Source organism: Paracoccus sp. TRP (genome assembly GCF_000185925.1).
Lineage (GTDB): Bacteria > Pseudomonadota > Alphaproteobacteria > Rhodobacterales > Rhodobacteraceae > Paracoccus > Paracoccus kondratievae.
Window position 1 is genome coordinate 111,417 of sequence record NZ_AEPN01000002.1, and the last position, 56,340, is coordinate 167,756.

Sequence of the window (56,340 nt, forward strand, 5' to 3'; positions counted from 1 at the left end):
GTGAGCCCGGCAAGTGTCTGGCAGAAAAACTTTGCAGCCAGACGATTTTTCCGCTTGCAGCCTTGGGACAGAGGACCTAAATACCGCCCCACACCGCAGGGCAGCGCCCGGTGGAACAAGAAAGTGGCCCGTTCGTCTATCGGTTAGGACGTCAGGGTTTCAACCTGAAAAGAGGGGTTCGACTCCCCTACGGGCTGCCATTTTCCCATGTATTATATTGAAATTGTAGCGTAATTTGCGCAAGTCCGGGTCATAACTACCCCACTAGCTGTCATGCGCTTAGGCCGTTGGTCTGCCTTTCAGTTTTGCGCCTGCGAGGGCGGCCTGAACCTTGATCCGGTCGCACTGCGCCTTGTTGTAGTTTTCCATCTTGCGGGGCAGCATCTTCAGTTCCAGGCCGGTCATGTCCACCCCGCGCTGGTGCTCAAGCCGGTCCACTGCCTCTAGAATCTTCTTGGCGATCACTCAGCTCGTTGTTGCGCTGGTTGCTGACGCCGCAGCCCTTGGTGTCATCGTCCCGCCCATAGTATGCTGGGGTGGCTGTGGTCTTGATGGCCCCCGTGGGGGTGACGTGGCTGCTCAGGTAGAGCTTCATAGACCGTTCACCGTATATCCGTCCGCCAGTATGAAGCACAACCGGCGATACGGGCTAGGTTACGCGACTGCGTGACATTTGCATGACCTCTTGCTTGGGTCGTCGCCCTGAACGTTTCCGCCGCGCTTTTGTCGTCGACAGCAAAGATACGCTGCCCGACAAGGCTAAGCAGACGTTACGCGTGCGGAAGCCGTATGCTGGTGGCAGCAACGCATGGCGAAGTTGGCGCAGGGCAGCCAGCGCCATCGTGCGCTGGTCCAGAAGATCAGTGCCGGTCACGTCAGCCAACGACAGGCCGCTTTCACAAGGGGGCGATCCTGTTTTCTCGCGATTGACGAATCTGCGGGGCGCGCGCTAAGAACAAACTAGGAACATATGGCTAAACCATGTCCGCACGCCCTTTCCCTATCGGGGTGGCGCCTTTCGGACGGGCGCCAGTCCCCGTGGTGCCCTCTCTGACCGCACCAATCCTGTCCGAAGCCTTTGGCACCCGCCCCCTGACCGGGGCTGCACCGGGATTCGTGCTGGCCGCACTGCCGCCAGGGCTGGTGCTTTGGGTGCAAGACCGGCTGAGCCGGACCGAATTCGGCGCACCCTTCCTGCCCGGTATGGGCCGCGACTTGTTAAGGCTGGACCTGACGCGCCCTGCCGATGTGCTGGCCGCGCTGGAAGACGGGCTGCAAAGCCGGGCGCTTGCGGCCGTGGTGGGCGAGATTCATGGCCATACCCCGGCGCTAAGCTTTACCGCCAGCCGACGGCTGGCGCTGCGGGCCGAGGCGGCGGGACTGCCCTGCTGGCTGATCCGTCATGCCGCGCGCCCCGAGGCCAGCGCAGCGCGGATGCGCTGGCGGCTGGCACCCCTGCCCTCGGCCTCCGATCCCGACGACCCGTATGCGCCCGGCGATCCGCTGTGGCTGGCCGAGCTGTTCCGGGCGCGTGGTCAGCCCCCCTCGACCTGGCTGGTGCGCCATGACCGGGCGGCGGATCGTCTCGATTTCTCTGCCCCGGCTGGCGATCGAAAGCTGGCTGAGCCGCGCCGCAAAGCGGGGTGACGACTGGCCCGAGACAGTCCCGCTGGCGCTTTCGGTTCCCGGCACGCATGGCCCTGTCCTTCATGCAGTGAACCGCGCCGCCGAAGAGGCCGGAGCTCGCATTGGGGCCCGCGCTGTGGACAGCCGCGCCATCTGCCCCGCGCTGCGCATTGAGCAGGCCGAACCTGAACAGGATGCGGCAAGGCTGGCACGGCTTGCCTTTTGGGCGAGGCGCTGGGGACCGTGGAGCACGCCGGACGGTGATGACGGCATCCTTATCGACACCACAGGCACCGCCCATCTGTTCGGGGGCGAGGCCGCAATGCTGGCCCGGATACAGGCGCATTTTGCCCGCGCAGGGCTGACAGCAAAACTGGCGCTGGCACCCACGCGCGGCACGGCATGGGCGCTGGCTCGCTTTGGTCCAGAACGTGCGATTTGCACTGACCCTCTGCCGGCGCTGGCACCCCTGCCGGTCGCCGGGCTGCGACTGTCGGATGAAACACAGCTGTTGTTACGGCGGCTTGGGCTAAAGACCATCGGTGATCTGGCGGCTATCCCGCGCCTGTCGCTGATGCGCCGCTTTGCCCGCGCAGGCGCGCAGGACAGCCCGCTGATCCGGCTGGATCAGGCGCTGGGACGCGCGGCCGAGCCGCTGGATGCGCCCGAACCCGCGCCAGAGTTCGCCGCCGAGGCGCGGCTGGCCGAACCGGTCGTCGACCCTTCGGACTGGTTGCCGGAACTGCTTGAACGGCTTTGTGCGCAGCTTGCGGCGGCGGATCGCGGCTGTCGGCGGCTGTGCCTTTCAGTATTTCGCATTGATGGTGAACGGCGCGATATCCGTGTCTCGATGGCCGCCCCCACGCGCGAAGCCGCGCATCTGCTGCGCCTTTTTGACGGCCGGTCAGAGCGGCTGGACCCCGGCTATGGTTTCGACCTGATCCGCCTTGCCGCCGAGGCGGTCGAGCCGCTGACCGCCGCCCAGCCCGGCCTTGATGGTGCCGCGCCTTCGGGCCTTGCACTCGCGCGGCTGGTGGACAGGCTGGCGGCTCGCTTTGGCCCAACCGCAATCAGCCGCCCCTTGCCACACGAAAGCCACATCCCCGAACGGGCCGAAATCCCCGGCCCGCCGCTTGCAGCCATTCCCGCCCCGCCTGCACGCGCGGACCGGCCGATCCGGCTCTTGTCTCCAGCCGAGGAAATCCGCGTCCTCTACGTCATTCCCGAGGGGCCGCCCGCGCAATTCATCTGGCGCCGCCAGACCCTGCGCGTCGCCCGCCATGCCGGACCCGAAAGGATCGCGCCGGAATGGTGGCGCGACCGTCCCGGCACCCGGCTGCGCGACTATTTCCGCATCGAGGATGACACTGGCCTGCGCCTGTGGATCTATCGCGAGGGGCTCATCCATGACGGCCGTGGCGGCGCTCCGCGATGGTTCCTGCACGGGATTTTTGCCTGATGCCCGAACATCACGCCCGTCCCCAGATCCCGCTGCCCCAGGTCAAGCGCCCGAACCCGCCCTCTGATTACATCGAACTGGCGGTGACCAGTGCCTTTAGCTTTCTGCATGGTGCCTCGCATCCCCATGAGCTGGCGCTGACGGCCTGTCATCTGGGCTATGACGCGCTGGGGATAGCCGATCTGAACAGCCTTGCCGGAGTGGTACGCCTGCATGCGGCGGCAAAACAATTGCACCTGCGTCCGGTAATCGGGGCGCGGATCGTATTGGCCGATGGCAGCGCCTTTCTGGCCTATCCGACCGACCGCGCAGCTTACGGCCGCCTTGCGTCACTGATCACCAAGGGACGACGGCATGATCTTGACGGGCACTGGCAAGGAAAGGGCCGCTGTGATCTGAACCTTGACGATCTTGCCAGCCACGCCCAAGGCATGCGCCTGATCTGGCTGCCGGGCAATGACCTGACGTCCCTGCCCCGGCTTGCCGAACGCCTGCCGCAGCTGTCCCATGTCGCGGCAAGCTGGCTGTATCGCGGCGACGACCGGTCCCGTATCAACCGCCTTGACCGGGCAGCGCAGGCAGCTGGCCTGTCAATCGTCGCGGTGAACGATGTCCATTACCACGCGCCCGAGCGGCGTCCGCTGCAGGATGTCATGACCTGCATCCGCGAGGGCACCACCATCGACCGCGCGGGCCTGCTGCTTGCCCAAAACGCCGAGCGGCACCTGAAGAGCCCGGCCGCAATGGTGCGGCTGTTCTCGGACTGGCCGCACGCCATCCGCGCGACGCGCGAGATCGCCGAAAGCTGCACCTTTTCGCTGGACGAACTGCAATATGAATACCCGCGCGAAAGCGTGCCTCCCGGTCTTACCCCGCAAGAGCATCTTGAAAACCTGACCTGGCAAGGCGCGGCCTGGCGCTATCCCGAAGGTGTGCCCGAAAAGGTTCGCGCGACTCTGGTCAAGGAACTGGCCGTGATCGGCAAGAAAAACATCGCGCAATATTTCCTGACCATTCACGATATCATCCGCTACGCCAAGGCGCAGGGTATTCTGTATCAGGGGCGCGGATCGGCAGCGAATTCAGCGGTCTGTTTCGTGCTTGGCATCACTCCGGTCGATCCGGCCCGGCATGAGCTGTTGTTTGAGCGTTTCATCAGCGAGACCCGTACCGAGCCGCCCGATATCGACGTCGATTTCGAGCATGAGCGGCGCGAAGAGATCATCCAGCACATCTATCAGCGCCATGGCCGCGACCGTGCCGGGCTATGCGCCACGGTGATCCATTACCGCCCCCGCAGCGCCATACGCGAGGTTGGCAAGGTCATGGGCCTGTCCGAGGATGTGACCTCGGCACTGGCCAATACCGTCTGGGGCAGCTGGGGCAAGGATATGAGCGCAGCCTCGACCGATCAGGCGGGGCTTGATCTGCACGACCCTGTCCTGCGCCGGACGGTCCGGCTGGCAGATGAAATGATCGGTATGCCTCGCCACCTGTCCCAGCATGTCGGGGGCTTTGTGCTGACCGAGGGGCCTCTGTCCGAAACCGTGCCCATCGGCAATGCCGCCATGCCGGATCGCAGCTTTATCGAATGGGACAAGGACGACATTGATGAGCTTGGCATCCTTAAGGTCGATGTGCTGGCGCTGGGGATGCTGACCTGCATCCGCAAATGCTTTGCCCTGATCAGGGCGCATCATGGCAAGACCCTGACGCTTTCGGATTTCGACCATGACGATCAACCTACCTATGAGATGCTGCAAAGAGGTGACAGCATTGGCACCTTTCAGGTCGAAAGCCGCGCACAGATGGCAATGCTGCCGCGACTGAAGCCCAGGACGTTTTATGATCTGGTCATTCAGGTCGCCATCGTCCGGCCAGGCCCGATTCAGGGCAATATGGTCCATCCCTATCTGCGGCGTCGCAGCGGGCAGGAGGATGTCGAATATCCCGGCCCCCGCGACGGCGATCCCGATGAGCTGAAAAACATCCTGTCACGCACCAAGGGCGTGCCGATCTTTCAGGAACAGGCGATGAAGATTGCCATGGTCGCAGCGCAGTTCTCCCCCGCCGAGGTTGATAAGCTGCGCAAGGCCATGGCGACATTCCGTTCGCGCGGGACGATCGGGCAGCTACAGGACCGCATGGTCGAAAAGATGGTCGCGCGCGGCTATGACCGCGAATTCGCCGAACGGTGCTTTAACCAGATCAAGGGATTCGGCGATTACGGCTTTCCGGAAAGCCATGCGGCGGCCTTTGCCCATCTGGCCTATGTCTCGGCCTGGCTGAAATGCCATCACCCGGACGCCTTTGCTGCCGCACTGCTCAACAGCCAGCCCATGGGGTTTTATGGCCCGGCGCAGATTGTGCGCGACGCACGCGAACATGGTGTGACGGTGCTGCCGGTCGATGTGAATATCAGTGAATGGGACAATACGCTGGAGCCCTGCGATAGTGCCTTTGCCCTGCGCCTTGGCCTGCGCCAGATCGACGGACTGGCCAGAGCCCCGGCCGAGCGTATCGTGCAGGCGCGCCGCGGCGGCCCCTATACTGATCTGGCCGATCTGAAACGCCGCGCCGACCTTGATACCCGGACTATCCGTCAGGTCGCGACCGCCGATGCGCTACACTCTTTGAACCTCGACCGCAGGGCGGGGCTGTGGCAGGCGCGGGCGTTGCGCGATGCGCCAGAGCTGCCGCTTTTTGGCCGCCGGGACGAAGGGGCCGAACCTGCAATCTCTCTGCCTGCCATGCCGCTGTGTGAGCAGGTCACCGCCGATTACCAGACGCTGCGCCTGTCGTTGAAAGCCCATCCCATGACCTTTCTGCGCCGCAGCCTGACCGATCAGGGTTATACGCCCGCCGCCGCTCTGGCACGGCTGCCGAACCGGGCATGGCTGCGCATGGCCGGAATCGTGCTGGTCCGCCAGCGCCCGGGCAGCGCCAATGGCACCTGTTTCATCACGCTGGAAGATGAAACCGGCGTCGCCAATCTGGTGATCTGGGCAAAGACCTTTGGCCAGTTCCGCAAAGTAGCGATGAGCGCCCGCCTATTGGAAATCCGCGGCCAGCTTCAGCGCGCCGATGGCGTGACCCATGTCATCGCCCATTGGCTGGGGGACCGTTCGGACGCGCTGTTGCGCCTGGCCGGAGAGGCCCCCGCCACGCTGCCCCAGCCCCGGCCCAGCCATCCGCGCAAGGTGCGCATCCTGCCGAAATCGCGCGACTTTCATTAAGCCGCGCCCAAGGGCGGGAAATCACGGCCATAAAAGGAAACCGCGCCCCCGAAGGGACGCGGTTTCAGAAAAGTTCCGTAAAGGAAGATCTTACTTGATCTTGCCTTCTTTGTACTCGACATGCTTGCGCACGACCGGGTCGTATTTGGTGACCGACATCTTTTCGGTCATCGTGCGGGCGTTTTTCTTGGTGACATAGAAATGCCCGGTCCCGGCCGTCGAGTTCAGACGGATCTTGATCGTCGTCGGCTTCGCCATCTGTTTCGCTCCTGCTGCGGGGCAAGACGCATGGCGCGAACCCCGTGGAATTCTCTTGGAGCCCGCCTTTTAGCGGCACAGCAGGCGAAGTCAACCGGGAATCACCTGATTTCAGGCCGATCTGCAAGGCTAAAGGGTCAGATATGCGCGGATGGCCTGTAAGCCGGATTTTGTTCCGGGGTTACCCCCTTTGATGACCATTCATCTGGTCCCGCCATTACTGACGGGATCTAGCTGCCAACCCGGACCTGCTGGGGCGAAGGCAGCCCTGTCTTGCGACGCGCGGTCCCTATTCGGCATTGCTCCCGGTGGGGCTTGCCATGCCAGGACTGTTGCCAGCCCCGCGGTGGGCTCTTACCCCACCGTTTCACCCTTACCCATGCGTGCATGGGCGGTCTCTTCTCTGTGGCGCTTTCCCTGGGGTTGCCCCCGCCGGGCGTTACCCGGCACCGCACCTTCATGGAGTCCGGACTTTCCTCGACGTTGCCGCCGCGGTCATCCGGCCATCCGCGCAAGGTCCAGATAGGCCCGCGCAAAGGCCGGGTCAAGCCTGTGCCCAACCCTGCGCAATCTGGGGCAATGTGTCCTCGATCCAGCCAAGCAGCGTATCGACGCGCGTCGCTGCCTCATGCCCCAAAGGCGTCAGCGCATATTCCACATGTGGCGGAACAGTCTGGAAATCGCGGCGCAGCACCATGCCGTCGGCCTCCAGCCCCTGCAAAGTCTGGGCCAACATCCGTTCGCTGATACCGCCAATCTGCCGCCGCAGGCCGGAAAACCGCTGCGGCCCGTCAGAGAGCACGCGCAGGACCAGCATCCCCCAGCGCCCGGTCAGCCGCCGCAAGACATCGCGCGACGGGCATTCCGCGGCCATCAGATTCCCCCGGCAACCGGTTTCAGAATTTTTCACACTAACATCTCCGTCAGTACTTACTTTTTAATAGTAATACTTTTACCTCTCGCTGCACAAGCATTTGCGAAAGGAAATGACATGACCATCGCCGTTACCGGAGCCACCGGCCAGCTTGGCCGCCTGATCACCGCCCGCCTGAAAGAACTGCTGCCCGCAAATGAAGTCGTCGCGCTGGCCCGCAACCCCGGAAAGGCCGTCGATCTGGGCGTCGAGACCCGCGCCTTTGATTATGACCGCCCCGAGACGCTGACCACCGCGCTGGCTGGCGTGGATCGACTGGTGTTTATCTCGGCAAGCGAGGTCGGCAAACGCGCTGTCCAGCACCGCGCCGTGATCGAGGCTGCCCAGGCCGCCGGCATCAGCCAGATCGTCTATACCAGCCTGCTGCACGCCGACCGCACGCCCCTGTCCCTTGCCGATGAACATGTCGTGACTGAAAAGCTGCTCTCCGAATCGGGCCTTGCCCATACGATCCTGCGCAATGGCTGGTATGCCGAGAACTACACCGGCGCATTCCCGGCTGCGCTGGAACATGGCGCGCTGATCGGTGCTGCCGGCGAGGGCCGGATCTCGGCCGCCGCGCGCGCAGATTATGCCGAGGCCGCCGCCAAAGTGGTCACGGGTGAAGGCCATCTTGGTAAGGTCTATGAGCTTGCCGGTGACAATGGCTGGACGCTGGCGGAACTCGCAGCCGAGCTTTCTGCCCAAACCGGCCGGACCATTCCTTATAAAAACCTGTCGCAGAACGATTATGCCGCCGCGCTAACGGGTGCCGGCCTGCCGGAAGGGCTCGCCGCCGCCATCGCCGACTGGGACGCCAAAGCTGCGGAGGGTGCGCTTTTTGACGACAGCCGCACCCTGACCGGCCTGATAGGCCGACCGACCGCGACACTGGCCGAGGTGGTGCGCGCCGCGCTTTAAAACGGCACGTCGTCCATCGCACCACCCGAACCGGCCTGCGAGGCGGGCTGCACATAGCCCGCCTTGATCGTCTTGAAACCGGTGGCGAATTCGACGGTCAGCGTATCCTCGGCAATGCCCATGATCGTGCCATTGCCGAACTTCTGATGGAACACCCGATCCCCGACCGAAAACCGCGCCGCAGGTTCGGCATCAATCACGATCGGGGTGCGATGAACAGGCTGCGCGCGTTCGGCGCTGCGCTGCTGCATGCGCTTCCAGCCCGGAGAGTTGTAGACATCGCTCTGCGCCGCACGCTCATGGATAGCCGAGGGCGCAAAGGGCTGCGCCGCCGCGCCATAACCACCACCGTAAAGGCCGGGCGGCGTCAGCACCTCAACGTGATCCTCGGGCAGTTCGTCGATAAAGCGCGACGGCAGGCTGGATTGCCATTGCCCATACATGCGACGGTTGCCGGCAAAGCTGATCGTCACCAGCTCACGCCCGCGAGTGATCCCGACATAGGCAAGCCGCCGCTCTTCCTCGAGCCCCTTCAGCCCGCTTTCATCCATGCTGCGCTGACTGGGGAACAGGCCGTCCTCCCACCCCGGCAAAAAGACGATGGGATATTCCAGACCCTTGGCCGCATGCAGGGTCATGATACTGACCTCATCGGTCTGCTCGCCAGAGTCGTTGTCCATGACCAGCGCGACATGCTCAAGGAAACCCTGAAGATTTTCAAACTCTTCCAGAGCCTTGACCAGTTCCTTGAGGTTGTCGAGACGACCCGGAGCATCGGGCGACTTGTCGTTCTGCCACATGGCGGTATAGCCGGATTCGTCCAGAATCCGCTCGGCCAGTTCGACATGACTGACGCGACTGTCCAGCGCATCGGCATGCCAGCGGCCCATCGCCTCGGTGAACTGACGCAACGCCGCCGCACCCTTGCCGCCAAGAGCGCCGGTCGCAACCGTCGAAACCGCACCCTCCAGCAGCGACAAATTCCGCTCGCGCGCCTCGCGCTGAATGGTCTGAACGGCTTTCTCGCCCAGACCACGTTTGGGAACGTTCACGATCCGCTCAAACGCCAAATCATCGGCAGGGCTGACCGCGAGCCGGAAGTAGGCCATGGCATCGCGAATCTCGGCCCGCTCATAAAAGCGCGGACCACCGATCACCCGATAGGGCAAACCGATGGTCATGAAACGGTCCTCGAACGCCCGCATCTGATGGCTGGCCCGTACGAGGATGGCAATGTCGTTCAGATTGCGCCGACCGAGTGCCGCACGATGCCCGCCGTGGAAAGCCTCAATCTCTTCCCCGATCCAGCGTGCCTCGGCCTCGCTGTCCCAATGACCGATCAGGCGGACCTTTTCGCCCCCCTCGACCTCGGTCCACAGCGTCTTGCCAAGCCGGCCACGGTTCGCCGCAATCAGCCCCGAAGCCGCGGCAAGAATATGCGGGGTCGAGCGATAGTTCTGCTCAAGCCGGATCACCTGCGCACCGGGAAAATCACTCTCAAAGCGCAGAATGTTACCAACCTCGGCCCCGCGCCAGCCATAGATCGACTGGTCATCATCGCCAACGCAGCAGATATTGCGATGAGCAGACGCCAAAAGCCGCAGCCACATATACTGGGCGACGTTGGTATCCTGATATTCGTCAACGAGGATATAACGGAACCGATCCTGCCAGGATCTCAGCACATCAGGATGGGCCTGGAACAGATGTACGCAATGCATCAGCAGGTCGCCGAAATCGGTGGCGTTCAACTCCAGCAAACGGCGCTGATAGGCCGCGTAAAGCCGGCCACCCCAGCCGTCAAAGGCACGCTCCTCACCCCTTGGCAGTTGCGACGGGGACAGGCAGCGGTTTTTCCAGCTGTCGATCAAATGGGCAAGCTGACGCGCTGGCCAGCGTTTTTCATCAATATTCCCGGCCAGAATAAGCTGCCTGAGCAGTCGTATCTGATCGTCGGTATCAAGGATGGTAAAGCTGGGCTTCAGATGCAGCTCACCATCGCCGATCAGCTCGGCATGGCGGCGCAGGATCTTGACGCTGATCGAGTGAAAGGTGCCAAGCCACGGCATGCCCTCGACCGCCTCGCCCAAAAGGCGGGCGACGCGCTCTTTCATCTCGCGCGCGGCCTTGTTGGTAAAGGTCACGGCAAGGATCTGCCCCGGCCGGGCCCGGCCAAGGTTCAGCAGATGCGCGATACGCGTGGTCAGCGCCCGGGTCTTGCCGGTGCCCGCACCGGCAAGCAGCAGGACCGGACCATCCAGCGCCTCGACCGCTGCACGTTGCGCGGGGTTAAGCCCGTCAAGATAGGGCACAGGCCGCGCACCGATTGCCCGCTGGGACAGCGGCACCGGCGCGGCTGCGGCCTCGAAAGCGTCCGAGTCGTCGAAATTGCTCATGCCCGCACCATAGCCCCGCATCCGCGCTCGGGAAAGCCTGTCGTTCCCATTTCGTTCACATGCCGCCTACCGCGGCGGCAAGTCCCCAGAAAACCAGAAGAGCCAGAGCGAGAAAAACCGCACCCACCGCGTAAAGCCGGATGCGTTCGCGGCGGTTGCGCGGGTGGTGCCAATCCAGAAACCCCTGGCCGTCGAACAGCGGATTGGCGTGCAGCATCCCGAACGCGAGGGGACCGGACGACCGCCCCTCGGCCAGCCGCCGCAGGCGCCATTCAGGATAGCGATGGCTCAGGCAAAGCCAGATTGCCGCCAGCCGGGCCGCCAGGAGACAGGCCATTCCGCTGGACAACCACAGCATTACGCCCTGAGGCCGGCGAAGATCGCGGGGTCCAGACTGGCATGGGCGAAGGTCTCGCCCTGGGTCAGCACCGAAACCGCATCATGCGAATGCAGCGATTCCTGATGGCTGGCCACGACGCGGAAATCGCCGATACGCGGCTCGGCCATCAGCTCGGCGGCAAAGGCGCGCACCGCATCCTCGACAAAGATCGGGTTGGCGGCGTTCAGCTCGGCAAAGGCCTGTTCGTCCTCGCGCTTGACCATGACCTGGGTCTCGGTCGCGACGGCACGACGGCACAGGGTCACCATATCTTCGAACCACAGGGTATCGCCCTGCATGACGACCGAGACCCGGGCCACCGAACGCTGCGAATGCGGCGTCGCAAGCTGGCCGCGCATACGCCGGGCATGTTCGCTGAGCTCAAGCGAACAGGGACAGGTCGAGGAATAGACATAGTCGAAATGCATGATCCGCAGCCGCTGGCCAGCCTTTTCGACCAGTTCCAGCGCAATGTCGTAATACTGCCAGCCCGACAGGCCCGAGCGCAGCGACTCGACCCGCATCGGATAGCTGAGCCGCATCATGATACGCGCGTCCAGACTGTCGAGGTCGGATTTGTAATCGTCCAGCGCCGCCTCAAGCACCCCCATTGAGAACTGCTTGTCAGCATGGGCATAGAACGAGCGCATGATGCGGCTCATGTTGATGCCCTTGCGATCAGCCTCAAGGCTGACGGTGCCGGTAACGCTGGTTTCAAGCGTGATCTCGCCGCCCTCGCGGGTCATATAGCGGATCGGCAGACGGAAGTTAGAGATGCCGACGTGCTGGATCGGCGCGCGCGCCCCGACGATCAGGCTGGCCGGTCCGTTCTGCAGGTCCGGCAGGCTGGCCTTATAGGCGTCATCGACCCGGAAATCGGCCGGGTATTCGCGCTTAAGCGCAGGATAGGCGCGTTCGGTGGCGATTGGGCGGGCCTCGGTCATGGTCGTCCTCGCTTAAAGGTCGGCAATAATCTGGGGGCTCGCGACCCGAAAGGAAAGGGGGCGCCCGGCAAGTTCCGGACGCCAGAGCGCCCTCAGGCCAGGGATTGGCGGATGTCCGCGATCAGATCATCCGCGTCCTCAAGCCCGATCGACAGGCGCAAAAGGCCGGGGGTGATGCCCAGCTCGGCCCGCATCTCTTCGGACAGGCGCTGATGCGTCGTCGTCGAGGGATGGGTGACGATCGACTTGGCATCGCCAAGGTTGTTCGAAATCTGGAAAACCTGCATCCGGTTCATCGCCGCAAAGGCAGCTTCTTTGCTGCCCAGGTCGATGGCGACCATGGTGCCGCCCGCCCCCATCTGGCGCATGACCAGATCATATTGCGGATGGTCGGCAAGGCCGGGATAGATCACACGCGACAGACGGCCATCATCCTTAAGCGCAGAGGCAAGGCGCAAGGCGCTGTCGGTCTGGGCACGAACACGCAGGTCCATCGTCGTCAGCCCGTTCAGCATCATCCATGCGTTAAAGGGGCTGATCGCGCCGCCGGTATGTTTAAGATAGGGTTCGGCCACGTCGCGCACGAACTCGCGGGTTCCACAGATCACGCCACCCAGACAGCGACCCGAGCCGTCGATATGTTTGGTCGCCGAATAGACCACGACATCGGCACCGTTCTGCACGGCACGCGAATAAACCGGGGTGGCAAAGACGTTATCGACCACGACCAGCGCGCCGACCGCATGGGCAAGCCCGGCCACGCCGGCAATATCCACCACCTCCAGCGTCGGATTCGAGACCGATTCAAAGAATACCGCCCGCGTCGTCGGCCGGATCGCCGCGCGCCACTGTTCCAGATCGGTGCCATCGACATAGGTCACCTCGACCCCGAAACGCACCAGCACATCAAGCACATAAAGGCATGAACCGAAAAGCGCCCGCGACGAAACGATATGATCGCCGGGCTTGGCAAAACACATCAGCGCCCCGTTCACCGCCGCCATGCCGCTGGCAGTGGCAAAAGCGTCCTCGGTACCTTCAAGGTTGGCGATCCGATCCTCGAACATGCGCGAGGTCGGGTTACCATAGCGGGCATAGATGAATTCATCCGGCCCGGTCTTGATGAAACGGGCCTCGGCCTGTTCGGCGCTGTCGTAGGAAAAGCCCTGGGTCATGAACAGGGCCTCGGCCATCTCGCCGTACTGGCTGCGGCGAATGCCGTGATGGACAGCGCGCGTGCGCGGATGCAGAGGCTTGTTCGACTCCTGGGACATGGCTGGCTCCTGATGGTCAGGATGCCGGGTTACTCCTGCCCGGCCAGCCGTGCAAGGCCCCGGGGCCGGCTATTCGCTGTCGCGAGGCAAGGCATAGCGTTCAAACAGCCGCGAATTGGCCACAAAAAACACCACCATGATCGCCGGCAGGCCAAAGGTCTTGAAGTTCACCCAGGCCGTTTCGGACATCAGCCGCCAGACCGCCTCATTGGCGATGGCAAGCCCCAGAAACAACAGCGTCATACGCAGGGTCAGGATTCGCCAGCCCTCGGCACGCATCGGCAGGGCCTCGGACATGACCAGCTCAAGCCAGTTGCGGCGCAGGATCAGGCTTGCGCCAAGCAGCGCGGCAAAGATCAGGTAGATGATCGTCGGCTTCATCTTGAAGAACCTGGGATCATTCAGCCAGATCGACAGCCCGCCAAAGACGACGACCAGCACCAGCGTGGCGATCTGCATGGGCGACAGCCGCCCCGTCAGGCGCCATAGCGCCAGCGTGCAAATGACAAGGACCGGCACAAAGACCAGCGTGGCAAAGATGAATCCGGAATATTCACGCCCAGCCAAGGTCACGGTCTGATCCCGAAACCGCATGAAGACGACAAAGAACAGGACCAGCGGGCCAAGGTCCAGTGCGGCCTTGAGCCAGGTATTGATCTTGCGCGGTTCGGTCAAGGCGAGGCTCCTGCTCAGCTTTGGGGGCGCGATATTGCGCCGGAAGCGGTCCCGGCGCAAGCGGCGCCTAGTCCAGACGGATGGCTGCCAGAATGGGGCCGCTGGCCATACGAGCGTCGCCGCGACCCAGCTCTTGCGCCAGAATGGCATGGCGGGTGTCGTCGGGAAAGTCGGTGCTGTTCTGACCGTCCTGCCGCACGGTCAGGCGCAGCGGGGCCCGGCCGTCCCACTCGGCAATCCGCTCGGCCGCCAGCACGACGTTGCGATAGTTGACGACCTTGCCGCGATTTTCACCAGCCCTGATGGCCACCCTGCGCTGTGGAGCATAACGCACCAGAATGATCGCCACCCGATCCTTGATCGCGCTGCGCGGTGTCAGCTCGATCCGGTAACCCTCTTTGCCCTGGCTTGAAGAAACCATCACCGGCGTCGGCCATGCCATCTGGGTCTGGACAAGCCCCACCAGTTCTGCCGGGCGCAATGCGATCAGCGTATCTGTCCCGCCAACGACGATCTGGGGCGTATAGATCGCACGCTCGCCGGACTGATGGGCATAGGCCTGCTGGCGCAGGGTGAATTCAGGCCGCGCAAACTCGTCGGCCCAGCCAAGGTAATCCCAGTAATCGACATGCCAAGACAGCGTCAGCACATCCTCGCGCTCGGCCAGATCGGCCAGCAGCTCATCAGCGGGCGGGCAGGATGAACAGCCCTGCGAGGTGAAAAGCTCGACCACCACCGGGGGCTGACCGACCGGACCGATCATGCGCGCACGCGGCTGCACCTCGGCAAAGGTCGAAACGCCGGGCGCGGCAAAGGGGTCCGAAGGCATCACCGGCGACGACTGGTCGGCCGGCACCCCGGGCTCACCCTTCGGGGCCTCGATCAGACCGATAACGCCATCCTCATCGACGATCTCGACAAAGGTGCTTGCCGGGGCAGCCCCCTCGCCCGAGGAGGGCAGTTCCGCACCCGGACCCGACAGGGTGGCCGCGACATCGGCAGCGCCGGTATCGAATATGCAGACCGGAGTCGCGCCTTCTGCCGGGCCTTCGCCCATCTCATGCGCGAATGCCGGGACACCCAGCCCGGTCAGCGCAACCACGGCAGCGCAGGCCAGAACCGGCAGGACCCCTGCCCTGCACGCCTGCCCACGGGCTGCTATCTTGATGCGCCTTGCCGCCATATTCTTCCGTATTCCCGGCCCTTCCGATCCGCATCAGGTAATCCGGGTGATGGGGGAACGACAAATCAATGCTTTGTTAGTGCAGCGTGTTCACCCCGCGACCGTGATGCAAAACCCACATCCCGCCCGGGGCGCAGAAATTGGCATACAATTGCATACAAATCTGCCGCACCCCCCTTGATCCCCATGTGGAAAAGGGGCAAATGGCAGGCAGCACCGCCATTCAGCCACCTTTTTGCAAGGATAGGGAGCCGAGTCATGCCCATCGTTACAGGAACAGACACCGCAAAGACGCGCCGCCAGCTTCAGGTGGGCTCTCACAGCTACGCCTATTACTCGATCGAAGCCGCGACACAGGCCGGGCTTGGCGATTTTTCCAGGCTGCCCGCCTCGCTCAAGGTGGTGCTGGAAAACCTGCTGCGTTTTGAGGACGGCGGCCGCACGGTCAGCGTCGAGGACATCAAAGCCTTTGCCGAATGGGCGCAAAAAGGCGGCAGGAACCCGCGTGAGATCGCCTATCGTCCGGCACGCGTCCTGATGCAGGACTTTACCGGCGTTCCGGCCGTGGTGGACCTTGCCGCGATGCGCGATGGCATCAAGGCTCTGGGCGGTGATGCGCAAAAGATCAACCCGCTGAACCCGGTCGATCTGGTCATCGACCACTCGGTGATGATCGACGAGTTCGGCAACCCCCGCGCCTTCCAGCGCAACGTTGACCTGGAATATGAACGCAACCTTGAGCGCTATACCTTCCTGAAATGGGGGCAAAAGGCGTTCAACAACTTCCGCGTTGTGCCGCCCGGCACCGGTATCTGCCACCAGGTGAACCTGGAATATCTGGCCCAGACCGTCTGGACCGACACCGACCAGCAGGGCGCGAACGTCGCCTATCCCGATACTCTGGTCGGCACGGACAGCCACACGACCATGGTCAACGGCCTTGCCGTTCTGGGCTGGGGCGTCGGCGGGATCGAGGCCGAGGCCGCGATGCTGGGCCAGCCCATCTCGATGCTGATCCCCGAAGTCGTCGGCTTCAAGCTGACCGGCAGGATGATGGAAGGCACCACCGCCACCGACCTGGTGCTGAAAGTCGTGGCCATGCTGCGCAAGAAAGGCGTCGTCGGCAAATTCGTCGAATTCTACGGCGACGGCCTTGACCACCTGCCGCTGGCCGACCGTGCCACCATCGCCAACATGGCGCCCGAATATGGCGCGACCTGCGGTTTCTTCCCGATCGACAACGAAACGCTGCGCTACCTGCGCAATACGGGCCGTGACGAAGATCGTATCGCGCTGGTCGAGGCCTATGCCAAACAGAACGGTTTCTGGCGCGGTGCCGATTACGAGCCCATCTATACCGACACCCTGCATCTCGACATGGCCGACATCGTTCCGGCGATCTCGGGCCCGAAACGGCCGCAGGACTACACGCCGCTGAACCTTGCCGCACGCGCTTTCTACAAGACGGTTGCGGAATATCGCGGTGTGGACATGTCCGCCGCCGCCCAAGAGATGGTCGAAGAGGGCGGCGGGGTCATCACCAACGGCACGGATGTGCGCAAAACCGTGGCCGTCGAGGGTCAGGATTACACCATCCGCGACGGTTCGGTTGTAATCGCCGCCATCACCTCCTGCACCAACACCTCGAACCCCTATGTGATGATCGGTGCCGGTCTGGTCGCCCGCAAGGCGCGTGCGCTTGGCCTGACCCGCAAGCCCTGGGTTAAGACCTCGCTCGCACCGGGGTCGCAGGTTGTGGCCGAATATCTTGAAGCCGCCGGCCTGCAGGAGGATCTGGACGCCATCGGCTTCAACCTCGTGGGCTTTGGCTGCACCACCTGTATCGGCAACTCGGGGCCGCTGGGCGATCCGGCGATCTCGAAAGCGATCAACGACAACGATCTGGTCGCCACCGCCGTCCTGTCGGGCAACCGCAACTTTGAGGGCCGGATTTCGCCCGATGTGCGCGCCAACTATCTGGCTTCGCCGCCGCTGGTCGTCGCCTATGCCATCGCGGGTGATGTCAACATCAACCTGACCAAGGACCCGATCGGCCAGACCCCCGAGGGCAAGGATGTCTATCTGAAAGACATCTGGCCGACCACGCAGGAGGTTGCCGAACTGGTCGAGGCGACTGTGACCCGCGAGGCCTTCCAAAAGAAATATGCCGATGTGTTCAAGGGCGACGAGCGCTGGCAGGGCGTCGAGGTCACCGACAGCGAGACCTATGACTGGCCGCCGACCTCGACCTATATCCAGAACCCGCCCTATTTCCGCGGCATGTCGAAAGAGCCGGGCCAGATCACCAATATCGAGGGCGCGCGCGTCCTCGCGATCCTGGGCGATATGATCACGACCGACCACATCTCGCCCGCAGGTTCGTTCAAGCCCACCACCCCGGCCGGGGAATACCTGCTTGAGCGTCAGGTCCAGCCCAAGGATTTCAACAGCTACGGTTCGCGCCGCGGCAACCACGAAGTCATGATGCGCGGTACCTTTGCCAACATCCGCATCCGCAACGAGATGCTGGAGGGTGTCGAAGGCGGCTACACCAAAGGCCCTGATGGTCAGCAGACCTCGATCTTTGACGCCGCCATGGCCTATCAGGCCGAGGGTACGCCGCTGGTCGTCTTTGGTGGCGTGGAATACGGCGCCGGGTCGTCGCGCGACTGGGCGGCGAAAGGCACCAACCTGCTGGGCATCAAAGCGGTCATCGCTGAAAGCTTTGAGCGCATCCACCGCTCGAACCTCGTCGGCATGGGCGTCATCCCGCTGGAGTTCACCGAAGGTGAGAACCGCAAGACCCTGAACCTTAAGGGCGACGAGGTCATCACCATCGGCGGCCTGGAAGGCGACTTCAAACCGCTGTCGCTGGTTCCCTGCACCATCCGCTATGCCGATGGCAGCGAAAAGACCATCCAGCTGAAGGCCCGCGTCGATACCGAGGTCGAGATCGAATACCTCGAAAACGGCGGTGTGCTGCACTATGTGCTGCGCAACCTCGCCAAGTCCTGAGATCTGGACCCGGACAGATAACGAAAGGCCGCCCCCGGGCGGCCTTTTCTTTGTCCGGCCCGGGTTGCGTGCCCCCTATTCCTCGGCACAATACCACATGGCCCCACCGGCGGCGGCCGTTCCGATGACAAGCGAGCCGACCGCAACCGGGGATGTGGCAAGCCCCGCGGCCGCCGCGCCCGCCGCCTCAAGCGTGCCGACCATCTGCCCCGAGGTCGCGGCAAGAATCGTCGCGCCCGGTCGCTGCGTCACCGCATCATAACCGGCCACGGCCAGCGCATTGGCATTACGGAAAGTGGCCTGACGGGCCGAGTTTACCCGCTCGCACAGGGTCTTGCGGCATAGGGCGTTACCTTTGCGCGGCCCCTTTTGCGCGCCGATGTAGGTGTCATTTTCCTTGTCCCACAGCAGACAATAGCTGCCGTCATCACCCATCTCATTGCGCCGCAGGATCTCGCGCAGCGTGACATAGCCCGGACAGGTGATCCGCCCCCAGCCAGAAAAGTTCTTTTCCAGCCGGCCGACATTTTCATGAAACTCGGCATCGCGGACATAATTGATCTCGGTTTTTTCGCCCGCGATCGACGTGTCGCAGGTCCACAGCCGCTCTTCCTTGCCCGGTCGCTCTTGCGCCGCGCCCGCCGTCGTCACTCCCATCACCCCGACCATAGCCAGAATAAAAGAACGCATCCCTTGCCTCATGTCCTTTCTGCGCGCCGCTTTTCCCGAAAGCACCGCCGCACTGCAAGCCACTTGCTCAGACACAGGCCGGAATGTGAACGGCTGCGTTCATTTTGTCATCGCAGCAGCCCAAAAGCAAAAGGCCGCCCCGAAAGGAGCGGCCCCCGTAAAACTGCGATCCGGAAAGGATCAGTTTTTCGCGTAGAATTCGACGACCAGGTTCGGTTCCATCTGCACCGGATAGGGCACGTCGCCCAGAGCCGGAGTGCGAACGAAGGTCGCGGTCATCTTGTTGTGGTCCACTTCCAGATAGTCCGGAACATCACGCTCGGTCAGGCCAACGGCCTCCAGCACGATGGTCAGCTGACGCGAACGCTCGCGAACCGAGATCACGTCGCCTTCCTTGACGCGGTACGACGGGATGTTCACGCGGCGGCCGTTCACCTCGACATGGCCGTGGTTCACGAACTGACGGGCAGCAAAGACGGTCGGCACGAATTTGGCACGATAAACGACGGCGTCCAGACGGCGCTCCAGCAGGCCGATCAGGTTTTCACCGGTGTCGCCGCGCACACGCTCGGCTTCGGAATAGATGCGGCGGAACTGCTTTTCGGTCAGGTCGCCGTAATAGCCTTTGAGCTTCTGCTTGGCGCGCAGCTGGGTGCCGAAATCCGACAGTTTGCCCTTGCGGCGCTGGCCGTGCTGGCCCGGGCCGTATTCGCGCTTGTTAAGCGGCGACTTGGCGCGGCCCCAGATGTTTTCGCCCATGCGGCGGTCGATCTTGTACTTGGCAGCGGTGCGTTTGGTCATCGCTGATCTCCTTCGTGTTATCAGTTTCGAAGGGCGTTGTCCTTTGGCCAAGCATCTTGCGATCCAGGGCCCGACAGGGTTCCCCTTGCGGGGTCCACCAACACCAATGAAGCGGCGCTTATAGCCGCACTGTTGCCGGTGTCAAGCGCCCGGGCCCCTTGAGTGGCGGCAAGCTTGTACTTAAATGAATGGCAGCGAACAAGGAATGTGCGATGTTCTCGATCCCCGGCAAATCCCCCGTGACCATCACCCCGGCGGCTGAACGCCAGATTGCCCGGCTTATGGCCCAGAAATCGGCCCGCGGCCTGAGGATCGGGCTGAAAAAGGGCGGCTGCGCAGGCATGGAATACACCATGGAACTGGCCGAGAACGCTTCGCCCGGCGATGAGGTTGTTGAACAGGGCGAAGCGCGGGTCATGATCGCGCCCACCGCACAGATGTTCCTGTTCGGAACCGAGATCGACTATGAAACCAGCCTGCTCGAATCCGGCTTCAAGTTTCGTAACCCGAATGTCACCGACAGTTGCGGCTGTGGCGAATCGGTAAGCTTCGCCCCGCTCGAAGGTTCGCGGGCGAAAGCCTAGACCTTTCGCCGCAGGTTCGTGTTCCGTACCCTCCTGCCGTCTTGATCGCGCGACGCGCGCGGCCTAATCCCCTGTCGGAAGCTGATAAGGGAGAGAGGCTGATGGCCCCGCGCAAACTTGCCGCCGGAAACTGGAAAATGAACGGAACCCTGGCCTCGCTGGCCGAGATCGACCAGCTGCTGGCCGATCACCCCCGGCCGGGCTGCGATGTGCTGATCTGCCCGCCCGCGACACTGGTCCATGCGCTGGCAGGCCGCGTTGAGGGCAAGATCGCGGTCGGCGGTCAGGACTGCCACGCCAAGACCTCGGGCGCCCATACCGGCGACATCGCCGCAGCCCAGCTGAGGGACGCGGGCGCAAGCCATGTCATTCTTGGCCATTCCGAGCGGCGCACCGATCATGGCGAAGCCGACGCTGATGTCGCGGCGAAATCCGTCGCAGCCTATGAGGCCGGGCTTGTCGCGGTGATCTGCGTCGGTGAGACCGAGGCACAGCGTGACGCGGGCGAGACGCTGGATGTAATCTCGACCCAGCTTGCAGGCTCGATCCCCGAGGGTGCGACGGCCGCCAATACTGTTATCGCTTATGAACCGGTCTGGGCCATCGGCACCGGCCGCACCCCGACCAGCGAGCAGATCGCCGAGGTCCACGCCCTGATACGCGACCGCCTTGCCGCCCGCTTTGCCGACGGGGCCGATTTTGCGCTGCTCTATGGCGGCTCGGTCAAACCCGGAAACGCGGCCGAGATCTTTGCCATTCCCCATGTGAACGGTGCTCTGGTCGGCGGCGCCAGCCTCAGGGCGGCCGATTTCGGCCCGATCATCTCGGCACTTTCCGCAGCGTAATTCGCCAGACAGGAACGCCATTCCATCCGGCAGCCCCGGTTTGGAATGGCGTTACCCTTTTCGGGGGTCCCTGCCCCTTGCCAACCCGGCCGTGTCGGGCATAGGTCTCGCCTGACATTCAAGGCAGGGGCAATGACAGAGCCGGCAATTTCCTTTCAGGGCGTGACGCGCCGCTATCCGCAAAAGGGCGATAGCGAAGTGGTGGCCCTGCACGACATCTGGCTGGACGTACCGAAAGGCGCAATCACCGGCATCATCGGCCGTTCCGGGGCCGGGAAATCGACGCTGTTGCGCATGGTGAATGGGCTTGAGCGCCCCAGCACCGGCAAGGTGATCGTGAACGACCACGATGTAGGCGCGGCCTCGACCGCCAGCCTGCGCCGCATCCGGCGCGAGGTTGGCATGATCTTTCAGCACTTCAACCTGCTCGCCAGCCGTACTGTGGCCGAGAACATCGCCCTGCCGCTGGAGATCGCGGGCGAGGACAGCGGTAAGATCGCCCCCCGCGTCACCGAGCTGATCGAGCGCGTCGGCCTGACCGAGCAGGCCGACCGTTATCCGGCCGAACTTTCGGGCGGGCAGAAACAGCGGGTCGGGATCGCCCGGGCGCTTGCGACCGGGCCGCGCGTCCTGTTGTCGGACGAGGCGACCTCGGCGCTGGACCCTGACACGACGCGGCAGGTGCTTGAGCTGCTGCACAGCATCAACCGTGAACTGGGTCTGACCATCCTGCTTATCACCCATGAAATGGCGGTGGTGCGCGATATCTGCACTCAGGTCGCGGTGATCGAGGCCGGCCGCATCGTCGAGGCCGGAGATACCTATGAGGTCTTTTCGAAACCTGCTCATCCGACCACGCGCTCGTTCCTGACCGGTGTAACGGGCGTAGCGGTACCGCAGTTTGTCGCCCATCGCATGCAAGAGACCCCGCCCTCTCCGACAGCCGAAGCGGTGGTCCAGATCACCTTTATCGGCAACCATGCCACTGACCCGATGCTGGCGCGGCTGACCTCAGAGCGGGGCGTCAGCGTCAACATCCTTGCCGGAGCCATCGAAGAGATCGGGACCAAACCCTTTGGCAGCCTGATCGTTGCCCTGCCTGCCCCGCGGCTGGAGGAATCGCGCCGCTTTCTGGAAGAACACGGCCTGCTGACCGAGGTGCTTGGCTATGTCGGCTAACCTGATCCCCATTCTGTGGCAGGCAACGCTGCAGACGCTTTACATGGTGACCACGTCCACGCTGATCGGCACGCTGATCGGCCTGCCGCTGGGGGTGTTTCTGGCCACCTCGCGCCGGGGCGAGTTGCTGTCTGCGCCATGGCTGAACTCTCTGCTGGGGCTGATCGTCAACGCCGCACGCTCAACCCCCTTTATCATCCTGGTGGTGGCGATCACTCCGCTGACGCAATTGATCGCCGGCACTTCAATCGGCACCACTGCCTCCATCGTGCCGCTGACCATTGCCGCCGCGCCTTTTATCGCCCGCCTGATCGAGACCGCCATCCGCGAAATCGATGCCGGCCTGATCGAGGCCGCGCGCGCCATGGGCGCAACCCCGGTCCAGATCATTCGCAAGGTCCTGATCCCCGAGGCACTGCCCGGCATCATCCTGGGGCTTACCCTCGCCGTGGTCAGCCTGATTGGCTATTCGGCCATGGTCGGCGCGGTCGGCGGCAAAGGTCTGGGCGATCTGGGCATCCGCTACGGCTATCAGCGTTTCATGCCCGAGGTGATGCTGACCGTCGTGATCATCCTGATCGTGCTGGTGCAACTGGTGCAATCCGTCGGCGAATGGATCGCCTCCCGTTTCGACAAACGTGCCCCCCGCAACCGGGGCCGATAACCTGAAAGGACATCCAATGCGCATTTTCCGCCTTGCCGCCCTGACTTCGGCGCTGGCCCTTTCGGCCGCCATGGCCGTGGCCGAAGAAATCAAGGTCGGCGTTTCCCCCGGCGAACATGGCGAGATCATGGAAGAGGTCGCCAAGATCGCCGAGGCCAAGGGCCTGACCATCGACATCATCGAATTCACCGATTACGTCGTGCCGAACCAGGCGCTGGCCGATGGCGATCTGCAGGCCAACAGCTTCCAGCACCAGCCCTATCTGGACAACCAGATCAAGGACCGCGGCTTTGATCTGGTCGCGATCGGCAAGACCATCACCACCCCGATGGGCGCCTATTCCGAAAAGCTGAAGTCGCTGGACGAGCTGGCCGAAGGCGCGCAGGTCGCGATCCCGAACGACCCGACCAACGGCGGTCGCGCATTGCTGCTTTTGCAGGACAAGGGCGTGATCAAACTGGCCGACGGTACTGGCCTGACCCCCTCGCCTCTGGACGTGACCGAGAACCCCAAGAACCTGAAGTTCATGGAGCTTGACGCCGCCCAACTGCCCCGCGCGCTGGCCGATGTCGAGATCGCCATCATCAACACCAACTATGCACTGGACGCCGGGCTGAACCCCAATGAGGACGCCATCGCCATGGAAAAGGCGGACAGCCCCTATGCCAACATCATCGTGGTCCGCAAAGGCGATGAAGAAGCGCCCTGGGCCAAGCAACTGGTCGAAGCCTATCACGACCCGGCGGTGAAGAAATTCATCGAAGAGAGATATCAGGGCGCGGTGATCCCGGCCTGGTAAGGTAGTCGCCCTCTGCAAACCAGCAGGGACAGGGCCCCGATCAGAAAATGCCCCGCCGTTCTGGCGGGGCATTTTTCATTCGGGCTTCATGCTGCCAGTACGGCGCAAGCGGTCGTGCCAGCTGAGTGCCTCTTCGATCACATGGGGGGTATGACCACCGCGCGCCAGCGCCCGGGCGTAATAGTCCTCAAGCCCGTCGCGCCATTCGGGGGCCACGCAGTTTTGCAGGATCACCCGCGCCCGTTCACGCGGTGCAAGGCCGCGCAGATCCGCAAGCCCCTGCTCGGTCACCAGAATATCCACATCATGTTCGCTATGATCGACATGCGAGACCATGGGCACCACAGATGAGACATTCCCGCCCCTGGCCGTCGATTTGGTGACAAAGACCGACAGGAAAGCGTTGCGCGCGAAATCGCCCGAGCCACCGATGCCATTCATCATTTGCGTCCCCATTACATGGGTCGAGTTCACGTTGCCATAAATGTCGAACTCAAGCGCGGTATTGATGCAAATCAGGCCAAGGCGGCGGACGACCTCGGGGTGGTTCGAAATCTCTTGCGGGCGCAACACCAACCGGGGTTTGAATTCATGGAAGCGCCCCATCACGTCACGGTATTTCGGCGCAGACAATGTGATCGACGATCCCGAGGCAAAAACCATCTTGCCCGCATCCATCAGGTCAAAGGTCGAGTCCTGCAAGACCTCGCTATACATCGTCAGATCATGGAACGGGCTGTCGATGAACCCATGCAGGACCGCATTCGCGATTGTCCCAATACCAGCCTGCAACGGATGCAGGTGGCCAGGCAGCCGGGATTGCGCGACCTCGTTTTTCAGAAATTCGGTCAGGTGACCGGCGATGGCGCGCGTCTCGTCATCCGGGTCATGTATGGTCGAAGAGGAGTCAAGCTTGGTCGAAATCACGATGGCCGCGATACGGTCGGACGGCACCGGGATGAAGGGAAATCCGACACGGCTTTCGGGCGTCACGACCGGAATCGGGGTGCGGCTGGGCCGGTAGGTCGGGATATAGATGTCATGCAGCCCCTCCAGCGCCTCGGACTGGCTAAGGTTGATCTCGACGATCACCTTTTCAGCAAGCAAGGCGAAACTGGCCGAGTTCCCGACCGAAGTGGTGGGCACGATGCCACCGCTTTCGGTAATCGCGACGGCCTCGACAATGGCGATATCGACCGGGGGCAACTGACAGGTACGCAGCTGCTCGACCGTTTCCGAGAGGTGCTGATCAACATACATGACCTCACCGGTATTGATCGCGCGGCGCAGACCCGGGTCGGACATAAAGGGAATGCGGCGGGACAGGACTTTTGCCTCGGCCAGCGTCTTGTCCAGGTCATTGCCAAGCGACGCACCGGTCATCAGCGTCACTTTCAGCGGCTCGGCCTTGGCGCGTTCGGCCAGCGCCATGGGCACAGCCTTAGCCTCGCCCGCGCGGGTAAAGCCCGACATGCCCAGCACCATTCCGTCACGGATCAGGCTTGCCGCCTGTTCGGCACTGACCACGCGGTCCAGCAGCCCCTTGTGACGAATGCGGCCAAGATAGTCCTGGGTCATGACAGCCTCCCTGATCGTGACGGGATGATTAGGGACAAAGCGCGACAGTGACAAATCAATCCAGCCATGCATGCAAGGAAAGGCCGGCCCAAGGGCCGGCCTGTGCAGGATCGTTTCGCCTGTAGATCAGCGGCGACGGCCCAGCGACCACACCCCATCACCCAGCAGCGACAGCGCGACCATGGTGATGGCCCAAAGCACCGGATATTCCCAGCCACCACCCGGGTTGCTGAACGAGAAACCGGCCGAGCCATGACCGAACCACGCCGCGCCAAGCAGCAGGGCAGCCATCACCAGCGCGATGATGCGGGTGAAGATACCGCCGATCAGCGCCAGACCACCCAGAATCTCGGCCAGCATGGTCAGATAGCCAAGCAGGCCCGGCAGGCCGATCGATTCAAAATAGCCGGCGGTGCCCGCGGGGGTGAAAACGAACAGCTTGGTCAACCCGTGAACCAGAAACCAGACCCCGGTCGAGACCCGCAGGATGAAAGCGGCAATGTCGGCGTTGCGCTCGGCCGTGGCCGCGCCGCCGTGGATAAAGTCGGTCATTTTTGCGTTTCCTTGGATACGTTCCTTGCTGCCCAGATAGCATCTGGAAATTGTCGCAAAAACGGCCATATTTATGGAAACATTATCGCCACAGCGGGGACACATATGGACAAGATCGACGGCATCCGTGCCTTTGTCGCGGTGGTCGATGCCGGTTCATTCACCCGGGCGGGGGCGCGGCTGGGGATTTCGAACAAGCTGGTCAGCAAATATGTCGCCGCGCTGGAGGGGCAGCAGGGGGTGACGCTGCTTAACCGCACCACGCGATCACTGTCGCTGACCCCGGCCGGAGAGCGCTATCTGGCCGCAGCCCGCCGCGTGCTTGCCGCCGTCGAGGAGCTGGACGGACAGGCCAGCGCCGAGGAAGGGGCGCTGACCGGCCGGCTGCGCGTGACCGCTCCGGTCACCTTTGGCGAGATGTTCGTGACCGTGCTGACCCGCGATTTTACCCACGCCCATCCGGCGTTGAATATCGACCTGCATCTAAGTGATCGTTACGTCGATCTGGCAGCCGAAGGGTTTGATCTGGCGCTGCGTATCGGGCAATTGCCTGACTCCAGCCTGATCTCGCGCCGCGTCGGTCAGGCCGAGGCATGGGTGGTCGCCAGTCCCGCCTATCTGGCCAGCCGCCCGCGCCCAACCCACCCCGAGGCGCTGCGCGATCATGTCTGTATCCGGGACAGCAATGCCCAGAACCCCGGGCGTGCCGCCTTTCTGGTCGAAGGCAAGGTGATCAGTGTCCCCCTGCCCGGTCAGATCACTGTAAACAGCGCGCAGGCAGTGCGCGAGCTGGTGTTGACAGGTGAGGGGATCGCGCTGATCCCCAGCTTTGTCGTGGCGCATGACGTGGCCGAAGGGCGGCTTGAACGGCTGATGGCCGATTATCAGCGCCCCCGGCTGGATATTCAGGCGCTTTACCTGCCACAGCCTTTTATGCCACCACGGCTGTCAGCCTATCTGGAGCATCTGCGGGCAAAACTTACGCCCCTGCTGAAAGCACCGCCCCCGGATTCATGATCCCCAAGGGGTCTAGCGTCGCCTTGATCGCCCGCATCGCGGCAAGCCGCACCGGATCGCCCCAACGTTCCAGATCGCTGACCTTGAGCCGCCCGACGCCATGTTCGGCCGAGAATGAGCCCCCCCGATCCACCACCATCTGATGAACGCGCTGCGACAGGGCCTTGCGCCGGTCGTCGTAATCGGCGCGGCTGCGGCCCGGCGCGGGGAAAAGATTATAATGCAGGTTGCCGTCACCAAGATGGCCAAAGCAGTTGATCCGCAGCCCCTCATCCGCAAGGGCCTCGCCAGCATTGCGAATGAAACCGGCGACTTCGGACAGGGGCAGGCTGATGTCGTGGCTGGCGACCGCGCCGATACGGCGGTTCGCCTCGGGGATATGTTCGCGCAGATGCCAAAAGCCCGCCGCCTGAGCGCCAGACTGCGCAATCACCCCATCGGTGACCAAACCGCGCTCCATCGCGTCGACCAGCAAAGCCTCAAGCGCCGCTTCAGGGGCAAGGCCTTCGGGCAGGCCAACCTCGATCAGCACTGACCATTCAGCGCCCGGCAGGGGCTGGCGGATCTCTGGCAGAACCTCGGCCAGAAAGGCCAGCCCCTGCCCGCCGATCAGTTCAAAGGCGGTCACACCCCCGGCCATGCGCCCCTCGGCCAGCGACAAAAGCGTCAGCGCCGCCTCGGGTGACGGGACCTGCAGCATCGCCGTGCCGATCCCCGGCGGCGGCACCACCAGCCTCAGACTGGCTGCGGTAATGATGCCCAGCGTCCCCTCGGCCCCGATCAGAAGGTCGCGGATATCGTAACCGGTGTTATCCTTGCGCAGCCGCTTCAGATCACGGACGATCGAGCCATCGGGCAGCACCGCCTCGATCCCCAGGCACAGCGCGCGCGCCGTGCCGTAGCGCAGCGCAGTAACGCCCCCCGCATTGGTCGCAAGGCAGCCGCCAATCGCCGCCGTACCCTGACTGGCAAGCGATAGCGGGAAAAGCCGTCCTGCTGCCTCAGCCGCGTCGCGCACGGCTTGCAGGGTCATGCCTGCTTCGGCCACCAGCACATTTTCTTCGGGAAACACCGCCCGCAGCGCCGTCATCCGCTCAAGCGACAGGATCAGCGGTGGCGGTGCATCGGGCATGACCTGCCCCCCGACAAGGCCGGTGCCGCCACCGCGCGGGACAATGGCAACGCGGGCCTCGGCACAGGCGCGAACAATAGCAGCAACCTCAGCGGTGTTGCGGGGCGCGGCAACCAGACCGGCCTGGCCTTGCCAGCGGCCGCGCGGCTCTTCCAGATAGGCAGGTGTCACCTCGCGCAGGACGCCTTCGGGCAGGCAGGCGGCCAAAGCTTCATCAGCGGGGTTCAGCATCAGCGCACCTCGGTCTTGCCGCGCCGGTCGTGGCGCAGGTTGGCGTAAAGCACGTGATTGCGCCAACGCCCGTTGATCTGCAGATAGCTTTGCGCAACGCCCTCATACTTAAAGCCCGAACGCTCCAGCACCCCGCGAGAGGGCGAGTTCTCGGGCAGGCAAGCGGCCTCGATACGGCTAAGATCCATCTCGCCAAATGCGTAGCGCACGACCGCGCCAATCGCCTCAAGCATATAGCCCTGCCGGGCAAAGGGCTGGCCGATCCAATAGCCGATGGCCGCTGATTGCGCCGGTCCACGACGGATATTGTCCAGCGTGATCGCACCCAAAAGCGTCCCGTCCCTGCGGATCAGGAAGAGTGGCAGCGCCGAGCCGTTGCGGCTGGCCCGCTGCGCCCAATAGACGCGATTGGTAAAGCTGCGCTTGCTAAGATGATCAGGCGCCCAGACCGGCTCCCACGGGGTGAGAAAGGCACGGCTTTCGACGCGCAGCGCCACCCAAGGTCCGAAATCGGCATGCGCCGGCAGGCGCAGCACCATCCGCTCGGTTTCCAGACGCGGCGGACGGCGGCGCGAGAACATCAGGCGGCGAGCCTTTCTGCCAGCACCTCGCGCGACGGCGCAGCCGAGACGGGGCCGTAAAGCGCAAGCGCCGGGCGTGCATGGGTGATCAGCCGCTCGGCATGGGCGCGGATATCGCCCACCGTCACGGCATCAATCCGCTCGGCCACCTCGGCCGGATCGGGCACCCTGCCCCAGATCGCCAGGGAACGCGCCATCCGCTCGGCCTGACCGGTCGGGCTTTCAAGCCCCATCAGCAACCCGGCTTTCAGCTGGGCGCGCGCCCGCGCAACCTCGGCGGCGGTCATATCCTCGGCCGAACGCTTTAACTCATCGACGGTCAGTTCTGCCAGATCGGCTATCTGCTCGCCCGAGGTGCCGGCATAGATCGTGACCATGCCGGTGTCGTCATGGAAACCGGACTGGGCAAAGATCGAATAGCAAAGCCCACGCTCTTCGCGCAGTTTCTGGAACAGGCGCGAGGACATTCCGCCCCCAAGCACCGAAGTCCAGATTTGCGCAGCATAGAAATCGGCCGCCTGATAGCCCGGTCCCTCAAAGGCCAGCGCGAAATGGGCCTGCTCCAGGTCACGCACACGCCGCGCCTCGGCACCTTGCCAGCGGGCGGGTTCGCGCTGGGTCAGGGCGCGGCTCGGCAGATGGCCAAAAATCGCCTCGACCTGACGTAAGATACGGTCATGATCCACCGCACCTGCAGCGGCGACGATCATCCGTTCAGGCCCGTAGTGTTCGCCAATAAAGCCCGACAGATCCTCACGGCCAAAATGGCTGACGCGTTCGGCCGGACCAAGGATGGTGCGCCCCATGGGCTGGTCTGGATAGGCCGCCTCTTGCAGCCAGTCAAAGATCACATCATCGGGCGTGTCGAGCGACTGGCCGATCTCTTGCAGGATCACGCCCCGCTCAACCTCGATCTCGCGCTGGTCAAAGACCGGGTTCAGCACGATGTCCGAGATGACATCCAGCGCCAGTTCGACATCCCCTGCCAATACGCGCGCGTAATAAGAGGTGACGTCGCGCGAGGTATAGGCGTTGATATAACCGCCCACGTTTTCGATCGACTCGACGATCTCCAAGGCGCTGCGGCGGGCCGTGCCCTTGAACGCCATATGTTCAAGGAAATGGGCAATGCCGTTCTGTTCGGCCCGCTCATCCCGGCAGCCTGCGTTGACCCAGATACCGATGGCGGCAGAGTGCAGCCCCGGCATATTGCGGCTTACGACACGCAGACCGTTCGGCAGAGTGCTGATGCGGATTTGGTTCACGCTGTTCTCCGTTCAAGAATCAGCGATTTAATCGCCTCGGCGTCGTTTGCAATACGCGTGATGCGTTCGTCGCGTTTAAAGAGGTCGGCCATACGCGACGGCAGGGGCGGCCGGATGCCGGTCGCGGCCTCAACCGCATCGGGGAATTTCGCCGGATGCGCGGTCGAAAGACTGACCATCGGCACACCCGCGCGCAGATGTGCACGCGCCACCTTCACCGCAACCGCAGTATGGGGGCAGATCACCTCGCCGGTTTCCTCGCGGATGGTGGCTATCATCGCCGTAGTCTCGGCCTCGGAAACGCGGCCCGAGATATAGGTTTCACGCAGCGCCTCAAGCGCACCTTGGCTGATGGTGAAACCGCCGGATTTCAGCTCTTCCATCAGGGCCGAAAGGGCATTGCCGTCGCGGCCATAGGCCAGCCACAGCGCACGTTCAAAGTTCGAACTGACCTGAATATCCATCGACGGACTGATCGAAGGCTCGACGGTGCCGACACGATATTCCCCACTGGTCAGCGCACGATGCAGAATGTCGTTCTGATTGGTGGCGATCACCAGCTTGCCAATCGGCAGCCCCATAGCCCGGGCGATAGAGCCCGCGAAAATGTCGCCGAAATTCCCGGTCGGTACGGTGAAATCCACCGCCCGTGCCGGTGCGCCAAGGCTGACAGCGGCAGCGAAGTAATAGACGATCTGCGCCAGCACCCGCGCCCAGTTGATCGAGTTCACACCCGCAAGGCCCACCGTGTCGCGGAACTCGTGGTCATTGAACAGATCCTTCAGCCGCGCCTGACAGTCGTCAAACGTGCCCTCTACCGCCAGTGCATGGACATTGGCATCCGCAGGGGTCGACATCTGACGGCGCTGCACCTCGCTGACCCGGCCATGCGGGTACATGATGAACACATCGACATTCGAAAGCCCCCGGAACGCCTCGATCGCGGCCGAGCCGGTATCGCCCGAAGTCGCACCAAGAATGGTGATCCTCTGCCCGGAATGCGCCAGTGCCAGCTGGAAAAGCTGGCCGATCAGCTGCATCGCAAAGTCCTTGAAGGCCAGGGTCGGACCGTGGAACAGCTCCAGCAGGTGATGGCCGGGCGCAAGCTGAACCAGCGGGGCGCGGGCGATATGGTCAAACCCCTGATAGGCGCGGGCGATGGCATCGCGCAGGTCGGCGTCGCTGAAACTGTCACCGACAAAGGGGGTGATGACGCGCCGGGCAACCTCTTCATAGGGCAGGCCTTCGAGGCTGGCGATCTCTTCTGCCGAGAAGGTCGGGATGGTCTCGGGCAGATACAACCCTCCGTCCCGGGCCAGACCGGTCATCATCGCCTGCTCGAAGTCCAAGACCGGAGCCCGCCCCCGGGTCGAAACGTAACGCATCGCGTCCCCCTAGAATTTCCGCTGCCTGATACGCCAGATCAGCGCCACTGTCATCCCTGCCCAGACCGCGGCAATCATGAACCATTGCATCGCATAGCTCAGGTGATTGTTCGGAATGCCCGCGACCGCGACCGGAATCGGCTGAACGCCCTGATCGTCCCCCCGCGTCTCGGACGCCACGACAAGGACCGGTTCGGTCCCAAGCTTGGCAGCCATGGCGGGGACATCGCGGGCAAACCAGATATTTTCGTCAAGGTTTGGTTCGGGCGTGGCACTGCCTTTTTCCTCGGGCCAGTGCAGATTGCCTGCCACCTCCAGCCGCACGGGCGGGCGCGGATCGCGGCGATGGTCCTGATCAACAAAGCCGCGATCCAGCAGGATCCGCCGGCCATCATCGGTGACAAAGCCCGAAATAACCTGATAGCCGCCGCCCAGCTCGCGGGTACCGGACAGAACGTCAATCTCTTCGCCAGTCGTTTCGCCCGAAACCAGCACAGGCAGGTATTTCATCGAGGGATCAATCGCCTCCGGCAACGGCACAGGCGCACCCCCGATGCGGGCCTCGATTTCGCTCAGCAATCCCTGTTTCCACTCAAGGCGATGCAGTTGCCAAACACCCAGCGAGATCAGGATGGCACAGCCGATCACGCCGATGATCAGCGGGAACAGATAGCGGCGCATGGCGGGCCTCCAATGCAAACGGCGCGGGAACTTTTGCCCCGCGCCGTGAAGATGTCTCAGGGTATCAGCGGCCCCAGATGTAGATCACGACAAAGAGGAACAGCCAGACCACGTCGACAAAGTGCCAGTACCAGGCAGCGGCCTCGAACCCGACGTGCTGCTGCTGGGTCATCTGGCCGCGCAGCAGCCGGATCAGGCAGACAAACAGGAAGATCGTGCCGATGATGACGTGAGCACCGTGAAAGCCGGTCGCCATGAAAAAGGCACCAGCATACACGGTGTCGGCCATACCAAAGGCAGCGTGGCTGTATTCATAAGCCTGCAGGCCGGTAAAGCAGACGCCAAGGATCACCGCGACGATCAGACCGTTGATCGTGGTCTTGCGGTCGCCGTCATGGACAAACGCATGGTGGGCCCAGGTCACTGCAACACCTGACAGCAGCAGGATCAGCGTGTTGATCAGCGGCAGGTGCCAGGGATCAAAGGTGGTGATACCTTCCGGTGGCCAGACGCCATCCTTCAGCGGGCTGTCCGGTCCCATCGGATACAGGGCATTTTTGATAAAGGCCCAGAACCAGGCGACGAAGAACATCACCTCGGACATGATGAAAAGGATAAAGCCGTATTGCAGGCCGATGCGCACGACCGGGGTATGTTCGCCCGACTCGCCCTCGCGCACGACGTCAGACCACCAGCCGAACATGACGTAAAGCACGGCCGCCAGACCGATCAGGAAGAGCCACGGCCCCCCGCTTTTCATCCACATCACGGCGCCGCTCAGCATCACGAAGGCGCCGACAGCACCAAGGAGGGGCCAGATGGATGGCGGCAGGATCTGATAATCGTGGTTCTTTACATGGGCCATGGCTGCGTTCCCGGCTGTTGCTGGTTCGTGTTGCTCAGTTTACGGTCGGTTCCGTCTCGTGGTCCAGCGCCGCTTGCTGCGGTGCCGGAGGACCGGTCCGGTGGAAGGTGTAGGACAGGGTGATGTCGCGGATGCGTCCCGCATCGCGGTCATTGACCAGATCAGCGTCAACAAAGAAGCTGACCGGCATCTCGACCCGCTCACCCGGCTGCAAGGTCTGCTCGGTAAAGCAGAAGCAGTCAATCTTGTTAAAGAAATAGCCCGCGGCATCCGGCGCAACGTTATAGCTCGCCGTCCCGGTAATGGGCTCGTCGGTGTTGTTGACCGCCTCGTAGAAGGCCAGAGCATTCTCGCCTATGCGCAGCTCCATTTCGCGCTGCATCGGGCGGAACGTCCAGCCAAGGTTCGGGTCCACGTTGGCATCAAAGCGCACGCGGATCTTTTCCTCAAGCACAGTATCCGAAGCGGCCTCGGCAACGTTGGTCGTGCCGGCAAAGCCTGTTACCCGGCAGAACCAGGAATAAAACGGCACCGCCGCCCAGGACAGCGCGCCCATCAGCACCGCAACCCCCAAAAGGATCGCGACCGTGCGCCCGTTTGACCGTTTTTCCTGCCCGCTCATGGCTGACCTCCTGCGGCTGCGTCCGGCCCGCCGGCTGCGGCCGGAGTTCCGGGCGCGGCCACCGGGCCTGCGTTCGGCGCTGGCGGGTTCGGGTCCCGGGGCAGCATCGAAGCGCGCGGACGGTGATCGTAGCCTTGCATCATATCGCCCTGGGTAATTTTGACCACCGACAGGCCAAAAACCAGTACGACAAAGGCCAGAAGCACCACCAGCAGACCGATGTTGCGGCTGCGACGGCGCCTGTGCAATTCGTGTTCAACCCGCTGCAGCATCACCATCCCCCGACCCAATGTTGCAAAAGAAGCGCGAGGAAATGCAGGAAAGTGTAATAGAGTGAAAGCCGGAAATAGCGCTTTTCGACACGATAGCCGTCGGCCTGCGCCTGCTCTTCGTCACGGCACAGGATACGCCATCCACCAAGGATAAAGAGCGCGTTCAGCACCACCGACACCGCCAGATAAAGCGGCCCGCCGACCGAGGTGAACCCCAGCCAGATCGCGAACGGCGCCAGCACCAGCGTATAGGCAAAGATGTGGCGGCGCGTGACCTTGCGGCCATGGGTCACCGTCAGCATCGGCACGCCGGCCTTGGAATAGTCGTCATTCATAAAGAGCGCCAGCGCCCAGAAATGCGGCGGCGTCCAAAAGAAGATCAGTGCAAACATCAGCAGCGATTCGATGCTGATGCCCCCGGTTGCGCAGGCCCAGCCGATCATCGGAGGGAAAGCCCCCGCCGCGCCACCAATGACGATGTTCTGCGGGGTCGAGCGTTTCAGCCAGATCGTATAGATCACCGCATAGAAAAAGATGGTGAAGGCCAGAAAGCCCGCTGCAAACCAGTTTGCGGCCAGACCCAGCATCATCACCGAAAGGCCCGACAGCGCGATGCCAAGACCCAGCGCCTCTTGCGGGGTGACCCGGCCTGCGGGCACAGGACGGCCCGCAGTCCGGCGCATCACGGCGTCGATATCGGCGTCATACCACATATTGAGGGCGCCCGAGGCCCCGCCCCCCAGCGCGATGAACAGCACCGCGCAGAAAGCGACGAACGGGTTGACCGGCTGCGGTGCGATCCACAGCCCGACAAAGGCCGTGAACACCACCAGCGACATGACACGCGGCTTCAGCAGCGCAACATAATCGCCAAAGCCCGCGTCGGCCGGCCCCTCATATGCGTTGATATTGGCCACGGCCCGACCTTATTCGGCCGAAGCCAGCTGAATCGGGCTGGCCGGCAGGTAATCCGAAGCGTCGGCGGCGAATTCTTCTTTCGCGCCAGCAAGCCAGGCGTCGTATTTCTCCTGGCTGACTGCCTTCACGACGATGGGCATATAGGCATGGTTGATGCCGCAAAGTTCTGAGCACTGACCGAAATAGACGCCTTCTTTGTCGACTTCGAACCACAGCTGCGCGATACGGCCCGGAACGGCGTCCTGCTTTACGGCAAAGGCCGGAATGGTCCAGCTGTGAATCACGTCGGTTGCGGTGACCTGCACCAGAACCTTCTTGCCGACCGGCACAACCACCGGGTTGTCGGTAGCCAGAAGATATTCGTCTTCAGAGTAGCCAGCGTCGGCCAGCGCGTCTTTTTCCAGCAGCAGCGCATCAAAAGCTACGCCGTCATTCGGATATTCATAAGACCAGTACCACTGGTGCCCGATCGCCTTGATCACCAGATCGGGGTCATTCGGCATCTCTTGGCTGCGAAACAGGATCGGCAGCGAATAAGCGCCAATCGCAACCAGGATCAGCACCGGAACCAGCGTCCAGATCACCTCGACCGGAGTGTTATGCGTAAAGCGCGCAGGTACCGGATTCATCCGACGGTTGAAGCGAACGATGCAGTACAGCAGCAAAAGGCAGACAAACACCGTCACGGCCGCGATGATGTAAAGCACAAAATGATCCAGCCACTGCTGGTCATGCGCCAGCGGGCTCGAAGCCGGCTGGAAGCCCATCGCGCCGTTCACCGGCTTGCCGATTACGGGCAGTTCGCCCAGCACTTCTTGCGCCATGGCCGGAACGGCCGTCATCGTCGCAACTCCAAGGCCCGTCACCGCCGCCCGCGCGCGGCACATCGTCGCAATTGCCATCATCCCATCCCGTTGCCTATCATGCCGCCGGCAGGCCATGGGTCTCATAGCCGCCGACATATCGGTGCTGCACCACAACCATATCTTCCCTCGGCGGGCAAGCCATACCTATCGACTTCCGACCAAAAAACCCCTAGGCCGGGCTTCCAGGCAAGGACAGGTTTCATGGCAGACGCTTCGTTTTCCCCCTTTCAGACGCATCTGGATCAGGATCGCGCCCTGCGTGTACTGCGCGATGCCTTGGCCGGTGCCGATGATGGCGAGCTTTTCCTTGAGCGGTCACGTTCCGAGGCACTGGTCTATGATGATGGCCGGCTGCGCACCGCAAGCTATGACGCCGAACAGGGCTTTGGCCTGCGCGCCGTGCGCGGTGATGTAACCGGTTATGCCCATTCGACGGAAATCAATGAAATCGCACTGAAAAAAGCGGCCGAGACGGTGCGCCTGGCGGTCGGCTCTGGCGGGGGCTCTCTTGCCCTGCCGCCCGGGGGTGAGATCCGGCCGCTTTATGCTGCCATCGACCCGGCCGAGGACGTGCCCTTTGCTTCCCGCGTCGCCCTTTTGCGCGAAATTGATGCCTTTGCACGTGGGCTGGACCCGCGCGTGGTGCAGGTTTCGGCCAGCATTGCGACCTCGGTGCAAGAGGTGGCCATCCTGCGCCCCGAAGGTGGGCTTGCCACCGATACCCGACCGATGGCTCGGCTGAATGTCTCGGTCATCGTCGAATCGAACGCGCGGCGCGAGTCGGGAACGGCGGGGGGCGGGGGGCGTATCGGACTTGCCGGCCTTGTCGCGCCCGAACACTGGCAGGGGCTGGTGCGCGAGGCGCTGCGGATCGCACTGGTCAATCTACGTTCGATCCCCGCGCCCGCGGGCGTAATGGATGTGGTGCTTGGCCCCGGCTGGCCGGGCATCCTGCTGCACGAGGCCGTAGGGCACGGACTTGAAGGTGATTTCAACCGCAAGGGGCATTCGGCCTTTGCAGGGCTGATGGGTCAGCGCATCGCTGCGCCAGGGGTTACGGTTGTTGATGACGGCACTATTCCTGACCGCCGCGGCTCGATCTCTGTCGATGACGAGGGCACGCCCCCCGGCCGCAACGTTCTGATCGAGGACGGGATTCTGGTCGGCTATATGCAGGACCGCCAGAACGCCCGTCTGATGGGCGTCTCGCCGACCGGCAACGGCCGCCGCCAGAGCTATGCCCATGCACCGATGCCGCGCATGACCAATACTTTCATGCTGGCAGGAAGCGAGGATCCGGCCTCGATTCTTGCGGGGCTTGAGGACGGGATCTACGCTGTCGGCTTCGGTGGCGGTCAGGTTGACATCACCAACGGAAAGTTCGTCTTTTCCTGTACCGAGGCCTATCGGGTAAAGAATGGTCAGGTCGGGGATCCGATCCGTGGGGCCACCCTGATCGGGGACGGCGCAACCGCGCTGCAGCAGATCCGCGCAATCGGAAACGACCTGTCGCTGGACCCCGGAATCGGCAACTGCGGCAAGCAGGGGCAATGGGTTCCGGTCGGTGTCGGCCTGCCCACGCTGCGCCTCGGCGGGCTGACCATCGGCGGTTCGGCAGCCTGAGCCATTTTCGCAGGCCGTGAAAAACTTTTTGCCGGCTAACGCATTCTTAACGATTGCCATGCCATGACCTGTCCTGCGGATTAGGCAGAGGCATGGGACATGTTGGCAAGATCGCATTCTTTCGACCACCACCGAACCCCGTTGATACAGCGGGGGGGAGCACTTGCAGCGCTGCGCCTGATCCGTTCGCGCAGGGTCGGGCCTGCTACCTTTCACCGATTGCTTGCCGAACATGGTAGTGCCGAGGCAGCGCTTGCCGCTCTGCCGGGCATCGCCCGCGCGGCAGGAATGCAGGACTATGCCCCCTGCCCCGCCTCGGTCGCTGAGGCCGAGATTGCGGCAGGCCAGCGACTTGGCGCCCGATTGCTGACCTGGGATGACCCGGAATATCCCGCGCTGCTGCGCGAGATCGCCGAGGCACCGCCTGTACTGTGGTTACGCGGCGATATGTCCGTGCTGGATCGACTGCCCGTAGCAGTGATCGGGGCCCGCAACGCCTCATCGCTTGGGCTGCGCATGGCGCGCGGCCTCGCGTCAGGGCTGTCTCAGGCTGGGGCGGCGGTCATTGCGGGGCTCGCTCGCGGAATCGATACCATCGCGCATGAGGCAGCTTTGCATCGCGGCACCATCGCGGTCATGGCGGGGGGAATCGACAAGATCTATCCTGGCGAAAACACCGCCCTGGCCGAGGCAATCTGCGAAACCGGGTTGCTGATCACCGAACAGCCACCGGGGATAGAGCCGGTCGCGCGGCACTTCCCGGCTCGCAACCGCATCATCTCGGGCCTCGCGCGCGCCGTGGTGGTGATCGAGGCTGCGCATCGTTCGGGCAGCCTGATTACAGCACGCTGCGCGCTGGATCAGGGGCGCGAGGTTATGGCAGTGCCGGGCCATCCGATGGATGCGCGCGCCGCAGGCTGTAACACCCTGATCCGTGATGGCGCCCTGCTGGTGCGTAATTCGGCCGATGTGCTGGCCGGTTTGCAGACCAATGACCGCCGCGCCCCGGCGCAAAATCCGGCAGAACCTGCCGAGCACAGCTTTACCCCAGCTACGCCGGCACCCGCCCCGGTCATGACACGCGCACGCGCCCTGCAACCTGCCGCAGTCGCAGAACGCCTTGCCAGCCTCGGACATCGGCCCCACAACAAGCCAGCGCCATACCGTCTGCGCGACGCAGGTGGCCCGGTGGATCTGGAGGCCCGCATTCTCGCCCGCCTTGGACCCAGCCCGACCGAGGAAAATATGCTTATCCGCGATCTCGGCATGCCAGCCGCAGCTCTGGCCCCCGCGATTCTCGCGCTAGAGCTTTCTGGCCGCGTCCAGCGCATGCCTGGCGGCAGGCTAGCCCGATGTGACGCCTGACGTGCACGACCGGCGGACTTGTTCCGATCACAAGGCGGTCACGGGCTTGTTCAGGAACCCCGCTTAGCAAGCGGTGGTTGACTGGTGATCACGCGACCATCGGAAGAGGACCGACATGCGCCGCATTTACAAAACGACAACCGCCCTTGCGACCTGCCTGTCCCTGATCGCCCCGCAGTTGGCGGTAGCGCAGGACGATCAGGATACGACGGCCGATGAGCAAGCCGTCCTTTCCAACGACCAGCCCGCGGAGCCGCAAGAGGCTGCGGAAGAAGTCCAGGAGGCCACCCCGACAGAGAGCACAGCCGCGCCAGAGGATACGACCAAAGCAGCCAGCGAACAGCCCCAGGGCGAGGCTGCTGCTGCGGACCAGCCCGAGGATGCGCAGGCCAAGGAACCCGCCCCCAAGCCGCCTGTGGTACAGGCGCAAGAGCCCGTCACCCGGCCTGAGACTGCTCCCGCGACAGCAGAGGGTATTACGGGCGCTCAACCCGAACCAAAGCCGGATAATTCTGAAGCGGTTACTGCTGCTGACCCCGCCCCGAATGCAAAGCCGTCCATAAAGGCTGAGCGGGCGATGCAGGAAACAAGCGCCGAAACCACTGAAGGCGACAGCGCCAGCAAGACCTCCGCAGAGCAGTCTGAACAAGACGATGAACCGCAACTGGAACCTGCGCCGGTGCAACAGACCGCGCCCGCTGGTTCTTCGTCGAACGAGAGTAACGCGGAGGCTGCCGGCCAGTCAGCGCCTGACCCAAATCAATCCGCAGAGCCACGGCCGACCCCTAAACGGACCGCCGACAGCCCCTCCCCTGACACCCCGGACACACCAGAGCTTGAGCACCACCTGCAACAGCAGGTGCCCGATACGAATAGCAGCAGCACCGGTCCCAAAGAAGCAGCGGCTGACGATGAAGAACAGCCAAATGCAAAAGAGCTCGAGGAGCGTCTGAAAGAACAGGCCCAAACCACCAAAGAGGCAGAGCCCTCCAGCCAGGCCAGCAAAGATCAGCCGGCATCGGAGCAGACAACCGAGGTCGAAGCACCCGAAGCAAGGGTCGAGCCGAATGCGCTGGCACAGCGTGCGGCCGAAAAAATCACCCCGCCCACGGCTACCGCGCTCTCTGCCGGAGATGAGGAAGAGGCGGGCAAAGGTGAGGCGCAGGAAGTACAGATCACCAAGGATAACGCGCGCAGCTCGGCCGAAGATTTTGCCACCTCGGTCGCCGAAGGTCTGCAGGCTCAACCAGCTGATCCACAGCCCAAGGAAGCCCGTGACGATGATAACGACAATGACATCGCCAAACTGTTGCTGGCGGGTGCGGCCGGTTTTGCTGTCGGCAAGATGCTGTCGAACGACCGGCAGGTGGCCCTGAACACCGGGGACCGGGTGGTGGTCACACTACCTGACGGCAGCCAGCAGGTGATCAAGGATGACAACGCCCTGCTCTATCAGCCCGGTTCGAACGTGCGCACCGAGACTTTCGATGACGGGTCTACCCGGACCACGGTCCTGCGCGCCGATGGCAGCCGTGTCGTCACCATTCGGGACGCGGATATGAATATCCTGCGCCGCACGCTGTTGGCCACCGACGGGACAGAGACCCGGCTGATCGACGATACCGAGGCACAACCGGTTCAGATCTCGACCCTGCCTGCCCCGCCACCAGTGCGCATCAACCATGACCGTCTGGATGAGGCGGCCTTGCGCGAGGCGCTATATCGCGAGGCATCAGTGGATCGCCGGTTCAGCCTTAGCCAGGTCCGCGACATCCCCGAGGTCCGGGCCCTGGTCGCACCGGTGAACCTGCCCCAGATCACCTTTGACACCGGGTCGGCGGCGATCACGCCCGATCAGGCACAAGAGCTGGCAGCCTTGGGCAAGGTGATTCGTGACAGTATCGGTCAGAACCCGCGCGAGATTTATCTGATCGAGGGCTATACCGACGCAATCGGTTCGGATGCGGCTAACCTTGCGTTGTCGGACCGGCGGGCAGAATCAGTGGCGCTGGCGCTGACTGAATATTTTGAAGTCCCGCCTGAAAACATGGTCGTGCAGGGCTATGGTGAACAGTTCCTGTTGATCCCGACCACCAAGGCTGAGCGTCAGAACCGCCGCGTCGCCGTACGACGGATCACCGACCTGCTTGCACAACGTTAACGCAAGGCTGGAGCCCCCCACCTGCATCGACCGAAGCGGGTGGAAGCAAAAAAAGGCCGCGGTGAAACGCCGCGGCCTGCATCCCCCCCCCCGGCAAGCCCGGACTGACAGATCAGCCCAGCGAATAGCCGGTGCCGCGCACCGTACGTACGGGATTGTCGCCGCCGTTGGCCATCAGCGCCTTGCGCAGGCGGCCAACATGGACATCAATGGTGCGGGTGTCGACATAGATATCGCGCCCCCAAACCCGGTCAAGAAGCTGTTCTCGCGACCAGACCCGACCCGGCTTTTCCATCAGCGTGGACAACAGGCGGAATTCGGTCGGTCCCAGATGCAGGGGCTGGCCGGCGCGGAACACGCGATGTTCCCCCGCATCAAGGATGATGTCGCCAAAAGTCAGCCTTTCGCCCATCGAGGCCGGGCGGGTGCGACGCAGCTGGGTGCGCAGCCGCGCCATAAGTTCGACCACCGAATATGGCTTGACCACATAGTCGTCGGCGCCGGTCTCAAGCCCGCGCACACGATCCACCTCTTCGGAACGGGCGGACAGCATGATGATCGGGATCTGACGCGTCACGGGGTCGGCCTTGACCCGGCGGCAAACCTCGATGCCGCTGACATTGGGCAACATCCAGTCCAGAACGATCAGGTCGGGCTGTTCCTCGGCGATAAGCAGCATCGCCTCATCCCCGTTTTCGGCCAGCACGACGCCAAAACCTTCGGCTTCAAGGTTGTATTTCAGCACTTCGCGCTGCGCGCCTTCGTCCTCAACAACCAGGACACAGGGTTGCGTCTGTGCCATGTATCAAGCCCCCCCAATTCGCGGAACGCTTTCGCCCTTGGGACGCGGATCATCGGGCAGCTCACCAGTGGCAAGATAGATCACCTGCTCGGCAATGCCGGTGGCGTGGTCGCCCATGCGTTCGATGTTCTTGGCGATGAAATGCAGATGCATGCAGGCGGTGATGTTACGCGGATCCTCCATCATATGGGTCAGGAACTCGCGAAACAGCGCGTTATACATCTGATCCACCTCCAGATCGCGCTTGCGCACGTCGGCGGCCAGCGCAACGTCGCGCTGGATATAGCTGTCCAGAGCGTCCTTCATCATCGCCTCGACCGTGGCGGACATGCGGCGCAGCGCCATGCCGGCCCCCTCGATCTCCGGCATCTCGGCCAGAACATCGCTGCGTTTTGCGATGTTTTTGGCGTAATCGCCAACGCGTTCAAGAATGGCCGAGATCTTGATCACCGACAGCACCGTGCGCAGATCAGTAGCCCGCGGCGCGCGCAGCGCGATCAGACGAGCCGCCTCTTCGTTGATCTGCAACTCAAGCTCATCGATGGCCTTGTCGCGGCGGCGGATGTCGTCGGCCAGTTCGCCGTCACGGGCCTCCAGCGCGATGGCCGAATCATGGATGGCGCTTTCGACCATGCCGCCCATCTTGACCACCAAAGCCTGGACGGTTTCCAGATCGCGGTCAAAGGCGGACAGGATATGGCGTTCGTTATTCATGTCAGTTCCCTTCCGGCTCAGCCGATGCGGCCCGAAATGTAGCTTTCCGTCCGCGGGTCGCGGGGATTGGTAAAAATGTCGTCGGTGTTGCCGTATTCCACCAGATTGCCGAGATGGAAGAAGGCCGTCTTTTGACTGACGCGCGCAGCCTGCTGCATCGAATGGGTGACGATCACCACCGAAAATTCGGCCCGCAGCTGGTCGATCAGCTCCTCGACCTGGCTGGTGGCGATGGGGTCCAGTGCCGAACAGGGCTCATCCATCAGCAGGACCTCTGGCTGGGTCGCAACAGCCCGCGCAATGCAAAGCCGCTGTTGCTGGCCACCCGACAGACCGGTGCCCGGTTCGCCCAGACGGTCCTTGACCTCATTCCACAGCGCCGCGCCGCGCAGCGATTTTTCGACAATTTCGTCCAGTTCGGCGCGGTTGCGGGCAAGCCCGTGGATACGCGGTCCATAAGCGACATTGTCATAGATAGATTTCGGAAAGGGGTTCGGTTTTTGAAACACCATTCCGACGCGTGCGCGCAACTGCACCGGATCGACGCGGCGGTCGTAGATATCCTCGCCATCAAGCGCAATCCGTCCGCCGACACGACAGCTTTCGATCGTGTCGTTCATACGATTCAGACAGCGCAGGAAGGTTGATTTTCCGCAACCCGAAGGACCGATAAAGGCGGTCACGGTCTTATCCAGCAGGTCGACGTTAACATCCTTGATCGCATGCTTTTCGCCGTACCAGACCTGCACGTCCTGCGCCGAAATCTTGATTTCTGTCTGCTCCACGCTGCGCTCCAGAAGTGTCATGTCGTTCATATCGGGGCTCCTTCCCGAGTTTACCACCGGCGCTCGAATCTGCGGCGCAGGAGAATGGCCAGCACGTTCATGCAAAGCAGGAACACCAGCAGCACGATGATTGCCCCCGAGGCCCGCTCGATAAAGGCGGGGTCGGCGCGCTGGGTCCAGTTATAGACCTGCACCGGCAGGGCCGAGGCGGGTTCGAACAGCCCTTCGGGCGGGGCCGAGGGGAAGTTCTTGACGAAAGCCACCATGCCAATCAGCAGCAGCGGCGCGGTCTCGCCCAAAGCCTGCGCCATGCCGATGATGGTGCCGGTCAGGATACCCGGCATGGCAAGCGGCAGGACATGGTGAAAAACGGACTGCATCCGCGAAGCCCCGACCCCCAGCGCCGCATCGCGGATCGAAGGCGGCACTGCCTTAAGGGCGGCGCGGGTAGCGATAATTATGGTCGGCAAGGTCATCAGAGTCAGCACCAGGCCGCCGACGATGGGTGCCGATTGCGGCAGGCCCCCAAAATTGATGAAGGCGGCAAGGCCAAGGATACCAAAGACGATCGACGGCACCGCTGCAAGGTTCGAGATATTCACCTCGATAATGTCGGTCCAGCGGTTCTTGGGCGCGAATTCCTCAAGATAGATCGAGGCAGCGACGCCAATCGGCACCGCAAGCACCAGCACCACCAGCATCATGTAAAGCGACCCGAGAATGGCGATACCGACACCCGCAGCCTCGGGCCGTTGGTCCGAGGCGTCCGGGCTGGTCAGGAACGACCAGTTCCATTTGGTCGCCAGCATCCCCTGTGCCTTCAGCGCATCGGCAAGTTGCAGCTGCGCGGGCGAGGTATTGGCGTCGCGCAGCGCGCTGTCCATCGTGACACGGCCCTTGTAATAGCCGTCGATCCGCCCGTTCACCAGCACGCGGGCAGTGATGGTCTGGCCGATCAGATCGGGGTTCGCCAGCACCTGATCGCGCAGCCGCGCCGGAGCCTCTTTCGAGATCAGGCCCGACAGATCCTTGGCCGACAGATCGGCAATTGCGATGCCCTTATCGGCAACCACCTTTTCCAGCGATTGCTGCAAAAGCTTGCCATAGGTCAGGGTCAGGACCTTGCGCAGATCCGCAGGGTCACGGTTGCCGTTCTTGGCAAGCTGGGCGTCCTCCAGCGTGACCGGGATCTCCAGATAGGTCTGGCGAAATGCCCCGATACCGCCGGTCAGGATGGTGAACAGCAGCACCACCAGCATGACCATCGAGATCACAATGGCGCCCAGACCATAGGCGCGGAAGCGGGCCTCGGCTGCGTGGCGCCGGCGCGTGTGCGGATCAGCAACCAAAAGCGAGGACTTGGGCTGGGTCGCGCGGGGCGTCCCTTCAATGGTAGCGTCGCTCATTCGTATTGCTCCCGGTATTTGCGCACGACGTAAAGGGCGACAATGTTCAGAACCAGCGTGGTGACAAACAGCGTCAGACCCAGTGCAAAGGCGACAAGCGTTTCGGGCGCAGCAAAGTCGTTGTCGCCGGTCAGCTGGCTGACAATCTTGACCGTGATGGTGGTCATGGCCTCGAACGGGTTCAGGTCCATGCGCGCCGCAGCCCCTGCCCCAAGAACGACGATCATCGTCTCGCCAATAGCGCGCGAGGCGGCCAGCAGGACCGCGCCCACGATACCGGGCAGCGCAGCAGGCAGAACCACCTTGCGCACCGTTTCGGACTGGGTCGAGCCCAGACCAAGCGCGCCGTCACGCAGGCTTTGCGGTACGGCATTGATGATGTCATCGGAAAGCGAGCTGACAAAGGGGATCAGCATGATCCCCATGACAAGGCCCGCCGTCATCACCGATGAGGCGGAACTGCCCAACCCCATCGGCTGGGCGAACCAGTCACGCAGCGCCGGGCCAACCGTGATCAGGGCAAAGAGACCGTAAACAATGGTCGGAATACCGGCGAGCACCTCGATTGCCGGCTTGGCGACGCTGCGCAGCCGTACAGAGGCGTATTCCGACATATAGATCGCCGCAAAAAGCCCAATCGGGACCGAGACGGCCAGTGCGATCAGCGAAATGTAGATCGTCCCCCACAACAGCGGCAGGATGCCCAGCTGTGAGCCTCCGCCGAATTTGGGCGACCAGGTGGTGCCAAAGAAAAAGTCCTGCCAGGAATATTTCTGGAAGAAATGCCCTGTCTCGAACAGCATCGAAAATACGATGCCTGCGGTGGTCAGAATGGCGATGATCGAGCACAGGATCAGCAGCCCTTTGACCATGCTTTCGACTGCGTTACGGGCGCGAAAACCGGGTGCGGTACGGATAAGCGCAAAGGCCAGCCCGGCCGCTGCAAGCAGCAGCGCCAGCGGTGTCAGTGGCGTCACCTCTGCCGAGGGCTGCACAAACCGCCAGATGGCGATCAGAAACAGCGCCGGCAGCGCCGTCAACAGCGCCGCATGCCAGCCGTGATAACTGGGTCGGGAATGAAGGCGCCGCACATCGCCACCAGCCTGCGCGATGGCACGGGCACGGGTAACGACATAGCCGACGGCCGCCAGGGCAAGGACAATCAGCAAAGTCCATGAGACAGGCATCTATAGCCCTCAAGACAGGAAAGCGGAAAGGCGCGGGCCGTCTGCCCGCGCCCGGAGGTCGCGTTACTGCGCGATGGTCACTTCATCAGCCACCGCCTTTTGGGTGGCGGCAAGTTCGGGATCAGCGACCAGCCCATAGCTGGCAAGCGGCCCCCCGGCACCGGCGAGATCGTCCGAGACGAAGAATTCCGCGAACTCCTTCAGCCCCGGGACCGTGCCGATGTGCTGTTTCTTGAGATAGAAATACAGCGGACGCGACACCGGATATTCACCCGAGGCGATGCTTTCGGTCGAGGGCTGGATGCCGCCGATGGTCGCGACTTTCAGCTTGTCGGTGTTGTTTTCATAAAACGACAGGCCAAAGACGCCGATGCCATTCTTGGCCGACTGGATACGGGCCAGCGTCTCGGTATAGTCGCCGTCGATATCGACCGATTTGCCATCGGTGCGCAGGCTCAGACAGGCTTGTTCGCCGGCCTCTTCGCCAAGCTCGGTGTTAAAGACCTCGGCCGCACCCGATTCCTTGCAGCCCGCGGCGATGACCTTTTCCTCGAACACTTCGCGGGTGCCGTGCTTGGTGCCCGGGATAAAGGCAAGGATTTCCTGATCGGGCAGATCGGCGCGGATCTCGCTCCATTTGGTGTAGGGGTTGGCGACGACCTTGCCGTCCTTGACCACCTGAGCCGACAGCGCGTTGAACCAATCCGCAGAGGTAAAGGCGAAGTCGTTACCCGAGATGTCGCTGGCAAAGACGATCCCGTCGTAACCGATGCGCACTTCCATGATCTCGGTCACGCCGGCGGCCTTGCAGGCCTCTTTTTCGCTGTCCTTGATCGGACGCGATGCATTGGCGATGTCGATCGTGTTCTCGCCCACGCCCTCGCAGAATTTCTTGAGCCCCGCCGAAGAACCACCCGATTCGACCACCGGGGTCGGAAAGTCGGTGTTCTCGCCAAAGGCTTCGGCAACGATGGTCGCATAGGGCAGCACCGTGGACGAGCCCGAGATCTGGATCTGGTCGCGGGCGGCCGCAGCCGTGGCCGAGGCGGCGATCACGGCCAGCGCCGACACAGTGAGTTTCGCGGATTTCATCGGATCACTCCTGACATTTCATCTGGCCGGATTCGGCCTGCGCGTTCTCTAGAACGGCGGTGCGACGGTTATGCGAAAGAAATGTAACAGTTCAGCGACAATCGCGGCGAAGATGATTTTCGCACCCGGGCAGATCCGCTTAGCCAATACGGCCGCGCTGTCCCCCCGTCTGTGCCCGGTCGAGCAGCAGGTGATCCAGAATAACGCAGGCAGCCATAGCTTCTGCAATCGGCACAGCACGGATGCCGACGCAGGGATCATGACGGCCTTTGGTAATCAGCTCGATTTCTTCGCCGCGCTGATTGATGGTGCGACGCGGGGTCAGGATCGAACTGGTCGGTTTGACCGCGAATCGCACGACAATGTCCTGCCCGGTCGAGATTCCGCCCAGAATCCCCCCGGCATGATTCGACAAAAAGCGCAGACCATCGTTACCCATACGGATTTCATCGGCATTAGCAGTGCCGGTCAGCGCGGCGGCCGCCATGCCCTCGCCGATCTCGACCCCTTTGACCGCGTTGATCGACATCATCGCAGCGGCAAGGTCAGTGTCCAGCTTGGCATAGACGGGGGCGCCAAGACCGGGCGGACAGCCCTGAATCAGCACCTCGACCGCCGCGCCCACGCTGTTCTGCGCCTTGCGAATCGCGTTCAGATAATCCTCCCACGCCGGAACGGCGCTGGCATCGGGCAAAAAGAACGGGTTCCGGCCGATCTCGTCCGCGTCGAACTGTGACCGGTCAAGGTGCAGATCACCCATCTGCACCATATAGCCGATGATGCGCAGGTCCGGGACCAGATCGCGCAATACCGCCTGTGCCACGCCCCCCGCCGCGACCCGCGCCGCGGTCTCTCGCGCGCTAGAGCGCCCGCCACCACGATAATCACGGATGCCGTATTTCAGGTGATAAGCAATATCAGCATGGCCGGGACGGAAGGCCTGGGCGATGTCACCGTAATCCTTGCTGCGCTGATCGGTATTCTCGATTATCAGCTGGATCGGCGTGCCGGTGGTCTTACCCTCGAACACGCCCGACAGGATGCGCACCTGATCCGGCTCTTGCCGCTGGGTAGTGAACTTCGAGCTGCCGGGCCGGCGGCGGTCAAGGAACTGCTGAACCCAGCCTTCGTCCAGAGCCACGCCAGGGGGGCAGCCGTCCACGGTCGCGCCAAGCGCGGGACCGTGGCTTTCGCCCCAGGTGGTAAAGGTGAACACGCGGCCGAAGGTGTTAAAGCTCATGGTTCCCGTATCCCCATTCTACCAGCGTTGACCGCCCCCGGCGGCAATAGCCTAGGCCTGAAGGCTTCTGACCCCGACCTCTCCCTCGCCGCGCGACTTGATCGCGGCGACCGCGGCAATGCTGCCCGCCGCTGTGGTGAAATAGGGAATCCGGTCGTTCAGCGCCACGGCCCGGATTTCGCGCGAATCGGCGATGGCCTGCGCGCCCTCGGTCGTGTTCAGAACCATCGCGATTTCACCGTTTTTCAGCCGGTCAACGATGTTCGGACGGCCCTCATAGACCTTGTTCACCAGTTCGGTCTCAACACCCGAACCGCGCAGGAATTCAGCCGTGCCGCGGGTCGCGACCAGCTTGAAGCCCATGGCAGTCAACTCGCCCGCCGCGCGGGCCAGCTCAGCCGTCTTGTCGGCGTCACGGACCGAAATAAAGACCAGCCCGCCGTTCGGCAGATGCGTCCCTGCCCCCATCTGCGCCTTAAGGAAGGCGCGGGGGAAGCTGCGATCCCACCCCATCACTTCGCCGGTCGAACGCATCTCGGGGCCAAGCAAGGTATCGACCCCGGGGAAACGGGCAAAGGGCAGCACCGCCTCTTTGACCGAGAACCAGGGGGTGTTCGGATCGGCAAGCGTCAGCGGATCGGCAAAGGGCAGATCATCTTCGGGGCCGACCCCTTCGGGATAGGGCGCGCGGACGGGGAAGTTCGACATAGGCTCACCTGCCATCAGCCGCGCAGCGATCGAGGCAATGGCACTGTCGGTGGCCTTGGCGACAAAGGGCACGGTACGCGAGGCGCGCGGGTTGACCTCCAGCACATAGATCTCGCCGTCCTTCAGCGCGAATTGCACATTCATCAGGCCGACGACGTTCAGCGCCCTGGCCATCGCCTCGGTCTGGACCTTCAGCCTGGCGATCGTCTCGCTATCCAGCGTATGGGGAGGCAGCGAACAGGCCGAGTCGCCCGAGTGAACGCCCGCCTCTTCGATATGCTCCATGATACCGGCGACATGGACGGTTTTCCCGTCCGACAGCGCGTCAACGTCAACCTCGATTGCACCGGAAAGATAGCTGTCAAGCAGCACGGGGCTGTCGCCCGAAACCTGCACCGCCTCACGGATGTAGCGGTTGAGCTGATCCATGTCGCGCACGATTTCCATCGCCCGGCCGCCCAGCACGTAAGAGGGACGGATGACCAGCGGGAAACCGATGCGCTGCGCGATCTCGATGGCCTCGGCGTCCGAATGGGCGATGCCGTTCACCGGCTGCTTCAGGTCCAGATCGTTCAGCAGCCTCTGGAACCGCTCGCGGTCCTCGGCAAGGTCGATGGCATCGGGCGAGGTGCCAAGGATCGGAATCCCCTCTGCCTCAAGCGCATTGGCAAGTTTCAGCGGGGTCTGGCCACCGAACTGGACGATCACGCCGTGCAAAGTGCCGTTTTCCTGCTCGACCCGCAGGATCTCGAGCACATGTTCCATCGTCAGCGGTTCAAAATACAGCCGGTCCGAGGTGTCGTAGTCGGTCGAGACGGTCTCGGGGTTGCAGTTGATCATAATCGTTTCGTAACCGGCCTTGGTCAGCGCGAAACAGGCATGGCAGCAGCAGTAATCGAACTCGATCCCCTGACCGATCCGGTTCGGACCGCCCCCAAGGATCACCACCTTCCTGCGGTCCGAGGGACGGGCTTCGTTTTCGACCTCGCCCATCGCCGGGGCCTCATAGGTCGAATACATATAGGGGGTCTGGGCCTCAAACTCGGCCGCGCAGGTGTCGATGCGCTTAAAGACCGGGTGCAGGTCATGGGTACGGCGGGCCTGACGGATCTCGGCCTCGGACTTACTGGTAAGCCTGGCCAGACGCGCGTCGGTAAAGCCCATCATCTTGAGCTTGCGCAGCCCCTCGGCATCCGCAGGCAGACCCGAGGCGCGAACTCCGGCCTCGGCCTCGACGATCTCGCGGATGCGGGCCAGGAACCAGGGATCAAAGGCGGTAGCGTGCTGGATCTCGTCGTCGCCGAGCCCGTGGCGCATGGCCTGAGCAATCAGGCGCAGACGGTCGGGGGTCTGCTGGCTGATCGCCTTGATGATCGCCGCCTTGTCGGGCGCGCCGGGGATTTCGATATCGTCAAGGCCGGTCAGCCCGTTTTCCATCGAGGCCAGCGCCTTTTGCAGCGATTCATGGAAGCTGCGGCCGATGGCCATGACCTCGCCCACCGACTTCATCGCAGTGGTCAGCTCGGGCTTTGAGCCGGGGAATTTCTCGAAGGCAAAGCGCGGGATCTTGGTCACGACATAGTCGATCGAGGGCTCAAAGCTGGCCGGGGTGACCTTGGTGATGTCGTTGTCCAGTTCGTCCAGCGTATAGCCGACCGCCAGCTTGGCCGCGATCTTGGCGATGGGAAAGCCCGTCGCTTTCGAGGCCAGCGCCGAGGACCGCGACACCCGCGGGTTCATCTCGATCACCACCATACGGCCATCCTTGGGGTTGATCGCCCATTGGACGTTGGAACCGCCGGTTTCGACCCCGATTTCGCGCAACACGGCGATCGAGCCGTTGCGCATACGCTGATATTCGCGGTCGGTCAGGGTCAGCGCAGGTGCGACGGTGATCGAATCGCCAGTATGAACGCCCATCGGGTCGACGTTCTCGATCGAGCAGACGATGATGGCGTTGTCGGCGCGGTCACGCACCACCTCCATCTCGTATTCCTTCCAGCCAAGCAGGCTTTCGTCGACCAGCACCTGCGCAACCGGGGATGCCTCAAGGCCTGAGCGGACGATACGTTCGTAATCGTCACGGTTATAGGCGACGCCGCCCCCGGTACCACCAAGGGTAAAGGCGGGACGGATGATCGCGGGCAGGCCGATATCCTCAAGCGCCTCCATCGCAATGGCGATGCCGGCGGCGATATCATAGGTGCCATTGGGGTGTTTGGGCGCCGAAACGATGGTGGCGCGGGGGTTTTCCAGCCCGATCCGCTCCATCGCTTCGCGGAACAGCTTGCGGTCTTCGGCCATTTCGATGGCGGCACGCTGCGCCCCGATCAGCTCGACGCCGTAACGGTTCAGCACCCCAGCATCGGCCAGCGCCAGTGCGGTGTTCAGCCCGGTCTGCCCGCCCATGGTCGGCAAAAGCGCGTCCGGCCGTTCCTTGGCGATGATCTTTTCAACCACCTCGGGGGTGATCGGCTCGATATAGGTTGCATCCGCCATTTCTGGATCGGTCATGATCGTGGCGGGGTTCGAGTTCACCAGGATGACCCGGTAACCCTCTTCGCGCAGCGCCTTGCAGGCCTGAGCGCCGGAATAGTCGAACTCGCATGCCTGACCGATGACGATGGGACCGGCACCGATGATCAGGATGGATTTGATATCGGTTCTTTTCGGCATGGCGGTCCCTCGGGCTGGCGGCTGATAAATCGTCCGGGGTTATAGCCAAGGCCGTCAAAGTCGCAAGGGTCCGCGCCGTGCCAGAGCCAAAAAACCGCGCCCCGCCCTTTCGCTTTTGCCAGGCAACTGGCTGGCGGCTGAACCGCCACCCCGCTTAGTTCAGGCTATCATAGCGGCGAATGATCCATGACAGATCATAAACAAGCCAGACGATACCCAGAATCAGCAGGCTGCGGGGACGTCCGGTCCGCATCGCCAAAAGGGCAATCGAGACCCCGATCAGCAGGCGCAACGGATATTCCGAACCCAGAGCCTGCCAATGCGCCCGCCCCTTCATCGCCGTATCAATCAGATCAAATAGGAACGAGACCGCGAAGATCCCAAAGAACCAGTGCCGCCGGGTGATAAAGAAGCGCTCGCTTTCCGCATGTTCGGAATGGGCGTCGGGATACAGCAACGTCGCCATCAGGAAATGCAGCGAGGCATAGGCCAGCACAAAGACATAGATGCCAAAGTGCCAGGTGGCGATGTCGCGCAATGCGAATTCCCACCACCAGAAATGCACCGCCGACAGCAGCAGCACCATTGACCAGACAATATGGACGAACATCCCCTCGGTCCGGGCAGGAAACTGCAACCGGCGCGACAGACCCGACAGAACACGGGTAATGGCAAGGCCCAGGATCAGGCTGACCAGTACCTTGAGATGGGCATAGGCATCCATGGCTCCCCCCTTATTTTGCCCGCAAGGCTAGCGCGCCATGCGGGCAAGGGGAAAGCGGGATCAGGCCTCGATGAATTCGCGCACGAAAGGCGTCGCGGGCCGGGCACGGATGTCTTGCGGACGGCCGACCTGCTCGATCCGGCCCATGGACATCACCACCACCAGATCGGCCAGCTCCATCGCCTCATCCTGGTCATGGGTGACAAAGACCGTGGTCAGGCCGGTCGTGTCATGGATTTCGCGCAGGCCCTGACGCAGTTCCTTGCGGACGCGGGCGTCCAGCGCGCCAAACGGCTCATCAAGCAGCAGCATCCGCGGCTCGATCGCAAGCGCCCGGGCCAGCGCGACCCGCTGGCGCTGGCCACCCGAAAGCTGGCTTGGGTAGCGATCAGCGATCTGGGGCAGCTGGATCAGTTCAAGCAGTTTGGTGACCCGCCGCTCAATTTCAGCATGCGGCGGGCGTGAACGGCGCGGACGTGCACGCAGACCATAGGCGATATTTTCAAATACCGTCATATGGCGGAACAGCGCATAGCTTTGGAACACAAAGCCGGCACGACGCTCTTGCACGGTCAGGCCGGTTGCGTCCTGTCCGTCAAACAGCACCCGGCCCGAGGTCGGGAATTCAAGCCCGCCGAGAATGCGCAAAAGCGTGGTCTTGCCCGACCCCGAAGGGCCCAGAAGCGCCACCAGCGCCCCAGAAGGAATGGCGAGGCTGACCGGCTGCAGTGCGGTCGTAGAGCCGAAGGTCTTGGCGATCTCGTCAATCTCGATATGCATGGGTCACCTCAATGGCGGCGGGTTGCGGCAAGCTGATCGGCATGGCGCCATTCCAGCAAGGTCTTAAGCGCAAGGGTCAGCAGGCCAAGCAGAGCCAGGACCGTCGCCAGGCTGAAGGCCGCCACCGAGAAATACTCGTTATACATCATCTCGATGGTGATCGGCATGGTGGCGGTCTGGCCGCGGATCTTGCCCGAGACCACGGCGACAGCACCAAATTCGCCCATGGCGCGGGCGTTACACAAAAGCACGCCGTATAGCAGCGCCCATTTGATATTCGGCAGGGTCACGGTCAGAAACACCCGCCAGCCCGAAGCACCGAGCGTCAGCGCCGCCTCTTCCTCAGCGCGGCCCTGTTCGATCATCACCGGGATCAGTTCGCGCGCGACAAAGGGAAAAGTGACGAAGATCGAGGCGAGCACGATCCCCGGCAGGGCAAAGATGATCGGAAAGTTCTGTGCGACCAACCAGCCACCAATCAGGCTGTTGGTGCCAAAGAGCAGCACCAGCGCCAGGCCAGCCACCACCGGCGAGATCGAAAACGGCAAGTCGATCAGCGTGATCAGAAAGGCTTTGCCGCGAAAATCGAACTTGGTGATCGTCCATGCTGCGGCAATGCCAAAGATCGCGTTCAGCGGCACGGTAATCGCCGCGACGATCAGGGTCAGGCGGATCGCCGACAGCGCCTCGGGCTTGGCCAGCGATCGCAGGGCCTCGCCCGCACCCTTGGCCAATGCCTCGGCAAAGACCACGATCAGCGGGGCGACTACCAGAATGGCCAACCCGCCCAGTGCCACGGCGATCAGCACCGCGCGCACCAGCGGGCTTTCCTGCGTCACCGGACGCCAGGCCGAGGTCCGGGCAGCGGGAACGGGGATATGATCCTCGGGCGAGCCGTCAAACATGACCGATCCTCCGTCGGCTCCAGATCTGGATGAGGTTGATCACCAGGAGCATCGAGAATGAGATGACAAGCATGGCGATACCGATGGCGGCGGCACCGCCATAATCGAACTCTTCCAGCTTGATGACGATCAGCAGGGGTGCAATTTCGGTCTTCATCGGCAGGTTGCCGGCAATGAAGATGACCGAGCCATATTCGCCGACCGCACGCGCAAGCGACAGCGCAAAACCGGTCAGCGCCGCGGGCAACATTATTGGCAGGATCACCCGGCGCATCGTGTAAAAGCGCCCTGCCCCAAGCGTGGCCGAGGCCTCTTCGACCTCTTGCTCGATCTCGGCGATCACCGGCTGAACCGTGCGGGTGACAAAGGGCAGACCGACAAAGATCAACGCGATCAGGATGCCCCACTGCGTATAGGCGATCTTGCCATCAAGGCTTTTGGCAATGCTGCCAAAAGTGCCGTTCGGCGCGTACAGCGCAGTCAGCGCGATGCCCGCCACCGCTGTCGGCAGGGCAAAGGGCAGATCCACGAACGCGTCGATCAGCCTGCGGCCGGGAAAGTCATAGCGTGCAAGCACCCATGCCAGCAGAGAGCCAAAGACGAGGTTGAACAGCGCCGCCAGAAACGCCAGCCGGAACGACAGATAAAGCGCCGCCCAGACCCGTGGCGTATTGATCGTCGCCCAGACGGCCTCGGGGCCGTAGCTGACACCACGCGCCAGCAGCGCGACGACCGGCAGGATAACGACCAGCGACAACATCGCCAGCGTAATACCCATGCCGAGCCCGAAGCCCGGCATGGGAGATTTCTGCAAACGTAGCGCAAGCGCCATGGGTTACTTCCCCGAATAGATCTGGTCGAAGGTGCCGCCGTCGCCAAAGTGCTCGGGCTGGGCCTGTTTCCAGCCGCCGAAGTCGGCGATGGTCACAAGGTCGAGCTTGGGGAAACGGGCCACGTCCGCCGGATCCGCTGCGCTCTCATCCCAGGCACGGTAGTAGTGCTTGAAGGCCAGCGCCTGCCCCTCGGGCGAGTAGAGGAAGTTCAGATAGGCGTCCGCCAGCTGCTTTTGCTCGTCGTCGACGATGTTCTTGTCCACGATCGCGACCGGCGGTTCGGCCAGGATCGAGACCGAGGGCACGACGATGTCGAAACGGTCTTCACCCAGTTCGTTCAGCGCCAGATAAGCCTCGTTTTCCCAGGCAAGCAGCACGTCGCCAATCTCGCGCTGGGTAAAGGTCGTGGTCGAACCACGCGCGCCACTGTCCAGAACCGGAACGTGCTTGAACAGCTCGGTCACGAATTCCTTGGGGTCCTGACCGTTCTTTTGCGCCCAGGCCCAAGCGGCAAGGTAGTTCCAGCGCGCACCACCCGAAGTCTTGGGGTTCGGCGTGATGACCTCGACCCCTTCCTTGACCAGATCACCCCAGTCCTGGATCCCCTTGGGGTTCCCCTCACGGACAAGGAAAACGATGGTCGAGGTATAGGGCGAGCTGTTGTGCGGCAGGCGCGACTGCCAGTCCTCGGGCAAAAGGCCCTTGGCCGCGATCTGGTCGATGTCCGAGGCCAGCGCCAGCGTCACGACCTGCGCCTTGAGCCCGTCGATCACCGAACGTGCCTGCGCACCCGAACCGCCGTGTGATGTCTCGATGCTGGGGGCCGGGTGGCCATCGGCCTCCCATTTCGCGGCAAAGGCGGCATTTACTGCGCGGTAAAGTTCACGCGTCGGGTCATAGCTGACGTTCAGCAACGAGTTATCGGCAGAGGCCTGACCGGCCAGACCGATACCCACGATGGTCGCCGCGATCGCCACGACACGCCGCATCGAAAAGCCCAGGCAGCGATCCAGGAAACCGGGGTTCAGCGGGTAGCCGGTCATGCGCTTGGTGCCATCCTCGACCGTCAGGCGGCCGTCGAGATGGCGCCGGATCACACGGCCATGGGCCAGTTGGCTGTCGGTCACGCGAATGCTGCGGATCATGATGCCTTGTCCTCTTAATCTGCCTATGAGGCTCTCCTCATGACCTTAATTACGACAGACTTTATCGTTTATTTCAACAGAAAAGACGTTCCCTCTTGTCGTTTTTATTATTTAATATTTTCAGTATGTTAATTTGATTTTTCGGAAAATGCTCAGACATATCCCGCTGCATCGCCCACCGAATCTGAGCAGCTTTCATCAGGGTTTACGTATCAGACAGGCGCCGTGCGACGGGGTAGAATCGCCCAAATGGGAAGGCCGCCCCGGTGGGAGCGGCCTTGCATTCCTTGCGGGGCGGAAAGGTCAATCCGCCAGTTGATCCTCGGCCTTTTGGGCCAGTGCCTCGGCGCGCGCGGCCAGTTCGGCCATCGCTTCGACAAGCGATTCG

52 protein-coding genes, 1 tRNA gene and 1 other RNA gene (2 of these 54 running past the window's edge) are annotated in these 56,340 nt (G+C 62.7%); 16 read left to right on the forward strand and 38 right to left on the reverse strand.

Going from position 1 to position 56,340, the window contains the following annotated elements; all coding sequences use genetic code 11:
* Together recJ and PARACOCCUSGL_RS0101795 are read left to right on the forward strand one after the other, a co-directional pair.
* Positions 1-4 carry the end of a single-stranded-DNA-specific exonuclease RecJ gene (recJ, locus tag PARACOCCUSGL_RS0101790; protein ID WP_010392449.1) on the forward strand. Its footprint begins 1,751 nt before the window's first position, so only the last 4 of its 1,755 coding nucleotides appear in the window; the start codon falls outside the window, past its left edge; it ends in the stop codon at positions 2-4.
* 121 nt (positions 5-125) lie between these two features.
* Positions 126-200, forward strand: a tRNA-Glu gene (locus PARACOCCUSGL_RS0101795).
* Between the two features lie 79 nt (positions 201-279).
* On the opposite strand, the gene PARACOCCUSGL_RS21730 is transcribed toward PARACOCCUSGL_RS0101795, so the two are convergent.
* On the reverse strand, positions 280-465 hold the full coding sequence (locus PARACOCCUSGL_RS21730) for a hypothetical protein (protein ID WP_138918261.1): 186 nt from the start codon (positions 463-465) through the stop codon (positions 280-282).
* Positions 466-981: 516 nt separating this feature from the next.
* On the opposite strand from PARACOCCUSGL_RS21730, the gene PARACOCCUSGL_RS0101805 reads away from it, so the two are divergent.
* Genes PARACOCCUSGL_RS0101805 through PARACOCCUSGL_RS0101815 form a run of 3 tightly spaced genes read left to right on the forward strand, consistent with a single transcriptional unit; the run spans position 982 to position 6,321 of the window.
* The gene (locus tag PARACOCCUSGL_RS0101805) at positions 982-1,647 is read left to right on the forward strand and encodes an ImuA family protein (RefSeq protein ID WP_010392454.1); all 666 of its coding nucleotides are present in this window, start codon (positions 982-984) and stop codon (positions 1,645-1,647) included.
* Positions 1,565-3,085, forward strand: coding sequence for a DNA polymerase Y family protein (locus PARACOCCUSGL_RS0101810; protein ID WP_010392456.1), 1,521 nt, complete (start codon positions 1,565-1,567; stop codon positions 3,083-3,085). The genes PARACOCCUSGL_RS0101805 and PARACOCCUSGL_RS0101810 overlap by 83 nt, the downstream gene beginning before the upstream one ends.
* Positions 3,085-6,321, forward strand: coding sequence for an error-prone DNA polymerase (locus PARACOCCUSGL_RS0101815; protein ID WP_010392458.1), 3,237 nt, complete (start codon positions 3,085-3,087; stop codon positions 6,319-6,321). The genes PARACOCCUSGL_RS0101810 and PARACOCCUSGL_RS0101815 overlap by 1 nt, the downstream gene beginning before the upstream one ends.
* Positions 6,322-6,411: 90 nt before the next feature.
* Here PARACOCCUSGL_RS0101815 and rpmG read toward each other — a convergent pair whose 3' ends face one another.
* The 3 genes from rpmG to PARACOCCUSGL_RS0101825 form a co-directional block, all read right to left on the reverse strand.
* Complete coding sequence (rpmG, locus tag PARACOCCUSGL_RS0101820; RefSeq protein WP_010392460.1) at positions 6,412-6,579, reverse strand: 50S ribosomal protein L33; 168 nt, start codon at positions 6,577-6,579, stop codon at positions 6,412-6,414.
* Positions 6,580-6,722: 143 nt separating this feature from the next.
* Positions 6,723-7,090, reverse strand: an RNA gene (gene rnpB, locus PARACOCCUSGL_RS21190) — RNase P RNA component class A.
* A 33-nt stretch (positions 7,091-7,123) separates the two neighbouring features.
* The gene (locus PARACOCCUSGL_RS0101825) at positions 7,124-7,453 is read right to left on the reverse strand and encodes a helix-turn-helix domain-containing protein (RefSeq protein ID WP_083825807.1); all 330 of its coding nucleotides are present in this window, start codon (positions 7,451-7,453) and stop codon (positions 7,124-7,126) included.
* Between the two features lie 117 nt (positions 7,454-7,570).
* Here PARACOCCUSGL_RS0101825 and PARACOCCUSGL_RS0101830 point away from each other — a divergent pair, with 117 nt between their 5' ends.
* The gene (locus PARACOCCUSGL_RS0101830) at positions 7,571-8,413 is read left to right on the forward strand and encodes an SDR family oxidoreductase (RefSeq protein WP_010392464.1); all 843 of its coding nucleotides are present in this window, start codon (positions 7,571-7,573) and stop codon (positions 8,411-8,413) included.
* Here the strand turns inward: PARACOCCUSGL_RS0101830 and PARACOCCUSGL_RS0101835 are convergent.
* The 6 genes from PARACOCCUSGL_RS0101835 to PARACOCCUSGL_RS0101860 all read right to left on the reverse strand — a co-directional run bounded on the left by PARACOCCUSGL_RS0101835 (position 8,410) and on the right by PARACOCCUSGL_RS0101860 (position 15,264).
* Positions 8,410-10,809, reverse strand: a complete 2,400-nt coding sequence (locus PARACOCCUSGL_RS0101835) for an ATP-dependent helicase (RefSeq protein ID WP_029371303.1) — start codon at positions 10,807-10,809, stop codon at positions 8,410-8,412. The two genes, PARACOCCUSGL_RS0101830 and PARACOCCUSGL_RS0101835, sit on opposite strands and share 4 nt — an antisense overlap.
* Positions 10,810-10,864: 55 nt before the next feature.
* The gene (locus PARACOCCUSGL_RS0101840; RefSeq protein WP_010392468.1) at positions 10,865-11,146 is read right to left on the reverse strand and encodes a hypothetical protein; all 282 of its coding nucleotides are present in this window, start codon (positions 11,144-11,146) and stop codon (positions 10,865-10,867) included.
* 20 nt (positions 11,147-11,166) lie between these two features.
* The gene (gene folE2, locus PARACOCCUSGL_RS0101845) at positions 11,167-12,132 is read right to left on the reverse strand and encodes a GTP cyclohydrolase FolE2 (RefSeq protein ID WP_010392470.1); all 966 of its coding nucleotides are present in this window, start codon (positions 12,130-12,132) and stop codon (positions 11,167-11,169) included.
* 92 nt (positions 12,133-12,224) lie between these two features.
* Positions 12,225-13,406 (reverse strand): O-succinylhomoserine sulfhydrylase, encoded by a 1,182-nt coding sequence (gene metZ, locus PARACOCCUSGL_RS0101850; RefSeq protein WP_010392472.1) that lies wholly within the window; start codon positions 13,404-13,406, stop codon positions 12,225-12,227.
* A gap of 69 nt (positions 13,407-13,475) precedes the next feature.
* Positions 13,476-14,081, reverse strand: a complete 606-nt coding sequence (locus PARACOCCUSGL_RS0101855) for an inner membrane-spanning protein YciB (RefSeq protein ID WP_010392473.1) — start codon at positions 14,079-14,081, stop codon at positions 13,476-13,478.
* A gap of 67 nt (positions 14,082-14,148) precedes the next feature.
* On the reverse strand, positions 14,149-15,264 hold the full coding sequence (locus tag PARACOCCUSGL_RS0101860) for a thioredoxin family protein (protein WP_010392475.1): 1,116 nt from the start codon (positions 15,262-15,264) through the stop codon (positions 14,149-14,151).
* Positions 15,265-15,522: 258 nt separating this feature from the next.
* Between PARACOCCUSGL_RS0101860 and acnA the strand changes: the two genes are divergently transcribed.
* Positions 15,523-18,279, forward strand: coding sequence for an aconitate hydratase AcnA (gene acnA, locus PARACOCCUSGL_RS0101865; RefSeq protein ID WP_010392477.1), 2,757 nt, complete (start codon positions 15,523-15,525; stop codon positions 18,277-18,279).
* Between the two features lie 75 nt (positions 18,280-18,354).
* Here the strand turns inward: acnA and PARACOCCUSGL_RS0101870 are convergent, their stop codons facing one another.
* Together PARACOCCUSGL_RS0101870 and rpsD are read right to left on the reverse strand one after the other, a co-directional pair.
* Positions 18,355-18,969 (reverse strand): hypothetical protein, encoded by a 615-nt coding sequence (locus PARACOCCUSGL_RS0101870; RefSeq protein WP_010392479.1) that lies wholly within the window; start codon positions 18,967-18,969, stop codon positions 18,355-18,357.
* A 180-nt stretch (positions 18,970-19,149) separates the two neighbouring features.
* Entirely contained in the window at positions 19,150-19,770 is a 621-nt protein-coding gene (rpsD, locus tag PARACOCCUSGL_RS0101880) for a 30S ribosomal protein S4 (RefSeq protein ID WP_010392481.1), read from the reverse strand.
* 212 nt (positions 19,771-19,982) lie between these two features.
* Here rpsD and PARACOCCUSGL_RS0101885 point away from each other — a divergent pair, with 212 nt between their 5' ends.
* From PARACOCCUSGL_RS0101885 to PARACOCCUSGL_RS0101905, 5 genes are all read left to right on the forward strand, one after another.
* Complete coding sequence (locus PARACOCCUSGL_RS0101885; RefSeq protein ID WP_010392483.1) at positions 19,983-20,354, forward strand: iron-sulfur cluster assembly accessory protein; 372 nt, start codon at positions 19,983-19,985, stop codon at positions 20,352-20,354.
* A 101-nt stretch (positions 20,355-20,455) separates the two neighbouring features.
* A complete protein-coding gene (gene tpiA / locus PARACOCCUSGL_RS0101890) occupies positions 20,456-21,199 on the forward strand; it encodes a triose-phosphate isomerase (protein WP_010392485.1) in 744 nt (247 codons plus the stop codon).
* Between the two features lie 132 nt (positions 21,200-21,331).
* Positions 21,332-22,378 carry a methionine ABC transporter ATP-binding protein gene (locus PARACOCCUSGL_RS0101895; RefSeq protein WP_010392488.1) on the forward strand — a complete coding sequence of 349 codons (1,047 nt, stop codon included), beginning with the start codon at positions 21,332-21,334 and terminating at the stop codon, positions 22,376-22,378.
* Complete coding sequence (locus PARACOCCUSGL_RS0101900) at positions 22,368-23,042, forward strand: methionine ABC transporter permease (RefSeq protein WP_010392490.1); 675 nt, start codon at positions 22,368-22,370, stop codon at positions 23,040-23,042. The genes PARACOCCUSGL_RS0101895 and PARACOCCUSGL_RS0101900 overlap by 11 nt, the downstream gene beginning before the upstream one ends.
* Before the next feature lie 16 nt (positions 23,043-23,058).
* Positions 23,059-23,841 carry a MetQ/NlpA family ABC transporter substrate-binding protein gene (locus tag PARACOCCUSGL_RS0101905; RefSeq protein ID WP_010392492.1) on the forward strand — a complete coding sequence of 261 codons (783 nt, stop codon included), beginning with the start codon at positions 23,059-23,061 and terminating at the stop codon, positions 23,839-23,841.
* A 75-nt stretch (positions 23,842-23,916) separates the two neighbouring features.
* Here PARACOCCUSGL_RS0101905 and PARACOCCUSGL_RS0101910 read toward each other — a convergent pair whose 3' ends face one another.
* Both PARACOCCUSGL_RS0101910 and PARACOCCUSGL_RS0101915 read right to left on the reverse strand, forming a co-directional pair.
* On the reverse strand, positions 23,917-25,419 hold the full coding sequence (locus PARACOCCUSGL_RS0101910; protein WP_010392494.1) for an acetyl-CoA hydrolase/transferase family protein: 1,503 nt from the start codon (positions 25,417-25,419) through the stop codon (positions 23,917-23,919).
* A 126-nt stretch (positions 25,420-25,545) separates the two neighbouring features.
* Positions 25,546-25,971, reverse strand: a complete 426-nt coding sequence (locus PARACOCCUSGL_RS0101915) for a DoxX family protein (protein WP_010392496.1) — start codon at positions 25,969-25,971, stop codon at positions 25,546-25,548.
* 105 nt (positions 25,972-26,076) lie between these two features.
* Here PARACOCCUSGL_RS0101915 and PARACOCCUSGL_RS0101920 point away from each other — a divergent pair, with 105 nt between their 5' ends.
* Positions 26,077-26,988, forward strand: a complete 912-nt coding sequence (locus PARACOCCUSGL_RS0101920) for a LysR family transcriptional regulator (RefSeq protein ID WP_010392497.1) — start codon at positions 26,077-26,079, stop codon at positions 26,986-26,988.
* On the opposite strand, the gene PARACOCCUSGL_RS0101925 is transcribed toward PARACOCCUSGL_RS0101920, so the two are convergent.
* From PARACOCCUSGL_RS0101925 to coxB, 10 genes are all read right to left on the reverse strand, one after another.
* Entirely contained in the window at positions 26,951-28,351 is a 1,401-nt protein-coding gene (locus tag PARACOCCUSGL_RS0101925; protein ID WP_010392498.1) for an FAD-binding oxidoreductase, read from the reverse strand. The genes PARACOCCUSGL_RS0101920 and PARACOCCUSGL_RS0101925 overlap by 38 nt on opposite strands.
* Positions 28,351-28,932, reverse strand: coding sequence for a GNAT family N-acetyltransferase (locus PARACOCCUSGL_RS0101930; RefSeq protein ID WP_010392499.1), 582 nt, complete (start codon positions 28,930-28,932; stop codon positions 28,351-28,353). Before PARACOCCUSGL_RS0101930 ends, PARACOCCUSGL_RS0101925 begins: the two co-directional genes overlap by 1 nt.
* Positions 28,932-30,197: a pitrilysin family protein gene (locus PARACOCCUSGL_RS0101935; RefSeq protein ID WP_010392501.1), complete on the reverse strand. Its 1,266-nt coding sequence runs from the start codon at positions 30,195-30,197 to the stop codon at positions 28,932-28,934. The genes PARACOCCUSGL_RS0101930 and PARACOCCUSGL_RS0101935 overlap by 1 nt, the downstream gene beginning before the upstream one ends.
* Positions 30,194-31,582: a threonine synthase gene (thrC, locus tag PARACOCCUSGL_RS0101940; RefSeq protein WP_010392502.1), complete on the reverse strand. Its 1,389-nt coding sequence runs from the start codon at positions 31,580-31,582 to the stop codon at positions 30,194-30,196. Before thrC ends, PARACOCCUSGL_RS0101935 begins: the two co-directional genes overlap by 4 nt.
* A gap of 9 nt (positions 31,583-31,591) precedes the next feature.
* The gene (locus PARACOCCUSGL_RS0101945; protein WP_010392503.1) at positions 31,592-32,263 is read right to left on the reverse strand and encodes an SURF1 family protein; all 672 of its coding nucleotides are present in this window, start codon (positions 32,261-32,263) and stop codon (positions 31,592-31,594) included.
* Positions 32,264-32,327: 64 nt separating this feature from the next.
* Positions 32,328-33,128, reverse strand: coding sequence for a cytochrome c oxidase subunit 3 (locus PARACOCCUSGL_RS0101950; RefSeq protein WP_010392504.1), 801 nt, complete (start codon positions 33,126-33,128; stop codon positions 32,328-32,330).
* A 34-nt stretch (positions 33,129-33,162) separates the two neighbouring features.
* On the reverse strand, positions 33,163-33,750 hold the full coding sequence (locus PARACOCCUSGL_RS0101955; RefSeq protein WP_010392505.1) for a cytochrome c oxidase assembly protein: 588 nt from the start codon (positions 33,748-33,750) through the stop codon (positions 33,163-33,165).
* Positions 33,747-34,022, reverse strand: coding sequence for a hypothetical protein (locus PARACOCCUSGL_RS0101960; RefSeq protein ID WP_010392506.1), 276 nt, complete (start codon positions 34,020-34,022; stop codon positions 33,747-33,749). Before PARACOCCUSGL_RS0101960 ends, PARACOCCUSGL_RS0101955 begins: the two co-directional genes overlap by 4 nt.
* On the reverse strand, positions 34,022-34,939 hold the full coding sequence (gene cyoE / locus PARACOCCUSGL_RS0101965) for a heme o synthase (RefSeq protein WP_010392507.1): 918 nt from the start codon (positions 34,937-34,939) through the stop codon (positions 34,022-34,024). Before cyoE ends, PARACOCCUSGL_RS0101960 begins: the two co-directional genes overlap by 1 nt.
* A 9-nt stretch (positions 34,940-34,948) precedes the next feature.
* Positions 34,949-35,845, reverse strand: coding sequence for a cytochrome c oxidase subunit II (gene coxB, locus PARACOCCUSGL_RS0101970; protein ID WP_010392508.1), 897 nt, complete (start codon positions 35,843-35,845; stop codon positions 34,949-34,951).
* Positions 35,846-36,007: 162 nt separating this feature from the next.
* Here coxB and tldD point away from each other — a divergent pair, with 162 nt between their 5' ends.
* The 3 genes from tldD (at position 36,008) to PARACOCCUSGL_RS22645 (ending at position 40,955) form a co-directional block, all read left to right on the forward strand.
* Positions 36,008-37,429 carry a metalloprotease TldD gene (gene tldD, locus PARACOCCUSGL_RS0101975; RefSeq protein ID WP_010392509.1) on the forward strand — a complete coding sequence of 474 codons (1,422 nt, stop codon included), beginning with the start codon at positions 36,008-36,010 and terminating at the stop codon, positions 37,427-37,429.
* Positions 37,430-37,528: 99 nt separating this feature from the next.
* Positions 37,529-38,794 carry a DNA-processing protein DprA gene (gene dprA, locus PARACOCCUSGL_RS0101980; protein ID WP_029371315.1) on the forward strand — a complete coding sequence of 422 codons (1,266 nt, stop codon included), beginning with the start codon at positions 37,529-37,531 and terminating at the stop codon, positions 38,792-38,794.
* Positions 38,795-38,909: 115 nt separating this feature from the next.
* Positions 38,910-40,955, forward strand: coding sequence for an OmpA family protein (locus PARACOCCUSGL_RS22645; RefSeq protein ID WP_010392511.1), 2,046 nt, complete (start codon positions 38,910-38,912; stop codon positions 40,953-40,955).
* Between the two features lie 112 nt (positions 40,956-41,067).
* Here the strand turns inward: PARACOCCUSGL_RS22645 and phoB are convergent, their stop codons facing one another.
* The 14 genes from phoB to PARACOCCUSGL_RS0102055 form a co-directional block, all read right to left on the reverse strand.
* On the reverse strand, positions 41,068-41,757 hold the full coding sequence (phoB, locus tag PARACOCCUSGL_RS0101990) for a phosphate regulon transcriptional regulator PhoB (RefSeq protein ID WP_010392512.1): 690 nt from the start codon (positions 41,755-41,757) through the stop codon (positions 41,068-41,070).
* A gap of 3 nt (positions 41,758-41,760) precedes the next feature.
* Positions 41,761-42,471 (reverse strand): phosphate signaling complex protein PhoU, encoded by a 711-nt coding sequence (gene phoU, locus PARACOCCUSGL_RS0101995; RefSeq protein WP_010392513.1) that lies wholly within the window; start codon positions 42,469-42,471, stop codon positions 41,761-41,763.
* A gap of 17 nt (positions 42,472-42,488) precedes the next feature.
* A complete protein-coding gene (gene pstB, locus PARACOCCUSGL_RS0102000; RefSeq protein WP_010392514.1) occupies positions 42,489-43,286 on the reverse strand; it encodes a phosphate ABC transporter ATP-binding protein PstB in 798 nt (265 codons plus the stop codon).
* 20 nt (positions 43,287-43,306) lie between these two features.
* On the reverse strand, positions 43,307-44,662 hold the full coding sequence (pstA, locus tag PARACOCCUSGL_RS0102005; RefSeq protein WP_010392515.1) for a phosphate ABC transporter permease PstA: 1,356 nt from the start codon (positions 44,660-44,662) through the stop codon (positions 43,307-43,309).
* The gene (gene pstC / locus PARACOCCUSGL_RS0102010) at positions 44,659-45,849 is read right to left on the reverse strand and encodes a phosphate ABC transporter permease subunit PstC (protein WP_010392517.1); all 1,191 of its coding nucleotides are present in this window, start codon (positions 45,847-45,849) and stop codon (positions 44,659-44,661) included. Before pstC ends, pstA begins: the two co-directional genes overlap by 4 nt.
* Positions 45,850-45,912: 63 nt before the next feature.
* Positions 45,913-46,941, reverse strand: coding sequence for a substrate-binding domain-containing protein (locus PARACOCCUSGL_RS0102015; protein ID WP_010392518.1), 1,029 nt, complete (start codon positions 46,939-46,941; stop codon positions 45,913-45,915).
* Positions 46,942-47,080: 139 nt separating this feature from the next.
* Positions 47,081-48,181, reverse strand: a complete 1,101-nt coding sequence (aroC, locus tag PARACOCCUSGL_RS0102020) for a chorismate synthase (protein WP_010392519.1) — start codon at positions 48,179-48,181, stop codon at positions 47,081-47,083.
* A gap of 51 nt (positions 48,182-48,232) precedes the next feature.
* On the reverse strand, positions 48,233-51,565 hold the full coding sequence (gene carB, locus PARACOCCUSGL_RS0102025) for a carbamoyl-phosphate synthase large subunit (protein WP_010392520.1): 3,333 nt from the start codon (positions 51,563-51,565) through the stop codon (positions 48,233-48,235).
* A 154-nt stretch (positions 51,566-51,719) separates the two neighbouring features.
* The gene (locus tag PARACOCCUSGL_RS0102030) at positions 51,720-52,289 is read right to left on the reverse strand and encodes a hypothetical protein (protein WP_010392521.1); all 570 of its coding nucleotides are present in this window, start codon (positions 52,287-52,289) and stop codon (positions 51,720-51,722) included.
* A gap of 60 nt (positions 52,290-52,349) precedes the next feature.
* The gene (locus tag PARACOCCUSGL_RS20180) at positions 52,350-53,069 is read right to left on the reverse strand and encodes a sulfate/molybdate ABC transporter ATP-binding protein (protein WP_010392522.1); all 720 of its coding nucleotides are present in this window, start codon (positions 53,067-53,069) and stop codon (positions 52,350-52,352) included.
* Positions 53,070-53,077: 8 nt separating this feature from the next.
* The gene (gene cysW, locus PARACOCCUSGL_RS0102040; RefSeq protein ID WP_010392523.1) at positions 53,078-53,974 is read right to left on the reverse strand and encodes a sulfate ABC transporter permease subunit CysW; all 897 of its coding nucleotides are present in this window, start codon (positions 53,972-53,974) and stop codon (positions 53,078-53,080) included.
* On the reverse strand, positions 53,967-54,806 hold the full coding sequence (cysT, locus tag PARACOCCUSGL_RS0102045) for a sulfate ABC transporter permease subunit CysT (RefSeq protein WP_010392524.1): 840 nt from the start codon (positions 54,804-54,806) through the stop codon (positions 53,967-53,969). Before cysT ends, cysW begins: the two co-directional genes overlap by 8 nt.
* 3 nt (positions 54,807-54,809) lie before the next feature.
* Positions 54,810-55,796: a sulfate ABC transporter substrate-binding protein gene (locus PARACOCCUSGL_RS0102050; RefSeq protein WP_029371318.1), complete on the reverse strand. Its 987-nt coding sequence runs from the start codon at positions 55,794-55,796 to the stop codon at positions 54,810-54,812.
* 459 nt (positions 55,797-56,255) lie between these two features.
* Positions 56,256-56,340, reverse strand: partial view of a cell division protein ZapA gene (locus PARACOCCUSGL_RS0102055; RefSeq protein WP_010392526.1) — the 3' portion only. The gene runs 278 nt beyond the window's last position; 85 of the gene's 363 nt are visible here — the last part of the coding sequence; the start codon falls outside the window, past its right edge; the stop codon is at positions 56,256-56,258.

Coding starts and splice junctions, on each gene's coding strand:
- PARACOCCUSGL_RS0101805 (WP_010392454.1), top strand. CDS start 982: ATGTCCGCACGCCCTTTCCCTATCGGGGTGGCGCCTTTCGGACGGGCG.
- PARACOCCUSGL_RS0101810 (WP_010392456.1), top strand. CDS start 1,565: ATGACCGGGCGGCGGATCGTCTCGATTTCTCTGCCCCGGCTGGCGATC.
- PARACOCCUSGL_RS0101815 (WP_010392458.1), top strand. CDS start 3,085: ATGCCCGAACATCACGCCCGTCCCCAGATCCCGCTGCCCCAGGTCAAG.
- rpmG (WP_010392460.1), bottom strand. CDS start 6,579: ATGGCGAAGCCGACGACGATCAAGATCCGTCTGAACTCGACGGCCGGG.
- PARACOCCUSGL_RS0101825 (WP_083825807.1), bottom strand. CDS start 7,453: ATGGCCGCGGAATGCCCGTCGCGCGATGTCTTGCGGCGGCTGACCGGG.
- PARACOCCUSGL_RS0101830 (WP_010392464.1), top strand. CDS start 7,571: ATGACCATCGCCGTTACCGGAGCCACCGGCCAGCTTGGCCGCCTGATC.
- PARACOCCUSGL_RS0101835 (WP_029371303.1), bottom strand. CDS start 10,809: ATGAGCAATTTCGACGACTCGGACGCTTTCGAGGCCGCAGCCGCGCCG.
- PARACOCCUSGL_RS0101840 (WP_010392468.1), bottom strand. CDS start 11,146: ATGGCCTGTCTCCTGGCGGCCCGGCTGGCGGCAATCTGGCTTTGCCTG.
- folE2 (WP_010392470.1), bottom strand. CDS start 12,132: ATGACCGAGGCCCGCCCAATCGCCACCGAACGCGCCTATCCTGCGCTT.
- metZ (WP_010392472.1), bottom strand. CDS start 13,406: ATGTCCCAGGAGTCGAACAAGCCTCTGCATCCGCGCACGCGCGCTGTC.
- PARACOCCUSGL_RS0101860 (WP_010392475.1), bottom strand. CDS start 15,264: ATGGCGGCAAGGCGCATCAAGATAGCAGCCCGTGGGCAGGCGTGCAGG.
- acnA (WP_010392477.1), top strand. CDS start 15,523: ATGCCCATCGTTACAGGAACAGACACCGCAAAGACGCGCCGCCAGCTT.
- PARACOCCUSGL_RS0101870 (WP_010392479.1), bottom strand. CDS start 18,969: ATGCGTTCTTTTATTCTGGCTATGGTCGGGGTGATGGGAGTGACGACG.
- rpsD (WP_010392481.1), bottom strand. CDS start 19,770: ATGACCAAACGCACCGCTGCCAAGTACAAGATCGACCGCCGCATGGGC.
- PARACOCCUSGL_RS0101885 (WP_010392483.1), top strand. CDS start 19,983: ATGTTCTCGATCCCCGGCAAATCCCCCGTGACCATCACCCCGGCGGCT.
- tpiA (WP_010392485.1), top strand. CDS start 20,456: ATGGCCCCGCGCAAACTTGCCGCCGGAAACTGGAAAATGAACGGAACC.
- PARACOCCUSGL_RS0101895 (WP_010392488.1), top strand. CDS start 21,332: ATGACAGAGCCGGCAATTTCCTTTCAGGGCGTGACGCGCCGCTATCCG.
- PARACOCCUSGL_RS0101900 (WP_010392490.1), top strand. CDS start 22,368: ATGTCGGCTAACCTGATCCCCATTCTGTGGCAGGCAACGCTGCAGACG.
- PARACOCCUSGL_RS0101905 (WP_010392492.1), top strand. CDS start 23,059: ATGCGCATTTTCCGCCTTGCCGCCCTGACTTCGGCGCTGGCCCTTTCG.
- PARACOCCUSGL_RS0101910 (WP_010392494.1), bottom strand. CDS start 25,419: ATGACCCAGGACTATCTTGGCCGCATTCGTCACAAGGGGCTGCTGGAC.
- PARACOCCUSGL_RS0101915 (WP_010392496.1), bottom strand. CDS start 25,971: ATGACCGACTTTATCCACGGCGGCGCGGCCACGGCCGAGCGCAACGCC.
- PARACOCCUSGL_RS0101920 (WP_010392497.1), top strand. CDS start 26,077: ATGGACAAGATCGACGGCATCCGTGCCTTTGTCGCGGTGGTCGATGCC.
- PARACOCCUSGL_RS0101925 (WP_010392498.1), bottom strand. CDS start 28,351: ATGCTGAACCCCGCTGATGAAGCTTTGGCCGCCTGCCTGCCCGAAGGC.
- PARACOCCUSGL_RS0101930 (WP_010392499.1), bottom strand. CDS start 28,932: ATGTTCTCGCGCCGCCGTCCGCCGCGTCTGGAAACCGAGCGGATGGTG.
- thrC (WP_010392502.1), bottom strand. CDS start 31,582: ATGCGTTACGTTTCGACCCGGGGGCGGGCTCCGGTCTTGGACTTCGAG.
- PARACOCCUSGL_RS0101945 (WP_010392503.1), bottom strand. CDS start 32,263: ATGCGCCGCTATCTGTTCCCGCTGATCATCGGCGTGATCGGCTGTGCC.
- PARACOCCUSGL_RS0101950 (WP_010392504.1), bottom strand. CDS start 33,128: ATGGCCCATGTAAAGAACCACGATTATCAGATCCTGCCGCCATCCATC.
- PARACOCCUSGL_RS0101955 (WP_010392505.1), bottom strand. CDS start 33,750: ATGAGCGGGCAGGAAAAACGGTCAAACGGGCGCACGGTCGCGATCCTT.
- PARACOCCUSGL_RS0101960 (WP_010392506.1), bottom strand. CDS start 34,022: ATGCTGCAGCGGGTTGAACACGAATTGCACAGGCGCCGTCGCAGCCGC.
- coxB (WP_010392508.1), bottom strand. CDS start 35,845: ATGATGGCAATTGCGACGATGTGCCGCGCGCGGGCGGCGGTGACGGGC.
- tldD (WP_010392509.1), top strand. CDS start 36,008: ATGGCAGACGCTTCGTTTTCCCCCTTTCAGACGCATCTGGATCAGGAT.
- dprA (WP_029371315.1), top strand. CDS start 37,529: ATGTTGGCAAGATCGCATTCTTTCGACCACCACCGAACCCCGTTGATA.
- PARACOCCUSGL_RS22645 (WP_010392511.1), top strand. CDS start 38,910: ATGCGCCGCATTTACAAAACGACAACCGCCCTTGCGACCTGCCTGTCC.
- phoB (WP_010392512.1), bottom strand. CDS start 41,757: ATGGCACAGACGCAACCCTGTGTCCTGGTTGTTGAGGACGAAGGCGCG.
- phoU (WP_010392513.1), bottom strand. CDS start 42,471: ATGAATAACGAACGCCATATCCTGTCCGCCTTTGACCGCGATCTGGAA.
- pstB (WP_010392514.1), bottom strand. CDS start 43,286: ATGAACGACATGACACTTCTGGAGCGCAGCGTGGAGCAGACAGAAATC.
- pstA (WP_010392515.1), bottom strand. CDS start 44,662: ATGAGCGACGCTACCATTGAAGGGACGCCCCGCGCGACCCAGCCCAAG.
- pstC (WP_010392517.1), bottom strand. CDS start 45,849: ATGCCTGTCTCATGGACTTTGCTGATTGTCCTTGCCCTGGCGGCCGTC.
- PARACOCCUSGL_RS0102015 (WP_010392518.1), bottom strand. CDS start 46,941: ATGAAATCCGCGAAACTCACTGTGTCGGCGCTGGCCGTGATCGCCGCC.
- aroC (WP_010392519.1), bottom strand. CDS start 48,181: ATGAGCTTTAACACCTTCGGCCGCGTGTTCACCTTTACCACCTGGGGC.
- carB (WP_010392520.1), bottom strand. CDS start 51,565: ATGCCGAAAAGAACCGATATCAAATCCATCCTGATCATCGGTGCCGGT.
- PARACOCCUSGL_RS0102030 (WP_010392521.1), bottom strand. CDS start 52,289: ATGGATGCCTATGCCCATCTCAAGGTACTGGTCAGCCTGATCCTGGGC.
- PARACOCCUSGL_RS20180 (WP_010392522.1), bottom strand. CDS start 53,069: ATGCATATCGAGATTGACGAGATCGCCAAGACCTTCGGCTCTACGACC.
- cysW (WP_010392523.1), bottom strand. CDS start 53,974: ATGTTTGACGGCTCGCCCGAGGATCATATCCCCGTTCCCGCTGCCCGG.
- cysT (WP_010392524.1), bottom strand. CDS start 54,806: ATGGCGCTTGCGCTACGTTTGCAGAAATCTCCCATGCCGGGCTTCGGG.
- PARACOCCUSGL_RS0102050 (WP_029371318.1), bottom strand. CDS start 55,796: ATGCGGCGTGTCGTGGCGATCGCGGCGACCATCGTGGGTATCGGTCTG.